The organism is Kosakonia sp. S57, from assembly GCF_016516575.1.
GTDB lineage: Bacteria > Pseudomonadota > Gammaproteobacteria > Enterobacterales > Enterobacteriaceae > Kosakonia > Kosakonia cowanii.
Window position 1 is genome coordinate 1 of record NZ_JACVUL010000019.1, and the last position, 56,347, is coordinate 56,347.

Genomic DNA, 56,347 nt, shown 5'->3' on the forward strand with positions numbered 1-56,347 from the left:
GACAAGGGGAGCGCGGCCGCTTCCCTTGTCCCGTTCACCGCACATGAGATTAATGGAACTCCAGAACCCGTAGTGAACGGAATAATTCCACCAATCCAACATGCCATGCACATTGCCGGATGGCGCTGGCGCTTATCCGGCCTACGCCGTTCCAGCGGGCTTCGTTTTGGTAGGCCGGATAAGGCATCGCCGCCATCCGGCAATCGGTGATAATGCCGGATGACGCCTACCGCTTATCCGGACTGGGTGATTGGCGCGTTTTTGTAATTTACCGCGCGAAGGTCTCCACCTTCTCAAACGCCGCATAGAGTTTGTCGGCGGTGACTGCCACCGGCAGCGCATGGATCGACTCCACCGGGCGCAGGGTATGGGCGATCACCTTATCCAGCTCGGCGCGGTTATGAATATCCACCTCCAGCTCCGCAAGCGTAGTCGGCAGGTTGAAACGCTGATAGGCAGCCACAAGCTGCGCCAGCACGTCGTCCTGGCCGAGCAGGGCGCTCTGCACCAGAATGCCGTAGGCGACTTTCGTGCCGTGCAGGAACTTCTCCGTTTGCGGCAGCACCGTCAGCCCGTTATGCACCGCATGCGCTGCCGCCACGCGGGTATAGCGCTCGCCAAGCCCGCCGACCATGCCGCCACCGGCGATAATCGCATCCACCACATCGCGAAACGCCTGCGTTACTTCCCCGCGCTGTTGATCGGCCAGCGCCGCTTCACTGCTCTCCAGCAACACATCGCGGATCGCCAGTGCGTTGTTAATGCCAAGACGCACCGTCAGCGGTAAGTTTTCCGGCTGCGGTGCCAGCACGACCGCTTCATACCACTTCGCCAGCGTATCGCCGATGCCTGCCAGCAGGTATTCCACTGGGGCATTAAGGATGATCTGCGGCTCGACCAGCACCAGAAAATTAGCGTCATCGAAGATCTCAAAATGGAGCGCCTGACCGGCGTCGTTATACCAGACCGACAGCGGCGTCCACGCCGCGCAGGTAGCGGCAATGGTCGGGATCGCCACCACCGGCAAGCCGAGACGGCGCGCGACCGCTTTTGCCGTATCCAGCAGTGCGCCGCCGCCAACGCCGATTACCACGCTGCGATCCGTGCCCGCCTGCTGAACCAGCTCTGTCACATCATGCTCGCTACAGTGGCCTTTAAACAGCAGATGTGTGGCGCCAGGCGCGTTAACTGCTTGTGGCAGAAACGGTTTTGCGGCGGCAAAGGCGCGCTCACCATAGATCCACACCGCGCGGGAAAGCTGTTCGGCAGAGTAAAAATCCGCCAGCCGCGCAAGGCTGCCTGGGTGGGAGTAGTAGTTGGCGGGGCCGGGTACAACGCGGATATCGGTGCTGCTCATATGAGGTGTCCTTAAAGGTGATCGCTAACCCGATGTTATGTCTGGACATCCGGATGGCTAATATTATTTCGCTTTAACTTATGCCTTTTCTGTCGTTGCCAGTCAAGCGAGGCTGTGAAAAATTCGCTAAATCAATCTATTAATCGCAGGTATTCACGCGCTATGGGAAGCAACCTCCTCGAAATGCGTGGCATGCGCCTCGCCTTTGGCGGCTTCAACGCACTGTCGAATGTCGACTTCACCTTGCGGGGCGGTTCAGTACATGCTTTAACCGGCGCAAATGGCGCAGGCAAATCGACCCTGATGGCGGTGCTGTGCGGCACTTATGACCATTACGAAGGGGAGATCGCCATTAACCATCAGGTGGTGCCGATCCGCTCCCCGCGCGACGCGAAACAGCTCGGCATTCACCTGGTGCAGCAGGAGGTGGACGTTGCGCTGGTGCCAGGGCTGAGCATCGCTGAGAACATCATGCTGGATAAGCTGGCAGAGGGCGGGCACCGCTTTCGCTGGGGTGAGATCCGCCGCCAGGCACGCGACGCGCTGGCACAGCTCGATGTAGCGTTTGACGTCACCCGCGCCATCGACAGCTGCACGCTGGCGGAAAAACAGCACATCTTACTGGCACGGGCGCTCTCCCATCACTGCCGCTTTTTGATCCTCGACGAGCCAACCGCGCCGCTCGATCAGCATGAGAGCGAGCGCCTGTTTACGGTGGTCAGACGCCTGCAACAGCAGGGGATCGGCGTGGTGTTTATCTCCCATCGCATTCATGAGGTGAAGGCGATTTGCGACACCCTGACGGTGCTGCGCGACGGCAGGCTGGTGGAGTCCGGGCCGATGACGGCGCTCAGCGGCGACGAGATTGTTGAGAAGATGCTTGGTCATGAACTGAGCGATATCTACCCGCCCGCGCGCCCGCCGCACAGCGACGAACTGCTACTCAGCATTGATGGCCTGCACGACGAAGGGCTGCTGAAAGATATCTCGCTGCGGTTGCGTAAAGGCGAAATCCTTGGCATTGCCGGTCTGGCGGGCGCGGGCAAAACCGAGCTGTGTAAAGCCCTGTTTGGCGCGAGCAAAAGCCGTGTTACGCGCGGCGAGCTGAACCATCAGCCGTGGCGCCCGCGGGATCCGGCTGATTCGGTGACGCGCGGCATGGCGCTGGTACCGGAAGAGCGGCGCAAAGAGGGGATCTTTATCGATGAACCGATCAGCATGAACCTCGCCGTCAGCGCCGATCGCACCTTTTCGCGCTGGGGGATCTTTGCCCATCGCCAGGCGTGGCGCTGGGCGCAAGAGGTGATTGCCCGCGTCGGCGTGCGCGCCACTGGCCCAGGCCAGATGCTGCGCCGTCTCTCCGGCGGCAATCAGCAGAAGGTGGCGATTGGCAAGTGGCTGCGCGGCCAGGCGAACGTGGTGATTTTTGACGAGCCGACCAAAGGCGTCGATGTGAAGGCGAAAACCGACCTCTTCCAGCTGATCGACGGGCTGGCGCGCGAGGGCAAAGGCGTGATTTACGCGTCGGGTGAATTCGCCGAGCTGGTGGGTTTGTGCGACCGGATTTGTGTGCTGTGGGATGGGCGCATTGTGGCAGAAGTGCAGGGCGAGGATGCCCGCGAAGAGACACTCCTTTACTATTCCACCGGAGGAACGGCCCGTGAGTAAGGCCCTTTCAGTCAGTGCGGCGGCATCCCCGCGGCAGCAATTTTTCGATTTTCTTTATAAGTGGGGCATGTTGCTCACCGTGGTGGCGCTGGTAGCCATTTTTGGCATCGCCTCGGACAACTTCCTCGATCCCAATAACATCATCAATATCCTGCGCTCGATCGCCATCGTCACGGTGATTGCCGTTGGTGTGTCGATCTCGCTGACCATTGGCGGGTTTGATCTCTCCGTCGGTTCCACCGCATCGCTGGCGAATGCGCTGGTGATTTCACTCTTTGTCTGGCACGGCTTTGACACGACGGAGGCGATCCTTGTGACGCTGGCGCTCTGTACGCTGGTCGGCCTGTTTAACGCTTTTCTCATCGTCGTGCTGCGCATTCCCGACATGCTGGCGACGCTCGGCAGCCTGTTTGTTATTCAGGGTGTGGCGATGACCTACAGCTACGGCGGATCGATTACCGAAAACATGGTGCTGCCGAGCGGTGATATGGCGGAAGGGACCATTCCGGCAGCGTTTTCGCTGCTCGGTCAGGTGCCGACCATTGTCATCATTATGCTGGTGGTCACCGTGGTGGCGCAGCTTGGCCTCTCACTGACCACCCACGGCCGCCGGATGTACGCCATTGGCGGCAACCCGGAAGCGGCGCGCCTCTCGGGCATCCGCACCACGCGCTACAAAGTGGCAGCGTATGTGATTGCCTCGCTGCTGGCGGGGCTTGGCGGGATTTTGCTCGCCTCGCGCATCGGCTCCTCGCAGGTGAATGCGGGCGGCGGGTATTTGATGGATGCGGTCGCTGCGGCGTGGATTGGCTTCTCGCTGGCGGGCTCGGGGAAACCGAACGCGCTCGGCACGCTGGTCGGAGCGGTGATCCTCGGCGTGCTCTCTAACGGGCTGGTGATGCTGTCGGTGCCCTATTACGCGATGGACATTATTAAGGGGCTGGTGCTGGCCGGTGCTCTTGCGTTGACTTACTTCCAGCGTCGTTAACTTTCAGGGGAAACAGAGATGAAAAAAATTGCACTTTCACTGCTGGCGCTGGGATTACTGAATGCGCTGCCGGGCCACGCCGCCACGCCTGCGCCGGTTCCGGAGGCCATCGCCAACCATAACGGCCCGGTGCGCATTGCGCTGATCCGCAACCTCGGCTCTGATGACAACACCACCCAGTTTGTCGCCGGTGCGTTGCAGCAGGGTAAAAAACTTGGCTTTAAAATCAGCACCTTTTTAAGCAACGGCGATGACGCCAAATTCCAGGACTTCGTTAACCAGGCGATCAGCCAGAAGTATGACGGCATTATTCTCTCGCAGGGGCGCGATCCCTACTCGACGGATCTGATCAAAAAAGCGGTCGCTGCCGGGATCAAAGTGGCGGTGTTTGATACCGCCGTTAAGGGCGAAATTCCCGGCGTTACCGTGACGCAGCAGGATGACGCCTCGCTGACCAAACTCTCCTTCGGCGAGCTGGTGAAAGATTTCAACGGCAAAGCCAACATTATCAAACTGTGGGTCGCCGGTTTCCCGCCGATGGAGCGCCGCCAGGCGGCCTATGCCGAGCTGCTGAAAGCGAACCCGGGGATTAAAGAGCTGGAGTCGATTGGTGCCGTCTCTTCCGATGTGCAGGGCGACACGGCTAATAAAGTGGGCGCGGTGTTGGCGAAATACCCGAAAGGGCAGATTGATGCCATCTGGGGCACCTGGGATGCCTTTAGCCAGGGGGCCTATAAAGCGCTGAAAGAGAATGGCCGCACCGAGATCAAGCTCTACAGCATTGATGTCTCGAACCAGGATCTGCAACTGATGCGCGAAGCGGGCAGCCCGTGGAAGGTGAGCGTGGCGGTAGATCCGAAGCTGATTGGTGCCACCAACGTGCGCCTGATCGCTAATAAGATTGCCGGTGAACCGACGCCTGCGACCTACGATTATAAAGCCGCCGCCATTCCGCAGGCGCTGCTCGCCAGCCAGCCTGGCGCGGTGAATGTGGCGTCGCTCGGCAAAATCATTCCGGGCTGGGGCCAGACGCAGGACTTTATTGCGCCATGGTTTGCGACGCTGGAAGCGAAGAATAAATAGTTTGCACCACGAGCCGGTTTTGTAGGCCGGTGCGGCATTGATTGCCGGATGGCGCTGACGCTTATCCGGCCTGGAACGGCGTATCGCAACAAGCAATTGCGGTGAATCCGTTTGCCGGATGGCGCTTCGCTTATCCGGCCTGGAACGGCATATCACGTCGAAGGATAAATCATGGCAACTGATCTTCCACGCCCGGACTACAGCCGCAATATGCGGTTGATTGCCCACAGCGACCAGGGCGGTCGCCCGGACGGTGTCCAACTGATGGTGCACCGCGGCTTTGCCTATATCGGCCATATGGTGTCGCAGGGCTTCTCAATCGTGGATGTCCGCGACCCAAAGAACCCGAAACCCGCAGGCTATATCGCCGCGCCGCCCGGCACCTGGAATGTGCATCTGCAAGCCCACGACGACCTGCTGCTGGTGATCAACGCCCGCGATCTCTTTGCCGACGCCCGCTTTGCCGATGAAAAGGTTTACTACACCCGCTCGGTCGGCGAGACCGTAAGCGATGTGCAGGATAAAGGCTGGAGCGCCGGGCTGCGCATTTTCGATATCTCCACGCCGGACAAGCCGCGCGAAATCAGCTTTCTCTCGCTTGAGGGTATCGGCATTCACCGCATCTGGTACGTCGGCGGGCGCTGGGCTTATGTCTCGGCGCTGATCGACGGCTTTACCGACTACATCTTCCTGACCATCGATCTCAAAGACCCGCGCAAACCGGAGGTGGCCGGGCGCTGGTGGCTGCCGGGCATGAACCAGGCAGCAGGTGAAACGCCGGGCTGGGAAGAGGGCAAACGCTACGCGCTGCACCACGCGATTATTGCCGGTGATACCGCCTATGGCAGCTGGCGCGACGGCGGCCTGACGCTGCTGGATGTGAAAGATCGCACCCAACCGACGCTTATCAGCCACCGCAACTGGAGCCCGCCGTTTGGCGGCGGCACCCATACCGCGCTGCCGTTGCCGGATCGCGATCTGCTGGTGGTGCTGGATGAAGCGGTGCTCGACAATCAGGAGGATGGCGAGAAGCTGATCTGGCTGTTCGATATTCGCGAGCCCGCTAACCCGGTCAGCATCTCGACCTTCCCGCAGCCGGATGAGATCGATTATGTGGCGAAAGGGGCGCACTTCGGCCCGCACAACCTGCATGAGAATCGCCCCGGCAGCTTTATCAGCTCAACGCTGATTTTCGCCACCTACCAGAATGCCGGCGTGCGCGCCTACGATATCTCCAACCCCTATCGCCCGGTGGAGACCGGCGCGCTGGTACCAGCGGCACCGGAAAAAATGATGGATACCCGCCCCGGTCGCCCGCGCGTGATCCAGTCCTGCGATGTGTTTGTTGATGCGCAGGGGATCATCTACAGCACCGACTACAACGGCGGCTTGTCGATTATTGAGTATCTGGGGTGAGCGAAGCGCCGGAGGGGCGCTTCGTTATCGGGATTACGAATATTGCCGCACGCGGGCAATTAACTCATCGACGCTATCAATGCGATCGGCAATCACAATCAGCGCTTTGCCAAGGGAGAGGGCATGGCGCAGGCAGGCGTGGCGCATCTCCTCATCTTTGATGGTGTCGATATCCGCCACGTGCGACAGCCCAACGCTGCGGCGGATAAGCTCAGTGCCGCAAAAACCAATCGCATCGGTCCACACTTTTTTCAGAAATGCCGAGGCGTAGCCCGGCTGCGCCAGCGCCGCGTCCTGCGTTTTCTCGGTTGCTAACGCCTGGAAGCGCTCGGCAAAGGTTGCCCACAGGGTCTGAATATCGATCAGCCGCTGCTCGCGCGCCGCCGCCGCATCGCGAATACCGAGATGGCCCGGCAGACCACAGTAGTTGAGCAGCAGGTTGCCGATGGCGGTACCGATATCAAAGCCAACCGGGCCGAAATAGCCGAACTCGGCGTCAATCGCCTTCAGGCTACCGTCGGCAACAAAAATAGAGCCGCTGTGAATATCGCCGTGCAGCAAGGCTTCAGCGTGAGAGAAGAAGCGGTGCTTGAGCGAGGCGACGGCTAATTTTAGCTGCGCGTCATCGCGCAGGGCGGCGACGTCCGCTTCCAGCTCGGCCGGGTAGTTATTGCGCTCGTGGATCTGGTAGGGATCGTTGAAGAAGAGATCTTCGGTGATCTCGCACATCGCCGGGTTAATAAATTTCGCCACCTGCGCTTTTTTCACGTGCGGGTGGAGGTAAAAATCGCTGGTGTGAAACAGCGTCTGCGCCAGGTATTCACCTAACTGCGTCGCTGCCTGCGGATAATAGACATTACGAATCAGTTCGCCGCGCCAGATGTGGTGATCGGAGAGATCTTCCATCACCATCACCGCCAGCTCCGGGTCGAAATGAAGAATATTGACCGTGTGCTGCGGGCAGTGCTTGTAGTGTTCGACCAGCGTTTGCGCTTCGAGACGCGCGCGATCGAGCGTTAGCGGCCAGGATTCACCGACGCAGCGCACATAGGGCAGCGCCTGTTTGACGATGACACGGCTTGTGCCATTGCGGTCGAAAATTTTGAATACCAGATTGAGGTTACCGTCGCCCACTTCCTGCGCGTCAACCAGTTCGGAGGGATCGCGAAGGCCGCCAAATTGTTGTGCATATGCCACGGCATCACGGGCGGAAAAGGTATGGTATTGCGACATTGCCTCGATCCTCTTTTTGCGATTTAAGCCATTTAGACGTCTATACATCCGCTTTGCATCCTGACACAATACGCCACATTAACGCAACAGGGATTTAACGATATGCCGTCATTACAGACCACCAGCCTGCGCATCGCCGAAAATCGTTTATTTATTCTCGACCAACAGGCGTTACCGCAGGAGAAACGCTGGCTCGCCGCCGATTCGGTAGATGACCTTGTCGGCCATATTCACGCGCTGCGCGTGCGCGGTGCGCCGCTGATTGGCCTCTCTGCCAGCCTGCTGCTGGCGCTGCTGGCCGCGCGCGGTGAGAGCCGTGAACAGCTGGCGCAGGCGCTGGAAACCCTGCGCGCAGCGCGCCCGACGGCGGTGAATCTGATGAACAATCTCGACCGCGTGAAGCAGGCGCTGGCGCAGGAGAACTGTGCCGATGCGCTGATGACGGAAGCGCTGCGGCTGGTGGAAGAGGATAAACAGCTCTGCGACAACATCGCCCAGGCGGGTGCTGCGCTGATTACACCCGGCAGCCGCATTTTGACCCACTGCAACACCGGCGGGCTGGCGACGGCGGGCGTTGGCACGGCGCTCGGCGTGATTGCGCTGGCGCATCAGCAGGGCAATATCAGCAATGTGTGGGTGGACGAGACGCGCCCGCTGTTGCAGGGCGGGCGGCTTACCGCCTGGGAGCTGGGCGAGCTGGGCGTGCCGTATCAATTGATTACCGATTCGATGGCCGCCAGCCTGATGGCGAAAGGTGAGGTGGATGCGGTGTGGGTCGGCGCGGACAGGATTGCCGCCAATGGCGATGTGGCGAACAAGATTGGCACCTATTCGCTGGCGGTGCTGGCGACGTTCCACAACGTGCCGTTTTATGTCGCCGCGCCGCAAACCACTCTCGATCCCCATTGCCCGAACGGCGAGGCGATCCCGATTGAGCAGCGCGCCGCCACGGAAGTGACCGGTGTTGCGGGGAGTTTTGGCGCGGTGCAGTGGGCGCCGGAAGATGCGCAGGTGTACAACCCGGCGTTTGATGTCACCCCCGCCGCGCTTATCAGCGGTTGGGTGCTCGACAGCGGCGTGGTAACGAAGGCCACGGATCTTTTTGTGTAGTGCATAAAACGTTGCCGGATGGCGCGTAAACGCTTATCCGGCCTACGCCGTTTCAGTGCATCCTCACCCGTAGGCCGGATAAGGCGCAGCCGCCATCCGGCAATGGGGTTTCAGCGGCTCCGCACCCGTAGGCCGGATAAGCGCCAGCGCCATCCGGCAATATCAAACCGCTGCATCACGCAAACGGATGCTGCAAAACCACTTCACTCTCTCTTCTGTTGGCCTGCGCCTGCGTGGCGGTGTCATCCTGCCCTTTTTCATACCGCGGTGGGGTGATCGCCGGGTAAACAAAGCTGCCTACTTCGCTGCACTGCTCCGGATCTTCATCCCCCGCATAAAAGAGATAATACTGATTCGAATCCGGGAAGAAGGCCAGACTGTCGCCGTTGCGAAAGGTGGTGCTCCAGAAGGGCACGCCCGCTTTGGTATGCGCCCGCTCTTTGCCCGCCGCGATCTGAAAATGGTCGCCCCACTTCATGGTCGTCAGGCTGTAATCAAAAAAGGAGATGGTCAACGCGCCGCGCGTCGGGCAGTTCAGCCTTACCGCATCGTCGGCGCGGGCGGTGGCAATAAACATCAACAGCAGGAAGAGGGTGTATTTCATGGCAAGCGGGTCCGGCAAAAGCAAAGCATGAGGGTAAAGCATTGCCGCGTATAAACCCGTAAGAAAATATGTCAGAAAAAGAGAAAGGGAATCAGGATGTTAAGAAAGGGGTGTATTTGTTGAAACCGTATAGGTTTTGTTGAGCTAAATATGATAATAATTATCAAAACCATAATATTCTCATTACCATCAGGGCTCTCCTTTCTATGCATGGAAAAATCCGCACTACGCTGCTTCTCGGCGCGCTGCTCACGCTGCCCGTTCTCGCGCAGGCCACGCAATATCCCCTTACGGTGACCGATTTTAGTGGTCGCAAAGTGACGCTGGATCACGAGCCGCAGCGCGTGATTTTGCAGGATGGCCGCGACATCATGACCCTCGCGCTGCTCGATCGCGATAACCCGTTCAAACGCCTGGTAGCGTGGAACAACCTGGCGAAAAAGCAGGATGTAGAAAGCTGGAAGATGCTGAAAACCCGCTGGCCGGAATCTGCCAGCATCCTCGATATGGGCTTTAGCGACAAAGGCAATGTCGATCTCGAAAGCGTGCTGGCCAAGCAGCCGGACCTGATGATTGCCCAGCTGCGCGCGAAACCATCGCTGACGGACAGCGGCGTACTCGACAAGCTGACGGCGCTGAAGATCCCGGTGGTATTTGTCGATTATGAAGTGAACCCGGCGAAAGATACCGCGCCAAGCGTCGACCTGCTGGGCAAAGTCCTCAACCGTGAAAGCAACGCCGAAGCTTATACCACCTACTATCGCCAGCATCAGCAGGCGATCACGCAGAAAACTGCCGCCATTACGCCAAAACCGAAGGTGTTTGTCGAAGCGCTGGCGGGTAATGCCGAAAGCTGCTGCTTTACCCACGGCCACAGCGGCTGGGGCGGGCTGGTGGAAGCGGTGGGCGCAACCAACCTGGGTTCAGAACTGCTGCCGGGCGCTACCGGTTTTATCTCCCTTGAGAAGATCATCAGCGTCAGCCCGGATGTCTACATCATGACCGGCTCCAAACGCGGTAACAGCCAGGTGCTGCCGCTTGGCCTGAATGTTTCGCAGGACGAGGTGAACAAGCAGGCGCAGGTGCTGCTGAGCCGTACCGGCATCAGCCAGATCCCGGCGGTGGCGCAGAAGCACGTTTATGGTGTTTATCACCACTTCTACAACCACCCGTATAACATCGTGGGCATGGAGTATCTGGCGAAGGATATCTACCCGCAGGCGTTTGCCGATCTCGACCCGAATGCGACTTACCATCACATCATCAAAAACTTCACCAAACTGCCGGATGACGGCTTTGTTTACAGCTGGCAGCAGGGCAAATAACCACCATGAGCACCACTCTTGACGCGGGCGCGTTGATGGATAACTACCGCGCGATAATTCGTCGTCGCGTTGGTCTGCTGGCGCTGCTGGTGGGGTTGATTATCGCCTCGATGCTGCTCGACTTTACGCTCGGCCCCTCCGGCCTGTCGCTGGATGTGCTGGGGCAAACGCTGCTGCATCCGCAGAGCGTGGATGCCGGAACACGGGTGATTGTCTGGGATATCCGCATGCCCTATGCGCTGATGGCGATTGTCGTCGGCTTAACGCTGGGGCTGGCGGGGGCTGAGATGCAGACCATCCTCAATAACCCGCTCGCCAGCCCGTTTACCCTCGGCGTTTCGTCGGCGGCGGCCTTTGGCGCGGCGCTGGCGATCGTGCTTGGCATCGGCATTCCTGGCATCCCCGCCCAGTGGTTTATCTCGGCTAACGCTTTTATCTTCGCGCTGCTGGCGGCGCTGCTGCTCGATGGCATTACCCGCTGGACGCAGGTGGCGACCTCCGGCGTGGTGCTGTTTGGTATTGCGCTGGTCTTCACCTTCAACGCGCTGGTGTCGATGCTGCAATTTATCGCCAATGAGGACACCCTGCAGGGGCTGGTCTTCTGGACGATGGGCAGCATTGCCCGCGCCTCGTGGGAGAAGCTCGGCATTCTGCTGCTGGCGCTGGCGGTGATTATGCCGCTGTCGATGCTCAGCTCCTGGAAGCTCACCTCCCTGCGTTTAGGTGAAGATCGCGCCATCAGCTTTGGCATCAACGTGCGACGCCTGCGGCTGACAACGCTGCTGCGCATCAGTATTTTGTCGGCGCTGTCGGTGGCATTCGTCGGGCCGATTGGCTTTATCGGCCTCGTAGCCCCGCACATTGCCCGCATGCTGTTTGGCGAGGATCACCGCTTCTATCTTCCGGGCAGTGCGCTGATCGGCGCGCTGGTGCTGTCACTGGCGTCGATTGTCTCTAAAAACCTGATTGATGGCGTCATCATCCCGGTCGGCATCGTCACCTCGCTGGTCGGCGTGCCGTTCTTTATCACCATTATTGTGCGCCACCGGGGGAGTGTATGAGCCCGCAGTCCGGTTTATCCCTGCGCGGCTTCAGCGCGGGCTACCACAAACAGCCGATTATTCAGGATCTGGCGATTGACCATCTGCCGCGCGGCAAAGTGACGATCCTGCTCGGGCCGAACGGCAGCGGCAAATCGACGCTGCTGCGCGCCATGGCCGGGCTGAACAGAGCCCAGGGCGAACTGCTCCTTGATGGCGAGGATCTGCTGACGCAGCCCTTCGCCAGACGCGCCGAGCAGGTGGTTTACCTGCCGCAGTCGCTGCCGGCGGGCGTGCATCTGCATGTGCTGGAGTCGATTATCGTGGCGCAGCGCGCGTCCGGTGGCCTGCACAGCGCAGAGCAGCAGGCGCAGGTGATGACACTTTTGCGCCAGTTGGGCATCGAGCACCTGGCGCTGCACTATCTCGATCAGCTCTCCGGCGGGCAGAAACAGCTGGTCGGTCTGGCGCAGTCGCTGATCCGCCAGCCCACTTTGTTGCTGCTCGATGAGCCGCTCAGCGCGCTGGATCTTAATTATCAGTTCCACGTAATGGATCTGGTGAAGCGCGAAACCCAGCGCCGCAATATCGTTACCGTAGTGGTGGTTCACGATATCAATATCGCGCTGCGCCACGGCGACCATGTGCTGATCCTGAAAAAGGGCCAGTTGGTAGCCGACGGCGATCCGGGTGAGGTAATCACCCCAGACACGCTGGCGGAGGTGTACGGCGTGCGCGGGCGGGTCGAGCCCTGCTCGCAGGGGATGAAACAGGTGATTATCGACGGTTTAAGCTGAGCGTAAGCCGCCGCAGCGCGATCACCAGCGCTGATGCGGGTTCTGCGCATAGTTGCGCAGCACCTCAGCGTAGGGTGCCGTGCGGGCATCGGGGTTTTGCACAATAGACTCCAGCAGCACGGCAAGCGCGGCGTCGTGCTCGCCGAGATTATGCAGGCAGATCGCATAGAAGGGCGGCACTTCGCTTGCCTGCGGCCAGCGGTCGATAATCTCCGCAAACTGCGCTTTCGCCTGCGGGTATTTCCCCAGGCAGCGCCACGTCGAAGCAAGGCCAAAGCGCGCTTCAAACTCATCCTCATCGCTAAGGCCAGCCTCAATCGCCGCGAGGTAATACCCTTCGGCATCCCGCTCATGGCCCTGGTTATCAAACGACCAGGCGATATTGAGCAGCGCCTGCGCGCGCAGCGCCGGTTCATCGGCAAGTATCTTTAACGCTTCGCGGCTCTGCTCATGCTCGCCCGCTTTTCGCAGCGCAATCGCTGCCTGCAACCTGCTCTCCATTCGCCTCTCCTTAAAAATGTTGAGGCTATGTTATAAGCGAGGCGGCAGGCAGCCACAAGGTTAGCGCGCGCTGACCCGCCAGATGGTGTTGCCCGCATCGTCGGCAATCAGGACGCCGCCCTGCTTATCCATCGCCAGGCCAACGGGAAGGCCGCGTACCTGCTTCTCGTCATCGGTAAGAAAACCGCTCACCACCGGCTGCGGTTGCCCGACCGGTTTGCCGTTTTCAAACTTCACCCACACCACCTGATAGCCGTTAAGCGGCTTGCGGTTCCAGCTGCCGTGCTCGCTGACAAACGCGCCGCCGCGATATTGCGGCATATTCTCGCCGGTGTAGAAGAGCAGGCCGAGCGGGGCGACGTGAGAGCTGAGCGCGTAGTCAGGCTTAATCGCCTGCTTCACCAGATCCGGGCGCGGCGGCTGGACGCGCTCATCCAGATGCTGACCGAAATAGCTGTAAGGCCAGCCGTAGAAACCTTTATCCTGCACCGAAGTCATGTAATCCGGCACCAGATCGGAGCCAATCTCGTCACGTTCGTTGACGATCGCCCACAGCGCACCGCTTTCCGGTTCCCACTGCAACCCTGTCGGATTACGCAGGCCGCTGGCGAAAATGCGGCTCGCTCCTGTTGCGGCATCCACTTCCAGCACCGCCGCACGGCGATATTCCGCGCCGATCCCGTTCTCGGTGATGTTGCTGTTGGAGCCAACGCCGACATAGAGCTTGCTGCCATCGGGGCTGGCGAGCAGGGATTTGGTCCAGTGGTGGTTAATCGGCCCACCCGGCAGTTCCGTTACCACTTCGCCCGGCGCGGTGATGGTGGTTTGCCCCTCCTGATAGGGGAATTTTACCAGGCTGTCGGCATTCGCCACCCACAGGGTGTTGCCAATCAGCTGGATACCGAACGGCGAGTGCAGGTTTTCAATAAAGGTGTGCTTCTGCCATTTGCCGTCAACATTGCGCAGCAGGGTAATGCGATTGCCGCCGGGGCCGCCTTTGCCGGAGGCTTTCTGCACGATGCCCATAATCAGCTGTTTCGGGCGCGTGGTCGGCTTCGCCGGGCCGTTAGCTTCCGCCACCAGCACATCGTTATTTGGCAGCACATAGACCTGGCGCGGGTGTTGCAGGCCATCGGCAACTTTCTCAATCTTCAGCCCCTGCGCCACTTTTGGCATCTCTCCCTCTTTCCACGCCACCCCTTCCGGCACCTGCATCGGCGGCATCAGGAAGTTTTGCGCTTTCGGCAGTTCAGGGTTTGGCCCCACTTGTTTGGCAGGATCGAGGCTGGCGCCCTGATCGCAGCCGGCCAGCAGGGCGGTGAGCGTAAAGGCGAGGAGTGTTTTGCGGTGGATTCTCATGCGATCACTCCTTTGCGGGTACGAAGGGCAAGCTGAACGTTAGCAATCAGCAGCAGCGCCACCACGGCGGTGGAGAGGATCACCCCCAGCGGCACCACGGCGTAGGCGTCGCGGCTGTGGACAAAGGCGTTAAAAATCGCCAGCACAATGGCAAGCAGCCAGAGCCAGAAGTGGATTTTTACCGCCGCCGTCGCCAGCGGGCGTTGGGTGAACCACACCTGCACCAGGTTGATTAGCCGCGGCACAATCGCCAGCACCAGCCCGATGGCGATAAGCCAGCTTGCTGCGTCGGTCCACATAATTTGAGAAGATTTGAGGTAGAGAATATCGAAGATCCACGCGGCGGTGAAAAAGCCGAGCGGCAGGGGGTTTAACAGTTCATAGAGCGCAATGGCGACCCGCGATGGTCCGGAGGTAGTTTGCATTGGTCTTCCTTAGTGAACGGGGGATCGGGAAGTGACCACGACTCAAGCCACAGAACGTGCCTGATAAAGGGTAGACAAAATAATGTGAAAAGGCGGTTTGTTAGCAGCGTTGTGCGCCATAACGCATTCTGCATAGTTATAAGTTTCGAGACGGGAATATTCACTTTACATTGAGTTATTGATAATGATAATCGGTCTCAAATTGTTTCTTATTGTTCTTATTTGATGTTGTTACGGATGATCTTCGCCCGTGCGGCGAGATATTACATTGAGGGTTGTTTGCATGCGATTTTCCCCTTTATATGGCGCGCTTACTCTGATCATCGCGTCGCCGCTTTATGCGCAGGATGCGACAAGCAGTGAAGAAGACGTGGTTGTAACGGCTACGCGCACCGACGGCTCGCGCAATGACACCCCGCAGGTGATCAAAGTGATCACTGAAAAGGAGATTGCCCAACAGCGCCAGCTCACCTCCGATACCTCGCAGATCTTAAGTAATCTGCTACCGTCGTTTTCGCCGTCGCGGCAGAAGATGTCCGGCAGCGGTGAGACGCTGCGCGGGCGTACGCCGCTGGTGATGATTGACGGTATTCCGCAATCCAACCCGCTGCGCCCGACCGGGCGTGAAATGCACACCGTCGATGCCTCGATGATTGAGCGCATTGAGGTGATCAAAGGGGCCAACACCAGTAACGGCGTGGGCGCGACCGGCGGGGTGATTAACATCATCACCAAACGGGCGAAACCGGGCACCGCCAACCAGCACTTCAGCATCGAAACCACCACGCCGACCTCTGAACTTAATCACGATACGCTGGCCTACAAAACCAACTACAGCATCAATGGCAGCGAGGAGTATCTCGACTACCTCTTTGCCCTCAGCTATGAGGATCAGGGGTTGTTCAAAGATGCGAATAATCACGCCATTGGCGTCGATAACACCCAGGGTGATTTGATGGACTCCCGCGCGTGGGATCTGCTGGCGAAAGTGGGTTACTGGCTCGATAACGACCAGCGCGTGCAGTTGAGCCTTAACCGCTACCGGCTGAAAAATAAAGATAACTATGTCAGCGTTACCGGCGATCGCGACGCGGGCAGGTTGACCACCTCACGCAAAGGCACGCCGGAAGGCACCGCGCCGCATAACGATGTCTGGACCGTCGGCACCACCTACGACAACTACAATCTCGCCGGGATGAAGCTGACCGCGCTGGCCTACTATCAGCGCTACGAAGCGCTGTTCGGTGCCACCAACTCCTCCTCCTTCCAGGACCCGCTGATTGCGCCAATTGGCACGCTCTACGATCAGAGCCGCGCTTACACCGATAAGTACGGCAGCAAAATCGCCCTGACGAAAGATGATATCTGGGACGATCGCATTAAGGCGACGGTGGGCTTCGACACGCTGTTTGATAACTCGAAACAGGATCTGTGGAGCACCGGGCGCACCTATGTGCCGGAGATCAACTACACCGATCTCTCGCCTTTCCTGCAACTGGAGTACGCGCCGGTGGAGTCGGTCAAACTGAGCGGCGGCATCCGCTACGAATATGCACGCCTGAAGATAGACAGCTATCAGACGGTGTGGGCCAACGATCGCGTCACGGTCGAAGGGGGCACGCCATCGTTCGATGAAACCCTCTACAACGCCGGGGTTGTCTGGACACCGGTCACGCCGCTGAGCCTGTTTGCCAGCTACAGCGAAGGCTTTACCGTGCCGGATGTCGGCCGCGTACTGCGCGGCATCGACACGCCGGGGGTGAAGCTGAGTGATTACAACAGCCTGCAACCGATCATTACCAAAAACAGTGAAGTCGGCTTCCGCGTCCAGCAGGCGCCGTTCGATTTTGAGGCCAGCTACTACAAATCCACCTCTAAACTGGGCAGCCGCGTCGAGTTGCAAAACGACGCCTTTGTCGCGCGACGTGAGAAGACCGAGATCGATGGCGTTGAAGTAAGCGCGGGCTATGCGCCGAACGCTGACCACAAGCTGACGCTGGCGTGGTCGCATATGCGCGGCCGTTACGACAGCGATGATAACGGCAGCCTTGATGCCAAACTCGACGGGCTTAATATTGCTCCGGATCGCATCATCGCCAGCTGGTCGGCGAACTGGAACACCGAACTGAGCACCTTCTTGCAGGCTAACTGGGCGCTGAGTAAGAAGTTCGACGACGAGGAGAAGGACTTCTCCGGCTATGCGATTGTCGATGCGGCAGTGGGCTATAAGCTGCCTTACGGCCAGCTGAGCCTTGGCATCTCTAACCTGCTCAACAAGCAGTACGTCACCTACTACTCGCAAAGCGCCTCGGTCGATCCGGATCGCTACTTCGCCGGGCGAGGCCGCACGGCCACACTCGGTTACAGCCTCAACTTCTGATGGTCACCGCTCCCCTCGCGGGAGCGGCAACGTAACGGATGAATAGCCTGAATATCTCACTTTCCCGACGGCGCGGCCTGCAAGCGATGCTGCTTTATGGCATCGCCCCCGGCCTGTTTGCTGCGCCGCCCGCCTTGCCGCGCGCCATCTCACTCTTTCAGGGGGCGACGGACAGCCTGGCCGCGCTCGGCGTGACGCCCTGCGGCATGGTGGAGTCCTGGGCGGAAAAGCCGGTCTACCGCTACCTGCGCCCGCGCTTCTTAAACGTGCCGCAGCTCGGGCTGGAGACGCAGCCGCAACTGGAAAAGATGGTGCTGCTGAAGCCCGATATCATCTTCGCCTCGCGTTTTCGCCACCAGGATGTCGCGCCGCTGATGGCAAAAATCGCCCCGGTGGCGCTGCTCGATGATGTGTTTGAGTTTAAAAAAACGCTCAGCGTGGTTGGTAACAGGCTTGGCCTTGAACAGCGCGCCAGCGCGCTGCTGCACCAGTGGCGGCGCCGGGTGGCAACCCTGCGCGGGCGCATTGCGCAGCATTTTGCCGCACCGCCGACGGTGTCGGTTATCGAAGTGCGCCCCGATCATATTCGCAGCTATGTCGCCGCCAGTTTCCCCGGCTCGGTGATGAGCGAACTGGGTTTTGGCTGGAACAGCGCCGCGCAACAGGCGCGCAGCACCTCGCTGCGCTTCTCCGGCTTCGAGAATATCCCGCTGCTCGATGCCGATCTCTTCTTCATTTTGCTGCGCACAGAGAGCGCGGCGATTATGCGCCACTATCAGGCGCTGACCGCGCATCCGCTCTGGCAACAGCTGCGGGCGGTGAAGGCGCAGCGGTTGTGGACGGTAGACAGCGTGCCGTGGAGTTTGTCCGGCGGCATTCTTGGCGCCAATCACATGCTTGATGATGTCGACGCCGCGCTGCGAGGGGAGGGGGCATGAAGGGGCGCTTTCTGCTCTGCTTTCTGTTGCTGCTGGTGATGGCGGCACTCAGCGTAATGGTTGGTACGCAAATTTATACGCCGGGCGAGATTGCGCGCGCGCTGTGGCAGCCGGATGCCACCCTCGCGCGGGATGTGATTATTCACACCTCGCGTTTACCGCGCACGCTGCTGGCGGCGGGCGTCGGTGCCTTCCTCGCGGTGGCGGGGGCGTTAATGCAGGCACTAACACGTAATCCACTCGCCTCGCCGGGGCTGTTTGGCGTCAATGCGGGCGCGGCGCTGTTGATTGTGCTGGCGGGCGCGCTGTTCAGCATTGGCGAGGCGTGGATCACGCTGCTGCTCGCTTTTACAGGCGCGTGCCTCACCGGGTCGCTGGTGTGGTTTGCCAGCCAGAGAAGCAGCGGTCAGCTTAACCCGCTGCGGCTGGTGCTGGCGGGCGTGGCGATCACCGCCCTGTGCAACGCGTTTACCCAGGCGATTCTGGTGATGGATCAGGAGAGCCTCGACACCATGCTCTTCTGGCTGGCAGGGAGCCTTGCGGGCAACGATCTCGCGCATCTCTACCCGATGCTGCTGCCGGGTGGGCTGCTGCTGATTGTCGCTATGCTCTGCGGCGGGCAGATGGGGGTACTCAATGCGGGTGAAGAGATTGCCCGCGGGCTGGGGCAGAACATCGCCCGCGTGAGGTTGCTGGCGAGCGTGCTGGTGGTCGGGCTGGCGGGCTGCGCGGTGGCGCTGGCGGGCAATATCGGCTTTGTCGGGCTGATTGTGCCGCACATCGCCCGGCAACTTTTCGGCAGCGATGTGCGCACCCTGCTTCCCGCCTGTGCGCTGCTGGGGGCGTTACTGCTGCTGGCGGCGGATATCGCCGCGCGGGTGGTGATCCTGCCGCAGGAAGTGCCGGTCGGCGTGATGACCGCACTGCTCGGCGCACCCTTCTTTATTCTGCTGGCGCAGCGCCGGGGGCAGCATGCCGGATAGCCAACTCTTTCGCTGCGGCGCGTTTGCCCGGCTCTACTCGCGCCGCCAGTTGCTGATGCTTATGAGCTGCACGCTGATCGCCGCGCTGATTGTACTTATTGCACTGAGCGTCGGCGATGTGCCGATCCCGCTGCTGAATACCCTTCGCTTACTGGTGCTGACAGATAACAGCGCAGAGCATTTTATTCTGCATGAGTTGCGTCTGCCGCGTGTGGCGCTGGCGCTGCTGGCGGGCGGCGGGCTGGGGCTTGCCGGGTTGATTTTGCAAACCCTCGTGCGTAACCCACTCGCCTCGCCGGACACCCTTGGCGTCACCGCCGGTGCCAGTGCCGGTGCGCTGGTGTGGCTCACCTTTTTTAGCCTGCGCTACGGCAGTGCGGGAATGCCGTATGCGGCGATGGGCGGCGCGGCCTGCGCCGTCGGGCTGATCTTTCTGTTAAACGCGCGGCGCGGGTTAACGCCGCTGCGCATGATTTTGACCGGGGTTGGCGTCTCGGCGCTAGCGGGGGCGGTGGTGACGCTAATCCTCGTGTTCAGCCCGCTGACCACCACCTTTTCCGCGTGGGTGTGGCTAAGCGGCAGCGTCTATGCCGCCAGCTGGCCGAAGGTGCTGCACTTGCTTCTCTTCTACCTGTGGGCGATCCCGCTGTTAATCGTTCTGCTGCGCTATCTGAAGGCGCTACAACTTGAGGATACGCTGGCAACCGGGCTGGGCGTGCGGGTGAATGCCATTCGCCTCCTGCTGTTGCTGGCCTGCGTGATGCTCTCCGGCAGCGCGGTGGCGCAGGTCGGGGCGATGGCCTTTGTCGGGCTGGTGGCACCGCATCTTGCCCGCCTCGTGGTGGCGCAGGGGATCTTCAGCCAGGCGTATGTCGCGACGTGCAGCGGCGGCAGTATGGTGGTGGCCGCCGATCTGCTGGCGCGCACGCTGTTTCGCCCCGCCGATCTTCCCGCCGGGATCTTTGTCGCGCTGGCTGGTGCGCCGCTCTTTCTTTGGCTGCTGATAAGGCAGCGTTCGTAAGCAATGGGGAAATTGTGTCTCTGATAACGGAAAAACTGCGCGTCAGCTACGCGCAGCGGCAGGTGATCGACGGGCTCGATTTAACCCTGCCGACGGGCAAAGTGTCGGTGCTGATTGGCAGCAACGGCTGCGGGAAAAGCACGCTGTTAAAAGCGATGGCGCGCCTGCTCACGCCGCAATCCGGTGCGGTCACTCTCGACGGAATGGATATTCACGCCAGCGCCAGCGCAAAAGTGGCGCGCAAGCTGGCGATTTTGCCGCAAACGCCGGTGGCACCGGAAGGCATCACCGTGCGCCAGCTGGTGAGCCTTGGGCGCTTTCCCTATCAAAACTGGCTGCGGCAGTGGTCAACGGAGGACGATCGTCATGTCGATGAGGCGCTGCGCTTAACCGCGACCACGGCGTTGCAGCACCGCCCGGTTGAAGCCCTTTCCGGCGGCCAGCGCCAGCGGGTGTGGATTGCAATGACATTAGCGCAGGCTACCGACACGCTGCTGCTCGATGAGCCGACCACCTGGCTCGATCTGGCGCACCAGGTGGAGATCCTCGAACTGCTGCGCGATCTCAACCGGCGGCAGGGGAAAACCATCATTATGGTGCTGCACGATCTCAATCTCGCCTGCCGCTACGCCGATCACCTGGTCGCTATCCGCGAAGGGCAGGTTGTTGCCGAGGGGGCGCCGCAGCAGATCATGACTGAAGCCCTGGTGAGCCACGTCTTTAACCTGCGCTGTCGCATCATTGACGATCCCTTTTTCCATACGCCGATGTGCATTCCGTTTCCGGGGAATCACCATGCTGAACCCTGACGAGCTCGCCTACCTGCGTAAGGTGTTTCGCCTGCGCACGCTGGACGAGGCCGATACGCGCAGCGTGATAAGCGGCGAGATGCTTAACGCCGACATTTGTGCTGACGTGCTGGATACGATCATGCCGCTGATTGGCGCACCGGATCGCGCTATCGCCGCGTCGCTACTGACCAAGCGGCTCTCCTTTCTGCTAACCGGGAATGTGCTATATGGGATGAGCGTGTTTGATAAAGGGCTGCATCTCTCCCTTGACGCCAGCCGTCTGGAGTTTGCCCATGACAACGGTTTGTGGACCTCGTCACTCCCCGCAGCGCTTACCGTAACCGGCTATGCACCCGGCGCGCGGGACGCGTGGCGCGAAAAGGTGGTCGGCGGGCTGTTTCGCGATTTTATCGCTCCGCTCTGGCACGCGCTTTCAGCGGTGAGCGGCCTGCCTGCGCAAATCCTCTGGGAGAACTGCGCGGTGCGCGTCTACTCGCTCTATGAAGGGCGCATGGAGGGGCTGAACGAAGCGCAGGCCGCGCGTCAGCAGGCGGATTTCGCCTGGCTGATTGCTGAGGCCGACCCAGCGCTGTTTGGCCTGAACTGGAACCCGCTTAAGCGTTTTCGCCGCCCGGCGCAGCGCAATGGCGCAGGCGAGGTGGTGCGTTTTCGCCGCACCTGCTGTTTTTACTACAAAGCCTCAACGCCGGTGGAGTATTGCCTCAACTGCCCGCTCTGCCGGGTTAAGTAGGTGACAGCGTGGGCAGCGGTGATTATGGTAAAGCTTCCTGATCAATCGCCAACGGTCACGCCGTGAAACAGACATTTGCACTCGATTTCTCCCACCGCGCGTTGATTCCCTACGCCCATGACTACCGGCACGGGGAGCATGAGCCGTGGCATTCGCACCCCTGCGACCAGCTGATCCACACCCTGAGCGGTGTGATCCGCGTGGAGACGGAGCAGGGGATCTGGATCGTGCCGCCAGGGCGCGGGGTGTGGATCCCGGCGCAGGTGGTACACACGCTCTTTATTGAGGGCGATGTGCAGGCGCGCGGGGTGTTTGTCGAGCCGCTGGCGAGGGCCGATTTACCGGTGGTATGCCAGGTAGTGCGCGTCAACGATCTGCTGCGCGCCCTGATGGTCGAGGCCCTGCGGCTGGAGGAGCGTTACCAGCCCGGCAGCCGCGCCGAGCGCATCTATGAGCTGATTCTGGATGAGATCCGGCTGATGAATACGCTGCCGTTTTGCCTGCCGGAGCCGACGTCGGCGCGCTTAAAACCGCTGTGTGACGCGATACGGCAAACGCCGACGCAGGCGTGGACGCTTGAGCACGCCGCGCGGCAGGTGAATATGAGCGGGCGCACGCTCGCGCGCCACTTCTACCAGCAGACCGGGTTGCAGTTTAGCGAATGGGTGCGCCGCGCGCGGTTGCTGATCGCCCTGACGCGGCTGGCGAACGGCGAGCCGGTGACGCAGGTGGCGCTGGAGTGCGGCTATGCCACCCCCAGCGCCTTTAGCGCCATGTTTCGCCGGGTGATGGGCGTGCCGCCCGGCGACTACTTTACCCAGTGATAAAGGGCTGCGCGGCGTTAAGCACCGCCTGCAGTGAGGCGCGGGTGATATCGCTGTCGATACTGACGCCCCATGCGCGCTCGCCCCGTGCGTTGGCGCAGCAGACATAGGCCACCGAGCGGCTGTCGCTGTGCTTGCCGAGGGTGTGTTCGTGATAGCTCTCAATATTGATCTCAACGTGCAGGCTGCGGCAGAGCGCGGTTAATGCCGCCGAGAGAAAACCGTTGCCCGTTGCATCCAGCTTCAGCGTCTCGTTATGCCAGCGGATCTCCGCGTGCAGAGTGGTGCGCTGCCCCGGCTGGTTGGTGCAGACATACTCAATCAACGCCAGCGGCGGCTGATCCACCAGGCCGTAGGTCTGGCGAAACAGATTCCAGATCGCCATTTGCGACATCTCTTTGCCTGCGCTGTCCGCCGCCTGTTGCACATGCCCGCTGAACGCCTGCTGAAGCTTACGCGGCAGCGTCAGGCCGTGGTTCTGCTCCAGCAGCCAGGCCGCGCCGCTCTTGCCCGACTGGCTGTTGACGCGAATAACCGCTTCGTAGCTACAGCCGATATCCGCCGGGTCGAGCGGCAGATAGGGCACCTGCCAGACGTCCGCCGGGCTGTTTTGCCGCGCGGCAAATCCTTTCTTAATCGCGTCCTGATGCGAGCCGGAAAAGGCGGTAAAGACCAGCTCACCGGCGTACGGGTGGCGCGGCGCAACTGGCAACTGGTTACACTCCTCGACCACCTCCACCACCTTTTTCATCTGGCTAAACTCAAGGCCCGGCGCGATGCCCTGGGTGTAGAGATTGAGCGCCAGCGTCACCAGATCGGCATTGCCGGTGCGCTCGCCGTTGCCAAACAGGCAGCCTTCAACCCGCTCTGCGCCTGCCAGCAGCGCCAGCTCGGCGCTGGCAATGCCAGTACCGCGATCGTTATGGGTATGCACGCTGATGCACACCTGCTTGCGGCGCGAGAAGTGGCGACAGAAGTGCTCAATCTGGTCGGCATAGACATTGGGCATGCTCACTTCAACGGTGGCTGGCAGGTTGATGATCATTGGTCGGGTGGCGTCCGGTTGCCAGACATCGGCCACCGCTTCGCAAATCGCCAGCGCGAACTCCGCTTCGGTAAAGCAGAAGGTTTCGGGCGAATACTGGAACACCCACTGCGTTTCGGGTGTGGCTTCGCACTGCGCGCGGATTTGCCGCGCCGCGTTGACCGCCAGCGCGACAATCTCCTCTTTGCTCTGGCGGAAAACTTGCTCGCGGAACACCTGCGCGGTGGCGTTATAGAGGTGCACCGTCGCGCGGCGCGCGCCCTGCAAGGATTCAAAGGTGCGGCGGATCAGATCCTCACGCGCCTGGGTTAACACCTGAATGGTGACATCTTCAGGGATGCGCTGCTCTTCGATCAGCTGGCGCACAAAGTTAAAATCCGTTTGCGACGCGGAAGGGAAGGCTACCTCAATCTCCTTAAAGCCGCACTCCAGAAGTAACTCCCAGAATTTCAGTTTGCGTGCCGCGTCCATCGGCTCGGCGAGGGCCTGGTTGCCGTCGCGTAAATCCGTCGACAGCCAGCGTGGCGCGTGGGTCAGGACGTTATCCGGCCAGCGGCGATCGCTAAGCGGCAAAGGGGCATGGGGATGATATTTTTCAGCAGGTGTCGTTAACATTTTCGGCTCTCCACGGGGTGTGGTTTTAGTTTCCACACCGCAGCGGATGCGCGCGCCCGCGCAGCTGACAACCTGTTGCGTAAAAGTGACAACCCGCAGGAAACGCGGGCCCGGTGCATTGCCCGGTGGCGCTGCGCTTACCGGGCCTACGGGAGGTGTATTGTATGCCGGTTAAGAGCGTAGGCCGGATAAGGCGTTAGCCGCCATCCGGCAATCACGCGCACTTACGCCTGCACCCGGTCGCCCACTACCGGCGGCGTCTGCGGTGCATTGGCATTGCCGACGTGGCGATACTTATCCAGCAGATGAATTTGAATGCGGCGCAGCATATCGCCATTGAGTTTGTAAAAACGGAAGTAGACCAGCAGCGAGATGACAAAGAAGCAGGCGGGGAGCGCCAGCATAATCAGTTGCATGCCCATTAAGGTGCTGGCGGACTGCGCCACGTTCGGCACATACCCAATCACCCCGAGCACCACGGCGATAAAGTAAGCCGCAAAGGCCGCGCCCGCTTTCACCACCAGCGTCTGCACCGAGTAGGCGATGCTCTCGCAGCGCACATTGAGTTTGTATTCGCCGTAATCGACGGTGTCGGCAACCATAATCACCTGTAACACCCAGAAGAAGGCTTTGCCGATGCTGAACAGCACGCCCGCCAGCAAAATCACCCATGCGTGGGTCTGGCCGAGCAGCGCCATCCACAGCAGCACGCCGCCGCTGATAATCGGCAGCACCGACGCCCCCGCCCACAGCACGCGGCGTGAGAAGAGTTTTACCAGCTTCGGGAAGAGCATCAGGATCAGCAGGTTCGCGACTCCGGCATAAGACATGTAATAGGGGAAGAGGTCGACATCGCCAATCACATAGGTGAAGTAGTAGATCGCAAAGCCTTCGATGACGTTAGCGGCGGTATTATAGGCCAGCGCCATCACCAGCAGGCAGGCGAGCTGATCGTTCTTAATAATCAGTTGCAGCATCGCTTTCAGGTTCATCGGCGCGCTCTGTTCGCCGCCCTGTTTATCAGAGGAGTAGACCTCATGCACATTGCGCAGGGTGACGATGGTCGAGAGGATAAAAAAGGCGATCAGCACCAGCGTCAGCATCTGGAAGCCAAACCCGCGATCCGCTCCGCCGACGGCGTTCACAAACGGCAGCGCGATCCCCGCGGTAACAAACCCGGCGAGGCTGGCGAAAAAGCGCGGGTAGGGCACCAGCTGTTCGCGCTCGCGCTTGTCCAGGGTGATGGTCGGCACCAGCGACCAGAACGGCACATCCATAATGGTGTAGGTGAAACCCCACAGCAGATAGGTCGCCCACACCCACACCAGCTGGGTGGTGCCGGTAAAGTGGTGGGCGCTGAAGAGCATATAGAGCACCAGCGAGTTGGTCAGCGTGCCGACTAAAATCCACGGCTTGAACTTGCCCCAGCGCGTGCGGGTGCAGTCGACGATCCAGCCCATGATCGGGTCGGCCAGCGCGTCGAGAATGCGCGCCACCAGAAAGAGCGTGCCAACCATGCCGACCGACAGGCCGACAATATCGGTGTAGTAATACATCAAGTACATGTAGACGATGCCGATCGCAAAATCCTTACCAAATGCACCAAATCCGTAGCTGAGCTTTGTTGTGATTGAAATACTCATAGGGTACCGATTGCCTCTTTCAGTGTCGGAAGGGTTGCAAAACCGCCGGGCGCGCGGCCCGGCTAATGCGTTAGCGATGCAGCCACGCGGGCAGCCACTCGCCGTGGCTTGCGATCAGGTCATCCACCAGCGCATAGATTTCATCGATACCAAGCACCGCCGCGGTGTGCGGATCCATCAGCGCGGCGTAATAGACATAATCCCGGTTCTCGGTCAGCACCGCTTCGGTGAGCAGCGTCTGCACATTGATGTTGGTCTGCATCATCGCCGCAAGATGCGCGGGCAACTTGCCGGCTTTGGTCGGCTGAATGCCGTTGGCATCGACCAGGCACGGCACTTCGACGCAGCACCCTTCCGGCAGGTTGTCGATCAGGCCATCGTTGCGCACGTTGCCATAGATTACGCTCGGCTCGCCGGTCCAGATGGCGTTCATAATGGTGCTGGCATACTCCCGCGAGGCTTTCACCTCAATGCGATCGGCGGTTTTATACTCCGCCAGCTCCTTCTGCCAGGTTGCCAGTTGCTCCACGCAGCGTTTCGGGTACTCATCGAGCGGCACCTGGTAGCGTTCAAGTAAATCCTCGCGCCCCGGCTTGATAAACCACGGCGTATATTCAGCGAAGTGTTCTGAGGATTCGGTAACGAAGTAGCCGAGCTTTTTGAACATCTCATAACGCACAATGTTCTGGCAGCGCGGGTTGCCGTGCATGTTCGGCTTCGGCGCGCGTTTCTCGGCATAAGCCTGTAACAGTTCGGGATAGAGGCTGACATAGCTGCCATCCGGCTGCTTTTTCTCCAGCGACAGGTAAAAGGCCATATGGTTGATCCCGGCGCAGCGGTAGCGTAACAACGCCGGGTCGAGATCGAGATCGCGCGCCAGCTCCTCCGCGGTGCCCTGCACCGAGTGGCAGAGACCAACCTGCTTGATATGCGGGTAGCGGGCATAGATCGCCCAGGTGTTCATCGCCATCGGGTTGACGTAGTTCAACAGCGTGGCGTTCGGGCAGACGTCGGTCATATCCTCACAAATTTGCCACAGGTGAGGGATGGTGCGCAGGGCGCGCATGATGCCGCCGGGGCCGAGGGTGTCGGCGATGGTCTGCTCAAGACCGTGGCGTTTACACACCTCAAAATCGGTGACGGTGCAGGGTTCGTAGCCGCCAATCTGGAACGCGACGACCACAAAGTCGGCCCCTTTTAGCGCCGTTTTTTGATCCGTATGGCAAGTGATGTTCCCGTAAGCGCCGACCGAATCCATCAGTTTGCGCACCACGATGTGCGACTCCTCAAGGCGCGTGGCATCAATATCCATCAGCGCTACATGTGCGTTTTTCAGTGCCGGACGCTGGAACACGTCGCCGAGGATGTTTTTAACAAACACCGTAGAACCGGCGCCGATAAAGGTGATTTTTGGTGCAGACATGAACCTTTCTCCCTGATGTGATTGTACGTTCTGAGCGTGGCACGCCAGGCCTGCGCCATCTGCCTTCTTCCCGGCGGGAGATTCCCGAAAACTCAGATCGCGTAATGCGCCGCGCGCGATCTGAGTTTCCGGGAGAAAATGGGCGCTTAAGCAGAGTTAATGGCAACGGCTTTCACTAAACTAGAGCAGGTGAGGGCGCGGTGAAGCGCGAAAGTGATGATGCGGGAAGGATCGATGGCAAAAGAACTTATCAGAGCAGACATGTGCAGCGGGGATGAGAAAACCACGCGCGGCCCGCTGTCGCTCTACTCGGAATACCAGCGCATGGAGATTGAGCTGCGCGCGCCGCTGGCGATGCCCGCCAGCCACTGGCATGGCCAGGTGGAAGTGAATGTGCCGTTTGATGGCGACGTCGAGTACCTGATCAATAACGAAGTGGTGCGCATCAAACAGGGGTATATCACCCTGTTCTGGGCCTGTACCCCGCACCAGCTAACGCGCCCCGGCGACTGTACGCAGATGGCGATTTTTAACCTGCCGATGCACCTGTTTCTCTCCTGGCCGCTGGATCGTGAACTGATCAACCACGTCACCCACGGCATGGTGATCAAATCCCTCGCCGCCCAGCAGCTAAGCGCGTTTGAAGTGCAGCGCTGGCAGCATGAACTCAACAGCGACAACGAGCAGCTGCGCCAGCTGGCGATTGAGGAGATCGCCCTGATGCTCAAACGCTTTAGCCTCTCCGGCTGGCAGCCGATCCTCGTCAACAAAACCTCGCGCACCCATAAAAACAGCGTCTCGCGCCATGCGCAGTTTTACGTCAGCCAGATGCTGGAATTTATTGCGGTCAATTACGATCAGGTGCTGACGATTAACGCTATCGCCGAGCATGTGAAGCTCAATCCCAACTACGCGATGGGCATTTTTCAGCGCGTGATGCAGCTGACCATGAAGCAGTACATCACCGCCATGCGCATCAACCACGTTCGTGCGCTGCTGAGCGATACCGATAAAACGATCCTTGATATCGCGCTCACCGCCGGGTTCGGCTCCAGCAGCCGCTTTTACAGCACCTTTCAGAAGTATGTCGGCATGCCGCCGCAGAAATACCGCAAGCTCAGCCAGCTGCGACGCCAGCAGCATGCGGGTTGAAGTGGCAGGACTGCCAGATATGCGCATTGCCCGATGGCGCTGCGCTTATCGGGCCTACGGAATGCGCTGGCTATGTAGGCCGGGTAAGGCGTTAGCCGCCATCCGGCGCATTGCCCGATGAAACCAGAGCCAAGGTGTGAAAGGTGATCACTTCAGCCAGGTCATTTTTATAAACTGCTGCCGATCTCTGTTTTGATCGAGAATGCACTGCGTTTTTATATCATCCCGGCTTGCCGCCCACTCTCCGACTAACGCTGCGTTCGCCGTACATAATTTATCTCTTGAGATGACCCAGGCTTGTTGAGACTCCTGAAAGTTCTCCCAGAAGATATCTTTGATTTTTATGCCATCGTTGTCATTGAGGCGGTAAGGGGCGTCATAGTTGCTGGCTATATTCTCGTGCAGCAAATGAACGGCGTGATTTAACGAGTCGCTTGAGCTTTTCAACAATGCGATTTTGCATTTCTCTTGCGTATCAATATTGTGCCCATACGCGGGTAGGCTAAGGCAGTGTTGTAATTCACTCCCTATGTGGAGTGGTATCGCACCAGAGATTGATGGCAGAAGAGAGAGTAAAAAGAGAAGGGGAGAAAGACGTTTCATCCTGGGAGCTTCATCCTTACGTCGATAGGTTCAGTAGCCCTGTAATCGCTGTTTTATATATGCCATTAATTAAGGCTTCTCAGCGCGGCAGACCATTTATTGCGGCTAGTTATCTTTGCTACTGGCATGAAGGATTGTCAAATGCAGATGCCCGATGGCGCTACGCTTATCGGGCCTACGGATATGCCGGAGTGATGCTGGGCACCATCCGGCGGGGAATAGCGTAGGCCGGATAAGGCGCGAGCCGCCATCCGGCGCATTGCCCGATGGCGCTACGCTTATCGGGCCTACGGATATGCCGGAATTATGTTGGGCATCATCCGGCGGGTGTTGTGTAGGCCGGATAAGGCGTGAGCCGCCATCCGGCATTGGCTTTCAGGTTACAGCCTGAAGGCGTTCACATCATTCAACAGCTTGCCGGCCTGGTGGCTGAGGGAGTTGGCGGCGGTGGCCATCTCTTCCACCATCGCGGCGTTCTGTTGCAGGTTGCCTTCCATCTGGCTGACGGCGACGTTGACTTGTTCAATGCCGTAGCTCTGCTCGGTGGATGAGTTATTCACCTGGTTTATCAGCACTGTAGTTTCATCCACTGCGCCAAGGGCATCGTTCATGCGCGTGGTGACATTGGCGGCGTAATTCACCCCCTGGCCGACATTCTTAATCGCTTCATCAATCAGACCACGAATATCGCGCGCCGCAACGGATGAGCGTTGTGACAGGGAGCGCACTTCGCCTGCGACCACCGCAAAGCCTTTGCCTTGCTCACCCGCGCGTGCGGCTTCAACGGCGGCGTTCAGTGCCAGGATATTGGTCTGGAAAGCAATCCCATCAATGATGTCTGTAATTTCTGAAATCTTCGCGGAAGAAGCCGAAATATCATCAATCGATTTTTGCAGCGAACTGAGTTCGCGGTGGCTCTCGTTGACCATCGTCTGCACGCGGCCGATATAGGTATTCGCCTCTTTGGCGTTGTCCATATTGTGTTTCACCGTTACCGACAGCTCATTCATGCTGGCTGCGGTCTGCTCCAGTGACGATGCCTGAGACTCGGTGCGCGAAGAGAGGTCATCATTGCTTTTGGCGATCTCGCTGGCGGCGGTATCCACTTCGTTACTGGCATCTTTTACGCTGGCTAATACGTGGCGGATTTTATCCATCAGCGCGTTAAAACTTGCTGCCGTCGCGCCAAGTTCATCGTTATTATTCAGCGCCACTTTATGGGTTAAATCGAGAGAGCGGCTGATTAATCCCATGCTCTCCTGCAAACTTTTTAAGCCCTTACTTAAGTAGCGCAGAATAACCGAGGCGAAGACCGCGACCAGCGCAACCAGAAAGACAATCGTGCCCACTAACAGCCAGAAAGTATTTATATATTGCGTATGGTTATTTTCGGCATACTCTTTCGCAATACTGTAATTGTGCGCCAGCATCTCTTTTAAACCGGCACTTAATGCCACCGATGCATTGGCAGTAACACCGCCGTCAGAGACCATCAGACGCGCCGCTTCTATTCCCTGGTTATGGTAGGTATCAGACATAGCCTCGGTTTTTTGCACATAATCATCAAAAATATCACGCGTCTTTTTCAGTAATTGACCGTCAATTTTATCGCTGACCAGATTGGCCTGGTACTCATCAAAGATCTGGCGAGTTTTATTTAACTCATCTTTCGCCTGCGCCATATGTTTGGTAAACACCGCTTCATCGGTCACCAGCAGCGACATCAGGATTTGGCGTCTTGCTTCTTCGCGGTGCTGCACCGCTTCGCTCAGCTTGCTGATGCTCGGCAGACTATTTGACACAACATAGTCAAAACGCGTTTGCGCATTATCTAATGCCCTGATGCTTAATCCGCCCAGCACAAGCATCGCAATAAAGGTGATGGCAAAAACAATAATTAATTTTCTTAAAATAGTCATAACGGCCTCAGGTGCAATCCATATCCAACGCGGATGCTATTTTTATCGGCGACTAAAGTGAAACCTTCAGCCAGAACATTATAAAAAGAGAGGTCTTTTAAGCCTTTTTTGATCTGGACACGGATTGCGGAGGAATAGTGATTAAATACAATGGGTAGTGATAACTAACAAAAGGTAAAAACCACTTTATATAATATATTTTGGATTCTTTAGATGGTGATTTAAATATATTCCACATCCATTGATGAAAAAGTGGCGTGTTAGTGTAGTGCTGGTGAAATATTAATGAGTAACACTTAATAATAAACTGCGAAACTCTCATCGCGGTGCTCGTTTTGCGGGCCTATTGTGTTCATATTCTACGTGTTTACTCTATGCAGAATTATCCTGTTTCAGGATAGATAAGTAGGACATGGATTTTCAAACTAATGAGATTTTCAGAGAGTAAATATATGGCTTCTGTCTACTCAGACGAGTACCAACGCGTTATCGCGGCACTTAAGCAAGCGCGTAAAGCGCAGGGCATCACGCAGATGCAGCTTGCCGAGGCGCTCGGACGACCACAATCCTTTATCGCCAAGAGTGAGAGCGGCGAGAGGAGGCTGGATGTGGTTGAGTTTGTACATCTGGCGAGGTTGGTGGGGCTGGCGGTAGAAGACGTGCTAAAAATCATTAAGTGAATGGCATGACACAAGATTCATTGCCCCTCCATATGGAGTTTTTGCATGAAAAAAGGAATATCGATTTGCTGCTTTATGGCGGGTGCTTTACTCATTTTTTACTATGTATTCATCACCGTTCCCGTAAAAATCATTGCCATCCATAAAGATAACTACGCCCCGGTTGTTGTCGTTGACCGGCTGCCACTATCAGATGCTAAGAAAATCGCGTGGTGGCGGGATGAAAGTAAAAATATCCTCACCAACGAAGATGACGCGCAAATCCATAATCGCGCGTTGAATTACTACATCTACCGTTTTGGCGAAGGCTATCAGGAGTCAGGCAAAGAGGATCGCCTCTGTTTCGACGATATGAAGGCACCTAAGAATTGCCTTGATAAAGATATTTTAATGATTGTCCGTTACCGAAAAAATGGCGATATTCAGTTCGATATTGATGACGATGCGTACATTCTCAGGCAGAGCGGTGAACTGAAGAAAGTCGATTAAAAGATTAAAGGCTCCCTGCGGAGCCTTTTTTGTTTATGCCAACCTTGGATACCCATCCGCAATCGCATCACCGGTAAATTGCGCGATCCACCCCTCGGGATTATCAAAAATCCTGATCGCCGTGAAGTTCGGTTCCGAACCCATATCAAACCAGTGCGGTGTGCCGGCGGGAACGGAGATAAGGTCGTTTTTCTCGCACAGTACCTGGTAGACCTCGTTGCCGATATGCAGGCAGAAGAGCCCGGCGCCTTCAACGAAGAAACGCACTTCATCCTCGCCATGAGTGTGTTCGCTGAGGAATTTGCTGCGCAGCGCCTCTTTTTGCGGGTTGTCGGCGCGCAGGCTGATCACATCCCAGCTCTGATAGCCTTTCTCCTCCATCAGCTTATCAATGGCATGCTGATAGGCGTTGATCACCGTTTCCAGCGTTGGGTTAGCGCCCAAATCGCGGTCGGCCTGCCAGCGCTCAAAGCGTGCGCCTTTGGCATTCAACTTCTGCTGAATCTCTGTGGCGTCGGTGCTGTGCCATACCGGCGTGCTGGCATCGGTGTCGGTGTAAATCGTCAGTGCGCTCATGAGGGGATCTGCTCCGGCTTGATGGTGCTGAATGAGTTAACCTGGTGATGATGGCTGGCTGCGTCATCATCATCGCGAATCAGTTGCGTGGTGCGAAAACCGGCCTCTTCGGCAGCGTCCAGCTCCTGATGAATGTCGGAGAGGAAGAGAATAGAAGAGGGCGGTAGCGCGAGCTGTGCGGCGATATTGCGATAGGATTGCACTTCGCGCTTCGCACCGACCAGCGTGTCGAAATAGCCGCTAAAGAGATGAGTAATATCACCTTCGTCGCTGTAGCCAAATAACAGTTTTTGCGCAGCAACGGAGCCAGAGGAATATACATAGAGATCAATGCTCTGCGCCTTCCAGTTCTCCAGCGCGGGCAGCACGTCGGGGTAGAGATGGCCGGTAAAATCGCCGTTCACGTAGCCATCGCGCCAGATAATGCCCTGAAGTGCTTTTAACGCCGTCGATTTGCGGTCTTCATCCATAAATGAAAACAGGACTTCGATAAGATCAGCGCTGGTGGCGTTCGGTTGCGCAATCTCTTCTCGCAGATTATCAAGAATGGTGCTGACCGGCTCCTGATACTGCTGCGCGGTGACAAAACCCGCCAGCCGCTCGCGGGCGTAGGGGAAGAGAACGTTATGCACAAAGCGGATATCGCTGGTGGTGCCTTCTATATCGGTGACAATCGCGCGGATCATAATCTCTCCAGCAGTCGGCGCTGCAATTCGCATTCAAATAAAAACTCCAGCCCTTCGAGGTGACGGCGCGCTTCGGCGACGTCGCGCCCCCAGCAGGTTAACCCGTGGCCGCGCAGCAGAAAACCATAACGTAACGGGTTTGATTCAGCATAAGCGGCGATGCGCCCGGCGAGCGCGTCGATATCCTGATCGTTATCGAAAATGGCAATCGGCACGCTATCGAGGTGCGTCTGCTGCCCGCTGAGGGATTTTTGCATCTCATACCCGCTTAGTTGCAGCGCGGCGCTTTTCTCCACCCGCGACAGCACGGTGGCGTTGACGGTGTGCACATGTAGCACCGCGTTAGCGTCAGGGTAGAGGCGGTAAATCAGGGTATGCAGACCGGTTTCGGCGGAGGGTTTGCGCCCGGATGGCGCATGGTTATCGGCGATGGAAACCTGCAAAAAATCCTCCGGCGTCAGGCTGCCTTTATCTTTCCCGGACTCGCTCAGCCAGCACCATTCGGCACTTTGGCGCAGGGACATATTACCGCCCGTCGCGGGTGCCCACCCTTTGGTGCCGATCCAGTGGCAGGCAGAAACAAGTTGCTGGAGTTGCAGGTTGTCGGTCATCGCGTTTCCTTATCAGGAATATCGTTGTGATATAGACGTCTAAGCGTCTTGATTGCCAAATACTAGCATCGTGTTATAGTGGCGGCAACTTGAGTCTCGACAGCAGGCACGAAAAGATGCGCAATAACCCTTTGATTCCTGAGAGTAAACTCCCCGCTTTAGGCACAACTATCTTCACGCAAATGAGCGCGCTCGCCCAGCAGCATCAGGCGATTAATCTTTCACAAGGCTTCCCGGATTTTGACGGCCCGCGCTATTTGCAGGAGCGGCTGGCGTATCACGTTGCGCAGGGCGCAAATCAATATGCGCCGATGACCGGCGTGCAGGCGCTGCGTGAAGCGATTGCCGAAAAAACGGCGGCGCTTTATGGCCATCAGCCGGACGTGAACAGCGACATTACCGTCACTGCCGGGGCGACGGAAGCGCTCTATGCGGCGATCACCGCGCTGGTGCGAGAGGGCGATGAGGTGATCTGTTTCGACCCAAGTTACGACAGCTACGCGCCTGCGGTTGAGCTTTCTGGCGGGGTGCTGAAGCGCATCGCCCTGCAACCACCGCACTTTCGCGTTGACTGGCAGGCTTTTGCCGCGCTGCTCAGCGATCGCACCCGGCTGGTGATTGTTAATACGCCGCACAACCCGTCGGCGACGGTGTGGCAGGAGGCCGATTTTGCCGCGCTGTGGCAGGCGATTGCCGATCGGGAGATCTATGTGCTGAGCGATGAAGTCTACGAGCATATCTGCTTTGCCGAGGGCGGGCATGCCAGCGTGCTGAAGCATCCGCAGCTGCGCGAGCGCGCCGTTGCCGTGTCGTCGTTTGGCAAAACCTATCATATGACCGGCTGGAAAGTGGGGTACTGCATTGCGCCCGCCGCCATCAGCGCCGAGCTGCGCAAAGTGCACCAGTACTTAACCTTTTCGGTGAACACCCCGGCGCAGCTGGCGCTGGCCGATATGCTGCGCGCCGAGCCGCAGCACTATCGCGAATTGCCGGAATTTTACCGCGCGCGTCGTGACGTGCTGGTCAATGCGTTGCGAGAGAGCAAGCTGGAGATTTTGCCCTGCGAAGGAACCTACTTTTTGCTGGCGGATTACAGCGCCATCTCCGATCTCGATGATGTCGCGTTTTGCCAGTGGCTGACCAAAGAGGTGGGGGTAGCGGCCATTCCGCTGTCGGTGTTCTGCGCCGATCCCTTCCCGCATAAGCTGATTCGCCTCTGCTTTGCGAAACAGGAATCGACGCTGCTGGCGGCGGCAGAGCGCCTCTGCACGCTGTAGCGGCTTACTTCTCGCCCATAATCGTTTTGAGCTTTTCCGCATCCGGCAGGCCGACCGCCTGCTGGAGCACATTCTCTTCATTCATATAGTAGATAGCGGGTGTGGCGTTGGCCACGAGATCGTCCATGATTTTCTGATTCAGATTGAGCGAGCGCATAATCGCCGGCGGAATGGTTTTCGGCAGCGCCAGCGTCATTTTCCCGTTCGACTGCTCATACTCATGCCAGCTTTTGGCCGGATCTTTCGCGCTGAGGATCGCCGCTGCCGCCGCCGGGCTTTCCGGTTTGATCACGCCGACCATTAAGGTGCGGATCTGCACCTTGCCGGACTCCACCCACGGGCGCGCCTGCTGCCAGAACTGTTTGCAGTAGGGGCAGTAGGGATCGGCAAAGACATACACCACGCGCGGCGCGGTTTTTTGCCCGTCGAGGATCCACTCCGCTTTCTCCATCCGCTGCCAGAGTTCGCGCCCGGCCGGGCCATAGAGCTCCTGATTGAACAGCTTTTCGCTGAGATTGGTGCCCGCGTCGTCATACATATAGCCCGAGATGGCGTGTTTACCGTCCGGCGTGACGTAGATGGTGACGCCCATCTCCTGATATTTACCCAGATAGCCCTTCATCCCGCCCGGCGCGTCAAAGGATTTAATGATGGTAATGCCTTGCTTTTCAATGGCTTTAACCGGTGCGGGCAGATCTTCGGCGTGCAGAGTCAGCGGCAGCAGGGTCAGCATCAACAGGCGTTTGAGCATAAAAATCCTTATCAATTCAGTGGGTAAAGGTAAGAAAGGCTAAACCTATCACAGCCATAGGCAAGAGACAGGGAATAATGATTGTCGAACTCCCGGGGGAGTGGTGTAATCAACCCTGTTTGCCGTCGACAGATGGCAGGCGTATCGCACAGCCAGCGTGCTGGCACTGAAGTCACCCGCGGGTATTTCAGATATTGAGGCCACCCGTACCGGTGGCCTTTTTACTTTTGGCTAATATCTGTTCACAGAGTTGTTCGTTGGCGGTTGTTAGCTAACGCTTATTGATTTGATAATGCAAACGCATTAGCCGTCGTAAGCAAAGTTCGTTAACTTATGCCCCAACGAAAACACGGAGGAAGTATAGATGTCCTTAATTAACACCAAGATCAAACCTTTCAAAAACCAGGCGTTCAAAAACGGTGAATTCATCGAAGTAACCGAGAAAGATACCGAAGGCCGCTGGAGCGTCTTCTTCTTCTACCCGGCTGACTTCACCTTCGTATGCCCGACCGAACTGGGCGACGTGGCTGACCACTACGAAGAACTGCAGAAACTGGGCGTTGACGTTTACTCTGTTTCCACCGACACCCACTTCACGCACAAAGCATGGCACAGCAGCTCTGACACCATCGCGAAAATCAAATACGCGATGATCGGCGACCCGACTGGTGCCCTGACCCGTAACTTCGAAATCATGCGTGAAGACGAAGGTCTGGCAGATCGCGGTACCTTCATCGTTGACCCGCAGGGCATCATTCAGGCTATCGAAGTGACCGCTGAAGGCATCGGCCGTGACGCATCTGACCTGCTGCGTAAAATCAAAGCGGCTCAGTATGTTGCTTCTCACCCAGGCGAAGTGTGCCCGGCTAAGTGGAAAGAAGGCGAAGCGACCCTGGCTCCGTCCCTGGACCTGGTTGGCAAAATCTAAATTTCCGGCGGCGCAAAGTCTCTCCCGGTCTGCAAAACGTAGGCCGGGTAAGCGTAGCGCCACCCGGCGTAAAACGGGTGCATTGCACCCGTTTTTCTTCCACACACCATGATCCAAGTTGCATCCAGGCGGCTCCAATGAGGCAGCTTGCATGATGATGTTTTAAGAGAAGGATACCGACATGCTCGACACCACAATGAAAACCCAGCTCAAGGCTTATCTTGAGAAACTGACCAAGCCTGTTGAGTTGATCGCGACGCTGGATGACAGCGCAAAATCGAATGAGATCAAAGAGCTGCTGGGCGAAATCGCCGAGCTCTCTGACAAAGTGACCTTTAAAGAGGACAACACCCTGGCGGTGCGTAAGCCCTCTTTCCTGATCACCAACCCTGGCTCGCACACTGGCCCGCGCTTTGCTGGCTCTCCGCTGGGTCATGAATTTACCTCGCTGGTGCTGGCGCTGCTGTGGACCGGCGGTCATCCGTCGAAAGAGGCGCAGGCGCTGCTGGAGCAGATCCGCGATATCGACGGCGACTTCGAGTTCGAGACTTACTACTCGCTCTCCTGCCACAACTGCCCGGACGTGGTGCAGGCGCTGAACCTGATGTCGGTGCTGAACCCGCGCATCAAGCACACGGCGATTGACGGCGGCACTTTCCAGAACGAGATCACCGATCGTAACGTGATGGGTGTTCCGGCGGTCTACGTTAACGGTCAGGAGTTTGGTCAGGGTCGTATGACGCTGACAGAGATCGTGGCGAAAATTGATACCGGCGCGGAAAAACGTGCGGCGGAAGAGCTGAACAAACGTGACGCTTACGATGTGCTGATTGTCGGCTCCGGCCCGGCGGGCGCAGCGGCTTCCGTCTACTCTGCCCGTAAAGGCATTCGTACCGGTCTGATGGGCGAACGCTTCGGCGGCCAGGTGCTGGATACCGTTGATATCGAAAACTACATCTCCGTGCCGAAAACCGAAGGCCAGCAGTTTGCGGGTGCCCTGAAAGCGCACGTTGCGGATTATGATGTTGACGTGATCGACAGCCAGAGCGCCAGCAAGCTGGTTCCGGCGTCGGTTGAAGGCGGCCTGCATCAGATTGAAACCGCGTCTGGCGCGGTGCTGAAAGCGCGTACCGTCATCATTGCGACCGGTGCGAAATGGCGCAACATGAACGTGCCGGGCGAAGATCAGTATCGCACCAAGGGCGTGACCTACTGCCCGCACTGCGACGGCCCGCTGTTTAAAGGCAAGCGCGTGGCGGTGATCGGCGGCGGTAACTCCGGCGTGGAAGCGGCTATCGATCTCGCCGGGATTGTTGAACACGTGACGCTGCTGGAGTTTGCTCCGGAGATGAAAGCGGATCAGGTGTTGCAGGATAAAGTTCGCAGCCTGAAGAACGTCGATATCGTTCTGAACGCGCAGACCACCGAAGTGAAAGGCGACGGCACCAAAGTGACCGGCCTTGAGTACCGCGACCGCGTGAGCGGCGATGTGCATCAGGTTGCGCTGGCGGGGATCTTCGTGCAGATCGGTCTGCTGCCGAACACCACCTGGCTGGAAGGCGCGATTGAGCGCAACCGCATGGGCGAAATCATCATCGACGCCAAATGCGAAACCAGCGTGAAAGGCGTCTTCGCGGCGGGTGACTGCACCACGGTGCCGTACAAACAGATCATTATCGCTACCGGCGAAGGTGCCAAAGCGTCGCTGAGCGCGTTTGATTACCTGATCCGTACCAAAGCGTAAGCAAAATTAGAAAGTAAGAGTCACCTGCATATAAAAAGCTGCCGCAAGGCAGCTTTTTTTTTACCCGGATGATTCGGTGCGCTCATTTTGCCGGATGGCGGCTGCGCCTTATCCGGCCTACAAAAGACCGCGATCCCTTTAACAACAACGCGCACAATCCCGTAGGCCGGATAAGCGTTAGCGCCATCCGGCAATAAGACAATCTACCGCACGACCAACACCGGAATATGCGCGTGGCGCACCACGCTTGAGGCATTGGAGCCGAGCAGATGGGTGCTAATGGAGGGGTTGCGCGAGGCGATCACCACCATATCCGCATGCAGCTCTTCGCCAAGCTCATTAACCATATCGCGCACGCTGCCGAAGCGAACATGGGTATGTATGCGCGAAGGATCGATAGAGAAATGGCTTCGCATACTCTCCAGGCGGGTTTGCGCCTCCTGGTGCAGATGCTCCTCAAAGCGGCGTAAATCGGCGGCGAAGCGGTGCAGGCTCAGGCTGGCGGAAGCGGGTAACACATGCAGCAGGTGAATAACACCTTCGCTCTGGGCGAGAAACTCTGCGTGGCGGACGGCTTTGTCACTTAACTCCATTTCGAAAATATCGACCGGCATAATGATTGTCTGGTACATAAACGCGTCTCCCTGTGGGTTATGTCCCAGGAATTGAAGCACAAAGAGAGGGGGGATTTTGCTGCATGGGTGGCAAATCTGAACAATGGCGGGCGCCGGAAAGAGGATGCGGGCGCATCCTCTGCAAAACAAAGCAGGGCGGGGATCAGAGCATGAAATCGCCAGCGGCTTCGGGCTGGTAAAGCAGCTCCAGCACTTCAAGGTCGGTGGTGGTTCCCCCCGGCAACGTCCAGTGAATGGAATCACCAACACGTAAACCTAACAGCGCCGCGCCCACCGGGGCCAGTACCGACAGCTGCGTGGCGCTGTCTGTCATCTGCGCCGGGTAGACCAGCGTACGTACGCGGATTTCACCGCTTTTCAGCTCGCGGAATTTTACCGTGCTGTTCATCGTCACCACATCATGCGGCATCGCTTCTGGCGCGCACATATTGGCGCGATCCAACTCCTCATTCAGCGCATCCGCGACCGCAAGGCTGGCATGAGCAGGCTGCTCCAGCAAGCGGTCAAGGCGCTCAGCGTCTCGCTCATTAATGATAATGGCAGGTCTGGACATCTCTTACTCCGTGTCAGGTGATTGATCCAAAGAAAAACCCTCGCCGACGGGCAGCGAGGGTTTGTCTAAAGCTGATGATACTAACCCGGCCCCATGCTGTGAAGTGACCAGGCGCACATTTGCCTCAATTATGATTATTCCGCAGCGATCAGTAGCCCGCGCTGTCGAGGATAAAGTGATCCCCACAGTTGCCGGGGTGCGGCTGTGGCAGCAGCGAGCGGCCAGAGAGCGGCGCGTTAATCGCTTCGGCTTTGATAGCTACCTGCATTTCTGTCAAATAGGCCGGGTTGCCGTTGCAGGTGAGTTTCACCGCTTTCACGCTCTGCTTACCGTAAGCCTCGGCGACGGCAGCATCAAAGGCGGTGCGGGTGATCGCTTTGCCGTAGTTATTGGCAAGAAATACCCCGAGCGGGCTGGTTTTGATCTCATGATTCAGACGTACCATCGCGCCAAAATAGTCATCGGGATCGAAGCCGAAACAGACGCCGTGCTTGGCATATTCATAACGCTCAAGGCAGGAGTTACCGCCGGAGCCGGGCATGGCGGCGTTGAGTTTATCTGCCATCTCCAGCGATAAACCGGTCTCTGCCGCCGCGCATTTCTGGCTGGTTTTCGCTTCCGGCATATTGGGGATCGGGCGCGTGGCGCAGCCAAAACGCATCCAGCGGCGGTTATCGACGCCGCGCGCGGCGATCGATTTCGGCAGGCCCGGCCATAAACCGTGCACCGTCAAATTATCGGCTTTGTCGTCCGGGGATTTTTGCAGGCGGCACTCGTCAGGCTCGTCGCGCCCGTTGTCATGCATGCTCTGGCAAAAACCGGTCTGCCAGGAGAGCGCCAGTACGTAGCGATCAAAATCGCCATACTGCTTCGGTTGCAGCGGTGCGGCATAGGCAGAAGTAAAGAGTAGCGCGGCAATGCCTGTGCTGATGAAGAGTCCCTTTTTAAACATTTCAGTTCCTGATTAATGGGTCCAGATAATTGCCATAGGTTATTAAACCATAAAAAAAGCGCCGGGCAGGCGCTTTTTCAACTTCTGAAACCCGGCAGGGTTAGTGAACTGCTGCGCCAGGCACAAGGATTTCGGTAGCCACAATCACCACCACCAGGCCAACCAGAATCGGCACGGAGGTGCGTTTTACCACTTCAAACGGCGAAATGTTTGCCATCCCGGCAACGGCAACCACCACGCCTGAAACCGGCGAAATGGTGCGACCAAGGTTGGAGGCCTGCAACATCGGAATCGACAGATAGGCCGGGTTGATGCCCGCTTCGCGCGCCAGTTTTGGGATCATCTCCACAAACGCGTAAAACGGCGCATTACCGGAACCCGTCGTCATCGCCGCCAGCATGGTGAGGATCACCAGCACCAGCATCAAAATAATGCTCGCGGAACCGAACGAGGTAGCAATTGAGATCAGGCTCTGGATAAAGCCGATGGTGCTCAGCCCCTGGGCGAAGACGCCCGCAGCAACCAGCAGCATCACGACACCGGCAAAGGCATCGGCCATGCCGCGCCAGGCCACTTCCAGCCCGCTGAAGACATTCTGCGTATTAAAGCCGCGCAAAAATTCCAGCACTGCGGCAATCAGCATACAGATCACGAGGATGGTAATAATGTGCAGCTCCGGGCCCCATTTGCCGTCGAAAATCAGCACGCCGATGATTGGCGTAAAGGGCAGGATGGCGTAAAACGCGGGCGCACGGGTGGTGATCTCTTTCACATCCAGCATTTCGCTAACAATATTCTCTTTCTTATCGAGGTAGCGCTGCCAGAAGAAGTGGGCGATGGCCATGGCGATAATCGCGGCAATAGAGATCGGCAGGGTAGTTTTAAAGGCGAAATCAACCAGCGGCATCTCTGCGGCTTTCGCGGCCAGCACCACATCGCCGGAGGTGGGCGAGAGAATAATCGCTGCCGGGGAGGCGCAAATCGCCGCCGCCGCGCCGCGGCTGATGCCGACGTTAACCATCACCGGGAAGAGCGTTGCCATCAGCAGCACGCCAAGGCCGGTTGCCGAAGAGACCGCCAGCGACATCAGGCAGGCGACAAAGTAGGCGGCAATCATCAGGATATAGGGCGAGTTGATAAAGCGCAGCGGGCGCGACGCCAGCTTAACCACCATATCGTTAGCGCCGATGTGCGTCATGTAGGCAGCAAAACCGCACAGCATCATGATCATCATGCCGAGATCGCCGCCGCGGCTCATCAGCAGGATTTTTATATATTCGACAATGTCGGTAGCGCGATACCCGGTGCTGGTGGCGCTGGAGGGTAATATTGAGTGGCCCATCAGCGCGCTGACGATCAATAACGCCAGACCGCCGACAAACAGTACGCCGGTGGCGGAGTAGCCTTTAATGATGTAGCGGGCAACGCCGACAATTACCACGACGCCGATCAACAGCTCAATCAGGGTTGAAATCATATTGGGTCCCGGAGGTTGGACAAAAAAAAAGTAAAGTAATCAAAACTGCACCGCAATGTGCCGAATAACGGCAGCGTGATAGCTGATTAAAATCAACAAAGCGCTGCATTGCGCGCAATATTACGTGAATTGTTATAAATCAGAAAAATAAATACAGGTGAAACGATAATTCAGGCTAATGAATTTCGGCGGTTATGTTTTATTCGTGATAACGGTTGGTTAATTGTTTTGGCGTTTTTCGTTTCGGTTTGATTTGACAGCTATATTCACTAAAAAAGCCTTTAAAAATAGAAAGCGGGCTGCTTATACTCGCCGTTACCTTCACTCACCCATGGCGATGTTATGCACGCAGCCTGGCTCTACCGATTGCGCTTTATTAAGCGGCATTTATTAATGCTGCTTATCGCACTGGGTTGGCTGCTGATCCAGAGCCAGATGGCGATTGCCTCCCACGGCTGCGCGCTTCCGGTACCGGGTGAAGCGATGGCGCAGCAGCATCTGCACCATCTGGCAATGGGTGATGACGCGCCCAAAGCCCACGCGATGAAAGCGCCGCTCTGCGAGAAGCACTGCGTGCCCGATCAGGTGCAAAAAGAGAGCCATTACCCTTCACTGGCGGCGCTGCCCGCCACGATAATGCTGGCGATTGCCGAACCCGTTTGTTCTGCTATCACTTCGCGCAGCTGGGTATTAACCCCGCCTGCCGTTGGCCCTCCGGCCACCATCCGCTTCTGCCGCTTTCGCGAATAGAGACCTGTTAACACATTGATTTGAATTTCATTAATGTTTAACAGGAGATTTTCTATGCGTAGCTATTTACTCTGCCTGCTCTCAGGCATCCTGCTTTTCCCGCATCTCAGCGCTTACGCGCAAACGCACGACATGGCGCACCATCACGCAATGCCGGCTCAGGTTTATCAAAGCCAGGGCAGTGTCAAAAAAATCACCCCGCAGGCGATCTCTATCGCCCATCAGGCTATTCCCGCGCTGCACTGGCCGCCGATGACCATGCAGTTTATGGTTGCGCCGGAGCATCCGCTGGCGCAGGTGATGGTGGGTGACAAGATCAGTTTCAGCTTCAGCCAGAGCGAGCAGGGTTACACCCTTATCTCTGTAACGCCGTTACCGTAAGCGGGAGTAGCCATGAAACGATACTCGCTGAGCCTGCGGCTCGGCGGGGTTTGCCTTGCGCTTATCTGCTCCGCCGCGCAGGCGGAGCCGTTAACGCTGACGCAAACCTTGGCCGCCGCAGAGCGCTACTCTGCTGAACTTTCTGCTAACCGTAACGAAGCCCGGGCGCTGGATGCGATGGCGGATTCCGCCCGCCAGTTGCCCGACCCCAAACTCAAATTTGGCATTGAGAATGTGCCGGTACAGGGCAATAACGACCGCCGTTTGACCCGCGAAGGCATGACCATGCAGCGCATTGGCGTGATGCAGCAGTATGTCAGCGCGGAAAAACGCGATCGCAAGGCCGACACCTTGCTGGCCGAAGCGCGCAGCGTCGAGGCCAAATCCCATGTGGTGCGCGCGGCGCTCCAGCGCGATACCGCCCAGGCGTGGCTTGAGCTGGCGCTCTCGCAGCGGGCGCTGCACACCGCCCGGCAATTAGTGGCGGAAACCGCGCGTCAGCAGGGCGCGCAACGCGCCAGCGTTGGCACGGGTAAGGCCCTGCCGGACAGCGTGCTCGCCTTTCAAATCGGCCTGAGCGCGATGCGCGATAAAGTCACTCTTGCCGAGCGGGATGTGCAACTGGCGCAGACCCGGCTGATACAGTTGACCGGGCAGCCGATCACCGCTGTCAGCGGCGAGCTTCCCCGCTATCAGCGTCTGCCCGCCGATGAGAAAACGCTGGAGGAGGCGATTCGCCAGCATCCCGACATGCTGGCTGCCGCAAGTGTTGCCAACAGCGCCAAAGCCCGCTCGGCGGAGTCGGCGATTGCCGCACTCCCCGATGTCGAGGTGGAGGTGTGGTATGGGCGGCGTGCCGAGGGGTATGAAGATATGGCCGGGGTGATGTTTACCGTCGACCTGCCGCTGTTTCAGTCCCGCCGCCAGGATAAAGATCACGCCGCTGACGTCTCCCGCACCATGCAGGCCAATGACCAACTGGCGCTCGCCGAGCGTGAGCATCTCGCCGGGCTTCACACCCTGATTGCCCAGTACAACGCCGCGCAAGCCCTCTGGCAGCGCCAGCGGGATGACGTGCTGCCGCTTTTGCGCAGCCGTGCCGCGCTGTTAGCGGCCCAGTATCGCGCCGGGCAGTCCGATCTCCCGGCGCTGCTTGAGGCGCGCCGCAGCGTGCTCGACGGTGAACTGGCGCTCAATCAGGCCGAAAAAACGATGGCGCAGCAGTGGACAGCGATCCGCTGGCTTATCCCGCAGGAGGTGATGTGATGAAACGAACTCTGTTAGCCGTGGCGGTTGCCGCCTGCGTAGCTGCCAGTGCCGGTTACCTTGCGGGTCGCCACCAGAGCGTACCCGCTGAAAGCAGCCAGCCGTCGCAGGCGCGTAAAGTGCTCTACTGGTACGACCCGATGGTGCCGGATCAGCGCTTCGATAAGCCGGGCAAATCGCCCTTTATGGATATGCCGCTGGTGGCGAAATATGCCGATGATGCACCCGTTGACGGTGGCGTGCGCATCAGCGCCCAACAGCAGCAAAACCTTGGCATGACCACCGCCAGGGTGGAGAAACGGCCGCTCGCCAGCGCTTTCAGCGCGTTTGCCAGCGTGACTACTGATGAGCGTGCGATGCAGATCGTGCCGTCACCGGCGGCGGGCGTAGTGGAGAAACTCTTTGTCCGTGCGCCGCAGCAGTGGGTGAAAAAGGGCGAGGCGCTGGCGCAGCTCTGGATCCCGCAGTGGACCAGTGCGCAGCAGGAGTATCTGGCGGTGCGCCAACTCGGCGACAGCGAACTGACGCGCGCCGCCCGCGAACGGCTGGCGTTGCAGTTTATGCCGCAAGAGGTGATTCGCGCGGTGGAGCGCAGTGCCAAAGCGCAGACCCGGCTGATTATTCGCGCCGCGCGCGACGGCTATGTCACTAAACTCGATACCCGGGAAGGGGCGCAGGTCATCGCCACGCAAACGCTGTTTGAACTGGCGAGCCTCGATCCGGTCTGGCTGCTGGTCGATTATCCGCAAAGCCAGGCGCAGGCGCTGACGGTTGGCAGCGAAGTGGAAGCGACCAGCGAAAGCTGGCCGGGCGAGCGATTCCACGGTCGCGTCAGCGAACTGTTGCCGCAGCTCGCCAGCGCCACGCGCACGCTGCAAGCGCGCATCGTGCTGGAGAACCCGCAGCAGAAGCTGAAACCCGGCATGTTTCTTACCGTCACCCAGCCGGAAGGAGCACAGCAGCCTGCGGTGCTGGCAATCCCGGAAGAGGCGTTAATCGAAAGCGGGCGCGCCAGCCGCGTGCTGCTGGCAACCGGCGAGGGCCATTTCCGCGCGGTGAATGTGTCGGCCGGACGGCGCGCGCAGGGTTGGCGGGAGATCCTCTCCGGGTTGCAGGAGGGCGATGAGGTGGTCACTTCTGGGCAGTTCCTGATTGACTCCGAAGCGAGCCTGCGCAGCGCCTTGCCAGAGCCATCGCCCGTCGTCAAAAAAACGCCGGAATACCGAAGCACTGGCGTGGTGCAGGCGCTTGATACCGGGACCATCACCCTCAGCCATCAACCGATCCCCGAACTGAACTGGGGAGCGATGACGATGGACTTTGTGCTCAAAGAACCCGATCCGCAGGTGAAAGTGGGCGATAAGGTGATGTTCAGCTTCACGCTGGATGACGAAGCGGGCGCGGTCATTACCCATCTGATGCCGGAGGCGACGAAATGATTGCTGCCGTGATTCGCGCCTCATTACGCAACCGCCTGCTGGTTCTGCTGGCGGCGCTTGTCCTCACCGGCTGGGGCATCTGGTCGTTGCAGCGCGCGCCGCTTGATGCGCTTCCCGATCTCTCGGATGTGCAGGTGATTATTCGCGCCAGCTATGCGGGCAAGGCGCCGCAACTGATTGAGGATCAGGTGACCTATCCGCTCACCACCGCCATGCTCTCGGTGCCGGGGGCAAAAACCGTGCGCGGCTACTCGATGTTTGGCGATGCCTATGTCTATGTGCTGTTTGACGACAACACCGACCTCTACTGGGCGCGCTCGCGGGTGCTGGAGAGCCTGAGCCAGATTCAGGCATCGCTGCCCGCCGGGGTGGAGGTGGGCCTTGGGCCGGATGCCACTGGCGTCGGCTGGATCTATGAGTATGCGCTGGTGGATCGCAGCGGTCAGCATAACCTCGCCGATCTGCGCGCCTTGCAGGACTGGACGCTGAAGTTTGAGCTGAAAACTGTATCCAACGTTGCCGAGGTCGCCAGCGTCGGCGGCATGGTGCGCCAGTACCAGATTGTGCCGGACCCGCAAAAGATGCGCGCGCTCAATATCACCCATCAGCAGTTAGTAAGCGCGGTGCAGGCGGCAAATCAGGAGAGCGGCGGCGCGCTGCTGGAGATGGGCGAAGCGGAGTTTATGCTGCGCACCAGCGGCTACTTACGCCAGCCGGAGGATTTTCGCCAGACGGTGATCGCCAGCCGCGACGGCGTGCCGGTGATGCTTTCCGATATCGCGACCGTACGTCTCGGGCCAGAGTTGCGCCGGGGCGTGGCGGAGTATAACGGTGAAGGCGAAGTGGCGGGCGGCGTGATTGTTATGCGCTACGGCAAGAATGCGCTACAAACCATTCAGGCGGTCAAAGCGAAGCTTGCTGAGATACAAAAAACGCTGCCTGCCGGAGTGGAGATTGTGCCGGTTTACGACCGCTCGACGCTGATTGAGAGCGCCGTCGGCACGCTGACCCATAAATTGATTGAAGAGTTTATCGTTGTCGCGCTGGTCTGCACGCTGTTCCTGTTCCACTTTCGCTCGGCGCTGGTGGCGATTGTCTCGCTGCCGCTGGGCATTCTCGGCGCGTTTATCGTCATGCACTATCAGGGGATTAACGCCAATATCATGTCGCTGGGCGGCATCGCGATTGCCATCGGCGCGATGGTCGATGCGGCGATTGTGATGATTGAGAACATGCACAAAGTGATGGAGCAGTGGCGGCACGATAACCCTGGCCGTTTGCCGGAGCGGGGCGATTACTGGCGCTTCTCCGAGCAGGCGGCGGTGGAGGTCGGCCCGGCGCTCTTTTGCAGCCTGCTTATCATCACGCTGTCGTTTATTCCTGTCTTCTCGCTGGAGGCGCAGGAGGGGCGGATGTTCTCGCCGCTGGCGTTCACCAAAAGCTGGGCGATGGCTGTCGCCGCCGGGCTGGGCATTACGCTGGTGCCAGTGCTGATGGCGCTGTTTATTCGCGGCAAGATCCCTGATGAGAAGGCCAACCCGATTAACCGCGTGCTGATCCGACTGTATGAACCGCTGCTCGATAAGGTGCTGGCGTGGCCGAAAGCAACGCTCGCCATCGCCCTGCTGCTGTTGCTGGCGACCGCCTGGCCGCTCAGCCGCCTTGGCAGTGAATTTATGCCGCCGCTGGATGAGGGCGATCTGCTCTATATGCCCTCGACGCTGCCGGGCATTTCCGCCCGCGAAGCGGGGCGCTTGCTGCAACAAACGGACCGTTTGATCAAAAGCGTGCCGGAGGTGGAGAGCGTGTTTGGTAAGGCGGGCAGGGCGGAGAGCGCGACCGATCCTGCACCGTTGACCATGCTGGAAACTACCATTCGCTTTAAACCGCGCGCGCAGTGGCGGCCCGGCATGACGCCGGAAAAACTGATCGATGAGCTGGATAAAACCGTCAGCGTACCGGGCATCGCCAATGTCTGGGTGCCGCCGATCCGTAACCGCCTCGACATGCTGGCGACCGGCATTAAGAGCCCGGTAGGGATTAAGGTGAACGGCAATAACATTGCCGATATTGAGCGCGTGGCGCAGCAGATTGAGCAGGTGGTGAAAAGCGTGCCGGGCGTCACCTCCGCGCTGGCGGAGCGGCTGGCGGGCGGGCGCTATGTTGATATCAACATTAATCGCCAGCAGGCCGCGCGTTATGGCGTCTCGGTGCAGGAGTTACAGGCGCTGGTTTCAACCCTGGTGGGCGGCGAGAAGATTGGCGAGGTGTTACAGGGGCGCGAGCGGTTCCCCATCAATGTGCGTTACCCGCGGGATCTTCGGGCGAACGTCGACGATCTGCGCGCGCTACCGGTGATCACCGCCAGCGGCAGCCAGATTGCGCTCGGCGATCTGGCAGAAGTGGTTATTACCGAAGGGCCGCCGATGCTGAAGAGCGAAAATGCGCGCTTGTCGAACTGGATCTACGTCGATCTGCGTGGGCGTGATTTGAAGTCGGCGGTGGAGGAGATGCAGCAGCGGGTGGCGCAGCAGGTGAAGCTGCCGCAGGGCGTTACGCTCAGCTGGTCCGGGCAGTTTGAGTATCTAGAACGCGCGACGGCGAAGTTGAAAATTGTCCTGCCGGTGACGCTGATGATTATCTTTGTTCTGCTGTTTATTACCTTCAAACGGGTATCTGATGTCCTGTTAATTATGGGGACATTGCCCTTCGCATTAATAGGCGGCGTCTGGTTGCTCTGGCTACTGGGATATAACTTATCGGTGGCTGGAGCTGTCGGTTTTATTGCGCTGGCCGGTGTAGCCGCAGAGTTCGGGGTTATTATGGTGCTCTATCTCAATCATGCGCTTGAGAAATATCGCATCTCTGAATCCGATGAACCTAATAAACGACTGCTTCTCGCAATACATGAGGGGGCGGTTTTACGCGTGCGCCCGAAAGTGATGACGGTGGCGACCATTATGGCCGGGCTGCTGCCTATCATGTGGGGCGGCGGCAGCGGCGCAGAGGTGATGAGCCGTATCGCGGCACCGATGATCGGCGGGATGGTCACCGCTCCGCTGCTATCAATGCTGGTGATTCCGGCGCTCTATTATCTGCTGCATCAAAAGCGCTGACCTTAATAAGCGCCCCGGCAACGGGGCACTTGATACTTTATTAAGTTTTGTAACCAGTCAGGAAATGGGACTCTTCCTGGCAGCTTTAAGAATAACGCTAATTTCGTTAAGGAACTATTAAGGTAAGGTGTCGGAAAATAGAAGTTGATTTGTTATATGGAAAATTTGTTGTGGCTGTTTATAAAAAATTTAAATATTTCGCTGTCTTTTTGTGTTTACAGATTTTACTGATTCCAACACTTCACGCAGCAGACAAACCCTGGTACACCGTTTTCGCTGACAACGTTAAGCAAACGTGGCAGCAGCCGGATAACTACGATCTCTATGTGCCTGCCATCACCTGGCATGCGCGTTTTGCCTATGACAAGGACAAAACCGATCGCTATAACGAGCGTCCGTGGGGCGCAGGCTTTGGTCAGGATCGCTGGGATGAGAAAGGGAACTGGCACGGGCTCTACCTGATGGCGTTCAAAGACTCCTTTAACAAGTGGGAGCCAATTGGCGGCTACGGCTGGGAAAAGACCTGGCGCCCGCTGGCGGATGAGAATTTCCATCTGGGTCTTGGTTACACTGCGGGTGTCACCGCGCGCGATAACTGGAAATACATCCCGATTCCGGTGCTGCTGCCACTGGCCTCCATTGGCTATGGACCGGCGACGTTCCAGATGACCTACATTCCCGGCACTTACAACAACGGTAACGTTTACTTCGCGTGGATGCGCTTTCAGTTTTGATCGCCGCATCAGTGGTTATAGTGAACAAAGAGTAAACAGCGCGAAAAACGCGGAATAATGCGGCGCTGGAAAAAAGTTCGCGACATTTATCACTTTTTCGCGAATAACGACTGGACAAAACTCGCGACAATTGTTGTACTGATACCCGACACAGCATTTGTGTCGTTTTTTCATGTAAAGGTAATTTTGATGTCTAAGATTAAAGGTAACGTTAAGTGGTTTAATGAATCCAAAGGATTCGGTTTCATTACTCCGGAAGATGGCAGCAAAGATGTGTTCGTACACTTCTCTGCAATCCAGAGCAATGGTTTCAAAACCCTGGCCGAAGGTCAGCGCGTTGAGTTTGAAATCACTAACGGTGCCAAAGGCCCATCTGCTGCTAACGTAATGCCTGTTTAATCAGCGCGTACAGCAAGAATTCCAAAACCCGCCGAAAGGCGGGTTTTTTATTGCCTTCAGTTTGCGTTAGCGGTTGAGAGGAGCCAGAACGCCAGTGCGGTCATGGCAAACGATCCCAACAGGTTAACGGCGACATTCAGCAGCGCCCAGCCTGCGCGCCCTTCCTGCAGTAAAAACACCACTTCCGCCGAAAAGGTGGAGAAGGTCGTCAACCCGCCGCAAAACCCGGTGGTTATCAGCACTTTCCACACCGGATCGATATGCGTCATACGGTTAAACCACGCCAGCCCGGCGCCAATAATAAATGCGCCAATTAAGTTCGCCGTCAGCGTACCAAGCGGAATGATTTGATGAACCGGGTTAAGCTTCATACTTAACATCCAGCGCGCCACGCTGCCCGTGCCGCCGCCAATAAATACCGCTAAAAGGAGTTGTAACACTGAGCTATCCTGCTATCTGATAAGTGAATGTGCCGAGTTTACCGTCGTGGCCGGAAACTGGCTATGGCAATACTGTAAGGAGAAACGTGATGATTGTTGCTGCCGGACAATTTGCTGTCACACCCGTGTGGCAAACTAACGCCCGTACGTGTGTATCCTTAATGGCACAGGCCGCGCGTCAACAGGTCTCGCTGCTGGTGCTGCCAGAGGCATTACTGGCGCGGGATGATAATGACCCGCATATGTCGGTGAAATCCGCACAGCGGCTTGATGAGGGCTTTCTGAGCCTGCTTTGCGAAGAGAGCCGACGTAATACCATGACCACTGTGCTGACCATCCACGTTCCGTCGACAGCGGACAGGGCGGTTAATACGCTGGTGGTATTGCGCGGTGGGGAGATCATCGCGCAGTATGCCAAGCTGCATCTTTATGATGCGTTCAGCATGCAGGAGTCCGCACGGGTCGACGCCGGAAACACATTGCCACCGCTGATTGAGGTGGAGGGCATGCAGGTGGGTTTGATGACCTGTTACGATCTGCGTTTCCCTGAGCTGGCATTATCGCTGGCGTTACAGGGTGCTGAACTGCTGGTGCTGCCCGCTGCGTGGGTACGCGGGCCGCTAAAAGAGATGCACTGGGCGACGCTGCTTGCCGCGCGGGCGCTGGATACCACCTGTTATGTGGTGGCTGCCGGCGAGTGCGGCAACAAGAATATTGGCCAAAGCCGGATCGTCGATCCGCAAGGTGTTACGCTTGCCGCGGCAGCCGAGGAGGCGCAGTTAATTTTTGCCGATGTGACGGCTGAGCGCGTGGCGCAAACGCGGGAAAAACTTCCTGTTTTGCGTAACCGCCTTTTTGCGCATCCTCAATTGTTGTGATGTTTTTTTAATCAGTGCTTGATTCATCTCGTTACAGATTGCTATTGTGTGCGCGCACTGAATGACCGTTAATGGTGTCAGGTTATCAACGGTGCTTTTTACAGCCTGTTTTATGAAAGAAGGTATCTATGGGTGAGATTAGTATTACTAAACTGCTGGTCGTGGCCGCGTTAGTGGTTCTGCTGTTTGGGACCAAGAAACTGCGTACTCTGGGTGGCGATCTTGGTGCAGCGATCAAGGGCTTCAAAAAAGCCATGAACGATGATGATGCCGCGAAGAAAGACGCAGACGTTGTCACAGCAGAGAAACTCTCTCACAAAGAGTAATCGCGCCACGACAGGCGAAAAAAAAACCGGCTATCAGCCGGTTTTTCTGTTTTGAGTGTAAGTAAGTGTTACTTCACTTCCATCCCTTTGGCCTGCAAATCTGCATGGTAGGAGGAGCGGACAAACGGACCGCAAGCGGCATGGGTAAAGCCCATCGCCAGCGCTTCCTCTTTCATCTCTTCAAACTCATCCGGGCTGACGTAGCGCTGCACCGGCAGGTGATGACGGCTCGGTTGCAGATACTGGCCCAGCGTCAGCATGGTCACGCCATGGCGACGCAGATCGCGCATCACTTCAATGATTTCCGCATTGGTTTCGCCTAAACCGACCATCAGGCCCGATTTTGTCGGGATCTCCGGGTGCGCTTCTTTAAAACGCTCCAGCAGTTTCAGCGACCAGTTGTAATCCGCACCAGGACGCACCTGGCGGTAGATACGCGGTACGTTTTCCAGGTTGTGGTTGAAAACGTCCGGCGGCGTGGCGGTGAGGATATCAAGCGCGCGATCCATACGGCCGCGGAAATCCGGCACCAGGGTTTCGATTTTGATCGTCGGGCTCTTCTCACGAATCGCAGTGATGCAGTCAGCAAAGTGCTGGGCGCCACCGTCGCGCAGATCGTCACGGTCAACGGAGGTGATCACCACATAACGCAGCGCCATATCGGCGATAGTCTGCGCGAGCTTCAGCGGTTCGTTGGCATCCGGCGCAACAGGACGGCCATGCGCCACATCGCAGAACGGGCAGCGACGAGTACAGATGGCGCCAAGGATCATAAACGTGGCGGTACCGTGGTTGAAACACTCAGCGAGGTTCGGGCAGGAAGCCTCTTCGCAAACAGAGTGCAGCCCGTTTTTGCGCATGGCAGCTTTGATACCCTGGATACGGGAGGAGTCGGCCGGGAGTTTGATTTTCATCCATTCCGGTTTTCTTAACAGGGCTTCACGCTCTGTTGCCACGTTTTTTACCGGGATAAGCGCCATTTTATCGGCGTCGCGATACTTTACACCGCGTTCCATCACAATGGGTTTACTCATAGCGTGCGTGTTCCAGTTGCGGGTGACGAAGAAGGCATTTCAATTCAAGGAGAAGTTGTATTTATCAACTATTTTTGAATTAACGTAGGCGCAGTATACCATCTCTGGCGGGGATAAAGCAGCCTGACGGACTGCCAAATTGTGAAATAGTTGTTGTTTTGTGCTAAAGGCCCGCAGGCCATTTATCACTTTTCCTGGTACCAGCGGGCGTTAAAACGCCCGTCTGATCACATCTACCACGCTCTCCAGCACCGGGTCGCGCAGGCTTAACTTGTTGTAGTAAAGCGAAATATCCAGGCGCTCATTGTTGACCGGCGGGAAGGGGATCTCGACCAGCGGCCAGCAGTGGCGGAAAAGTTCATATAAACGGCACGGCATCAGACCGAGCAGATCGCTGTTACCAATCAGTGCGGCAATTGTGAACATATTGTAACTGCTAAACGAGACCTGGCGTTCAGGGAAGAGATCCTGCATCCGCTGGCGCAGCGCGCTCAGGTTTTGCCCCTCAAGCATCAACAGCGTGTGCTCATACTTCTGCAACGCCAGCTCATTAATCGGTTCGTTCAGGCAAGGGTGATCTTTGCGGCACACCAGCATGAGGCGGTCAGAAAAGAGTACGTGGTGATTGATGGTGCGCGAACTGGCGATATGGGTATCGATAATCAGATCGGTCTGGAACTGGCTGAGCTGACTTTCAGCATCGCTTATCGGGATGTTGCGCATCATCAGATGCGGGGCGCTCTCTTTGATCGCCTGAAAGACCACCGGGATCACCAGCGCGCCAATAGAGGGCGTGGTACCCACCGTTATCGTGCGCTGCTTATCGTAGCTGCCGGTTAAATCGAGCGCGCCGAGAATCGACTCCAGCCCCTGGCTGATATATTCATGCAGATGGGCTGCATAAGCGGTCGGCGTCACGCCCTGACCTTTGCGAATGAAAAGCGGATCGGGAAATATTGAACGCAATTTTTGGATTGACTGGCTAATAGCGGATGGCGTTAGGTTCAGCACTTTCGCGGCGTTAACGATCCCTTTATGCACATATACCGCCTCAAAAATGGTCAATAAATTGAGATCAATATTGCGCAGGGTTCGGAAGACTTGCGGCTTATCATCCTGGGGACGCACTGTTATTCGCTTTTCCGGCAGGCTCTTATTATCCACGCTTGTGCTCCGTTTTCATTCGCAATATGAATGATAGTTGAATTTGTTTTTTTTGTTCATCAGCAAACTGAGTTAACGTCCTGTCTCGTCTCATCATTACGTAGATTTTTTCATCACGATGCCGGGCAATGCAGTCGGAAAACAATTGGCCTGAAGCATATGTAAGAAGTCTGGCGAAGCATGGTAACGCATATTAGCCAGAGAGGGCAGGCAGGTTGAAAATAGAGAATATGGCTTCTATTGTAAAGCGTTAACAGGGCAAATAAATAACGACCCGCACAAATTGCGGGCCATCATACATCATACATTAAGCGCTCATATATTGATGAGGCGGATTGTTTAGTAACGCTAAAAAGTGCTGGATAAGAATCGTCCTTATTTTATCCATGTTCGCGTTTTCAACAAGTTTGCTGACCTGGGTCATTTCCATCCCGGCATAACCGCACGGGTTGATGCGCATAAACGGTGCGAGGTCCATATCAATATTCAGCGCCAGACCATGGAATGAGCAGCCTTTGCGGATGCGTAAACCGAGCGAGCAGATCTTCTTGCCATCGACATAGACGCCCGGCGCATCCGGCCGTGCATTCGCCACAATATCGAGCTGCGCCAGGGTATTGATCACCGTGTTTTCCAGCAGCGTGACCAGCTCACGCACGCCAATTTTCCGGCGCTTGAGGTTAATCAACACATAAATAACCTGCTGACCCGGCCCGTGGTAGGTCACCTGGCCACCGCGATCGCTCTGAATGACCGGAATATCGCCCGCGGCGAGCACGTGTTCGGCTTTACCGGCCTGGCCCTGGGTAAAAACAGGCGGGTGTTCCACCAGCCAGATCTCATCGGGGGTGTCGTCATCGCGGCGATCGGTGAAGTCGTGCATCTCCTGAGAAACAGGCGCGTAGGGCTGTAAACCAAGATTGCGGATAAGAATGGTGTCCTGAGACAAAACGGCATCTCCGGCGGAGAAAAGAGTGCGGGGAGTATATCACAGCGAAAACGTTACCCGAATGGCTCCGGGTAACGTCACTAACTTTTACAGCACCATACGAACAATTTCGATATTGCCAAGCTCTTCGTACAGCGTTTCAACTTGTTCAATATGCGTCGCGTTGATGGTAATTGAGACCGAGTGGTAGTTGCCTTTGCTGCTCGGTTTTACCTGCGGAGAGTAATCACCTGGCGCATGGCGCTGTACCACTTCAACCACCAGATCAACCAGCTCAGGCTTCGCCAGACCCATCACTTTGTAAGTAAAAGGTGTCGGGAATTCAAGCAGTTCTTTAAGATTGGTTTTCATGTCAGCTCCGGCGTAAAAAATAACAACTCCTGCCGAAGGGGCAGGAGTTTTTTGAGATGTTCAGTATATGGGGGCAGAGATCACACTTTCAAGTGCGCAATCTTTAGCCAAACCAGTGGTGGAACATCAATTTAATGTAATCAATGATTTTGCCGAAGAAGTTACCTTCCGGGATCTCCTGCAGCACCACCAGCGGACGCTGTTCGATGGTTTTGCCATCAAGCTGGAAGTTGATGCTGCCGACCACCTGGTTTTTCTGCAACGGCGCGTGCAGCTCGCTGCTGTTCAGCACATAGCTCGCTTTCAGGTCTTTCATACGACCGCGCGGAATGGTCAGGTAGACATCTTTATCCACGCCCAGCGAGGCGCGATCGCTGTCACCAAACCAGGCTGGCTCAGAGGCGAACTCTTTCCCGGCTTTCAGCGGGCTGACGGTTTCGAAGAAGCGGAAGCCCCAGGTGAGCAGTTTCTTGCTCTCGGTTTCACGCCCTTTAAAGGTACGTCCACCCATCACGGCGGAGATCAAACGCATCTGGCCTTCGGTTGCCGAGGCCACCAGGTTGTACCCGGCGCGATCGGTGTGACCGGTTTTGATGCCGTCAACGTTCAGGCTGTTATCCCACAGCAGACCGTTACGGTTGGTCTGGCGGATGCCGTTGAAGGTGAACTCTTTCTCTTTGTAGATGGAGTATTCGTTCGGCACATCGCGGATCAGCGCCTGGCCAATCAGCGCCATATCACGGGCGGAGCTGTACTGACCTTCAGCG

At 57.6% G+C, this 56,347-nt stretch carries 55 protein-coding genes (1 of these 55 cut by a window edge); 30 read left to right on the plus strand and 25 right to left on the minus strand.

Annotated elements, in window-relative coordinates:
• Positions 1-268: 268 nt before the first annotated feature.
• The gene (locus IAE48_RS17425; protein WP_200135118.1) at positions 269-1,357 is read right to left on the minus strand and encodes an oxidoreductase; all 1,089 of its coding nucleotides are present in this window, start codon (positions 1,355-1,357) and stop codon (positions 269-271) included.
• Between the two features lie 162 nt (positions 1,358-1,519).
• On the opposite strand from IAE48_RS17425, the gene IAE48_RS17430 reads away from it, so the two are divergent.
• From IAE48_RS17430 to IAE48_RS17445, 4 genes are all read left to right on the plus strand, one after another.
• On the plus strand, positions 1,520-3,025 hold the full coding sequence (locus IAE48_RS17430) for a sugar ABC transporter ATP-binding protein (protein ID WP_200135119.1): 1,506 nt from the start codon (positions 1,520-1,522) through the stop codon (positions 3,023-3,025).
• Positions 3,018-4,013: an ABC transporter permease gene (locus IAE48_RS17435; protein ID WP_023479978.1), complete on the plus strand. Its 996-nt coding sequence runs from the start codon at positions 3,018-3,020 to the stop codon at positions 4,011-4,013. The genes IAE48_RS17430 and IAE48_RS17435 overlap by 8 nt, the downstream gene beginning before the upstream one ends.
• A gap of 18 nt (positions 4,014-4,031) precedes the next feature.
• The gene (locus IAE48_RS17440) at positions 4,032-5,096 is read left to right on the plus strand and encodes a sugar ABC transporter substrate-binding protein (protein WP_200135120.1); all 1,065 of its coding nucleotides are present in this window, start codon (positions 4,032-4,034) and stop codon (positions 5,094-5,096) included.
• 171 nt (positions 5,097-5,267) lie between these two features.
• On the plus strand, positions 5,268-6,512 hold the full coding sequence (locus IAE48_RS17445) for an LVIVD repeat-containing protein (protein ID WP_200135121.1): 1,245 nt from the start codon (positions 5,268-5,270) through the stop codon (positions 6,510-6,512).
• A 33-nt stretch (positions 6,513-6,545) separates the two neighbouring features.
• On the opposite strand, the gene mtnK is transcribed toward IAE48_RS17445, so the two are convergent.
• A complete protein-coding gene (gene mtnK, locus IAE48_RS17450; RefSeq protein WP_094420525.1) occupies positions 6,546-7,745 on the minus strand; it encodes an S-methyl-5-thioribose kinase in 1,200 nt (399 codons plus the stop codon).
• 102 nt (positions 7,746-7,847) lie between these two features.
• Here mtnK and mtnA point away from each other — a divergent pair, with 102 nt between their 5' ends.
• A complete protein-coding gene (gene mtnA, locus IAE48_RS17455) occupies positions 7,848-8,855 on the plus strand; it encodes an S-methyl-5-thioribose-1-phosphate isomerase (protein WP_094420524.1) in 1,008 nt (335 codons plus the stop codon).
• Positions 8,856-9,030: 175 nt separating this feature from the next.
• Here the strand turns inward: mtnA and IAE48_RS17460 are convergent, their stop codons facing one another.
• A complete protein-coding gene (locus IAE48_RS17460) occupies positions 9,031-9,459 on the minus strand; it encodes a hypothetical protein (RefSeq protein ID WP_094420523.1) in 429 nt (142 codons plus the stop codon).
• Positions 9,460-9,665: 206 nt separating this feature from the next.
• Here IAE48_RS17460 and IAE48_RS17465 point away from each other — a divergent pair, with 206 nt between their 5' ends.
• Genes IAE48_RS17465 through IAE48_RS17475 form a run of 3 tightly spaced genes read left to right on the plus strand, consistent with a single transcriptional unit; the run spans position 9,666 to position 12,621 of the window.
• Entirely contained in the window at positions 9,666-10,784 is a 1,119-nt protein-coding gene (locus tag IAE48_RS17465; RefSeq protein WP_200135122.1) for an ABC transporter substrate-binding protein, read from the plus strand.
• 32 nt (positions 10,785-10,816) lie between these two features.
• Positions 10,817-11,845 (plus strand): iron ABC transporter permease, encoded by a 1,029-nt coding sequence (locus IAE48_RS17470; RefSeq protein ID WP_023480010.1) that lies wholly within the window; start codon positions 10,817-10,819, stop codon positions 11,843-11,845.
• Positions 11,842-12,621, plus strand: a complete 780-nt coding sequence (locus tag IAE48_RS17475; protein WP_200135123.1) for an ABC transporter ATP-binding protein — start codon at positions 11,842-11,844, stop codon at positions 12,619-12,621. Before IAE48_RS17470 ends, IAE48_RS17475 begins: the two co-directional genes overlap by 4 nt.
• Before the next feature lie 21 nt (positions 12,622-12,642).
• Here IAE48_RS17475 and IAE48_RS17480 read toward each other — a convergent pair whose 3' ends face one another.
• From IAE48_RS17480 to IAE48_RS17490, 3 genes are read right to left on the minus strand one after another with little or no spacing between them, the layout of a single operon-like run.
• On the minus strand, positions 12,643-13,122 hold the full coding sequence (locus IAE48_RS17480) for a tetratricopeptide repeat protein (RefSeq protein ID WP_200135124.1): 480 nt from the start codon (positions 13,120-13,122) through the stop codon (positions 12,643-12,645).
• 60 nt (positions 13,123-13,182) lie between these two features.
• Complete coding sequence (locus IAE48_RS17485; protein ID WP_200135125.1) at positions 13,183-14,481, minus strand: sorbosone dehydrogenase family protein; 1,299 nt, start codon at positions 14,479-14,481, stop codon at positions 13,183-13,185.
• The gene (locus IAE48_RS17490; protein ID WP_200135126.1) at positions 14,478-14,906 is read right to left on the minus strand and encodes a DUF2231 domain-containing protein; all 429 of its coding nucleotides are present in this window, start codon (positions 14,904-14,906) and stop codon (positions 14,478-14,480) included. The genes IAE48_RS17485 and IAE48_RS17490 overlap by 4 nt, the downstream gene beginning before the upstream one ends.
• Before the next feature lie 283 nt (positions 14,907-15,189).
• Here IAE48_RS17490 and IAE48_RS17495 point away from each other — a divergent pair, with 283 nt between their 5' ends.
• The 7 genes from IAE48_RS17495 to IAE48_RS17525 all read left to right on the plus strand — a co-directional run bounded on the left by IAE48_RS17495 (position 15,190) and on the right by IAE48_RS17525 (position 22,594).
• A complete protein-coding gene (locus tag IAE48_RS17495) occupies positions 15,190-17,286 on the plus strand; it encodes a TonB-dependent receptor (RefSeq protein WP_200135127.1) in 2,097 nt (698 codons plus the stop codon).
• Between the two features lie 38 nt (positions 17,287-17,324).
• Positions 17,325-18,224, plus strand: coding sequence for an iron-siderophore ABC transporter substrate-binding protein (locus IAE48_RS17500; protein WP_200135128.1), 900 nt, complete (start codon positions 17,325-17,327; stop codon positions 18,222-18,224).
• Positions 18,221-19,207, plus strand: a complete 987-nt coding sequence (locus IAE48_RS17505; RefSeq protein WP_200135129.1) for an iron ABC transporter permease — start codon at positions 18,221-18,223, stop codon at positions 19,205-19,207. Before IAE48_RS17500 ends, IAE48_RS17505 begins: the two co-directional genes overlap by 4 nt.
• Positions 19,197-20,228, plus strand: a complete 1,032-nt coding sequence (locus IAE48_RS17510; RefSeq protein ID WP_200135130.1) for an iron ABC transporter permease — start codon at positions 19,197-19,199, stop codon at positions 20,226-20,228. The genes IAE48_RS17505 and IAE48_RS17510 overlap by 11 nt, the downstream gene beginning before the upstream one ends.
• Positions 20,229-20,239: 11 nt before the next feature.
• Positions 20,240-21,037: an ABC transporter ATP-binding protein gene (locus IAE48_RS17515; RefSeq protein ID WP_200135168.1), complete on the plus strand. Its 798-nt coding sequence runs from the start codon at positions 20,240-20,242 to the stop codon at positions 21,035-21,037.
• Positions 21,024-21,770: an IucA/IucC family C-terminal-domain containing protein gene (locus IAE48_RS17520; RefSeq protein ID WP_200135131.1), complete on the plus strand. Its 747-nt coding sequence runs from the start codon at positions 21,024-21,026 to the stop codon at positions 21,768-21,770. The genes IAE48_RS17515 and IAE48_RS17520 overlap by 14 nt, the downstream gene beginning before the upstream one ends.
• 62 nt (positions 21,771-21,832) lie before the next feature.
• On the plus strand, positions 21,833-22,594 hold the full coding sequence (locus tag IAE48_RS17525) for a helix-turn-helix domain-containing protein (protein ID WP_200135132.1): 762 nt from the start codon (positions 21,833-21,835) through the stop codon (positions 22,592-22,594).
• Here the strand turns inward: IAE48_RS17525 and leuA are convergent.
• The 3 genes from leuA to IAE48_RS17540 form a co-directional block, all read right to left on the minus strand.
• Complete coding sequence (leuA, locus tag IAE48_RS17530; protein WP_200135133.1) at positions 22,584-24,254, minus strand: 2-isopropylmalate synthase; 1,671 nt, start codon at positions 24,252-24,254, stop codon at positions 22,584-22,586. The two genes, IAE48_RS17525 and leuA, sit on opposite strands and share 11 nt — an antisense overlap.
• 224 nt (positions 24,255-24,478) lie before the next feature.
• Positions 24,479-25,897 (minus strand): melibiose:sodium transporter MelB, encoded by a 1,419-nt coding sequence (melB, locus tag IAE48_RS17535; RefSeq protein WP_076769537.1) that lies wholly within the window; start codon positions 25,895-25,897, stop codon positions 24,479-24,481.
• A 70-nt stretch (positions 25,898-25,967) separates the two neighbouring features.
• Positions 25,968-27,320: an alpha-glucosidase/alpha-galactosidase gene (locus tag IAE48_RS17540; RefSeq protein ID WP_200135134.1), complete on the minus strand. Its 1,353-nt coding sequence runs from the start codon at positions 27,318-27,320 to the stop codon at positions 25,968-25,970.
• A gap of 234 nt (positions 27,321-27,554) precedes the next feature.
• Here IAE48_RS17540 and melR point away from each other — a divergent pair, with 234 nt between their 5' ends.
• The gene (gene melR / locus IAE48_RS17545; RefSeq protein ID WP_042715696.1) at positions 27,555-28,472 is read left to right on the plus strand and encodes a transcriptional regulator MelR; all 918 of its coding nucleotides are present in this window, start codon (positions 27,555-27,557) and stop codon (positions 28,470-28,472) included.
• A 147-nt stretch (positions 28,473-28,619) separates the two neighbouring features.
• Here melR and IAE48_RS17550 read toward each other — a convergent pair whose 3' ends face one another.
• Together IAE48_RS17550 and IAE48_RS17555 are read right to left on the minus strand one after the other, a co-directional pair.
• Positions 28,620-29,075, minus strand: coding sequence for a lysozyme inhibitor LprI family protein (locus IAE48_RS17550; protein WP_200135135.1), 456 nt, complete (start codon positions 29,073-29,075; stop codon positions 28,620-28,622).
• Positions 29,076-29,455: 380 nt separating this feature from the next.
• Positions 29,456-30,994, minus strand: coding sequence for a methyl-accepting chemotaxis protein (locus tag IAE48_RS17555; protein WP_200135136.1), 1,539 nt, complete (start codon positions 30,992-30,994; stop codon positions 29,456-29,458).
• A gap of 452 nt (positions 30,995-31,446) precedes the next feature.
• Between IAE48_RS17555 and IAE48_RS17560 the strand changes: the two genes are divergently transcribed.
• Entirely contained in the window at positions 31,447-31,674 is a 228-nt protein-coding gene (locus IAE48_RS17560) for a helix-turn-helix domain-containing protein (protein WP_200135137.1), read from the plus strand.
• 45 nt (positions 31,675-31,719) lie between these two features.
• Positions 31,720-32,163, plus strand: a complete 444-nt coding sequence (locus IAE48_RS17565) for a DUF943 family protein (RefSeq protein WP_200135138.1) — start codon at positions 31,720-31,722, stop codon at positions 32,161-32,163.
• A 33-nt stretch (positions 32,164-32,196) separates the two neighbouring features.
• Here the strand turns inward: IAE48_RS17565 and IAE48_RS17570 are convergent, their stop codons facing one another.
• From IAE48_RS17570 to IAE48_RS17580, 3 genes are read right to left on the minus strand one after another with little or no spacing between them, the layout of a single operon-like run.
• Entirely contained in the window at positions 32,197-32,739 is a 543-nt protein-coding gene (locus tag IAE48_RS17570; RefSeq protein ID WP_200135139.1) for an acireductone dioxygenase, read from the minus strand.
• Positions 32,736-33,425: an acireductone synthase gene (mtnC, locus tag IAE48_RS17575; RefSeq protein ID WP_200135140.1), complete on the minus strand. Its 690-nt coding sequence runs from the start codon at positions 33,423-33,425 to the stop codon at positions 32,736-32,738. The genes IAE48_RS17570 and mtnC overlap by 4 nt, the downstream gene beginning before the upstream one ends.
• Entirely contained in the window at positions 33,422-34,036 is a 615-nt protein-coding gene (locus IAE48_RS17580) for a methylthioribulose 1-phosphate dehydratase (protein WP_200135141.1), read from the minus strand. Before IAE48_RS17580 ends, mtnC begins: the two co-directional genes overlap by 4 nt.
• Before the next feature lie 116 nt (positions 34,037-34,152).
• Here IAE48_RS17580 and IAE48_RS17585 point away from each other — a divergent pair, with 116 nt between their 5' ends.
• Positions 34,153-35,313 carry a pyridoxal phosphate-dependent aminotransferase gene (locus IAE48_RS17585; RefSeq protein WP_200135142.1) on the plus strand — a complete coding sequence of 387 codons (1,161 nt, stop codon included), beginning with the start codon at positions 34,153-34,155 and terminating at the stop codon, positions 35,311-35,313.
• 4 nt (positions 35,314-35,317) lie between these two features.
• Here the strand turns inward: IAE48_RS17585 and dsbG are convergent, their stop codons facing one another.
• A complete protein-coding gene (dsbG, locus tag IAE48_RS17590) occupies positions 35,318-36,064 on the minus strand; it encodes a thiol:disulfide interchange protein DsbG (protein ID WP_200135143.1) in 747 nt (248 codons plus the stop codon).
• 364 nt (positions 36,065-36,428) lie between these two features.
• Here dsbG and ahpC point away from each other — a divergent pair, with 364 nt between their 5' ends.
• Complete coding sequence (gene ahpC, locus IAE48_RS17595) at positions 36,429-36,992, plus strand: alkyl hydroperoxide reductase subunit C (protein WP_023479935.1); 564 nt, start codon at positions 36,429-36,431, stop codon at positions 36,990-36,992.
• A 181-nt stretch (positions 36,993-37,173) separates the two neighbouring features.
• Complete coding sequence (ahpF, locus tag IAE48_RS17600; protein ID WP_023479972.1) at positions 37,174-38,736, plus strand: alkyl hydroperoxide reductase subunit F; 1,563 nt, start codon at positions 37,174-37,176, stop codon at positions 38,734-38,736.
• Positions 38,737-38,939: 203 nt separating this feature from the next.
• On the opposite strand, the gene uspG is transcribed toward ahpF, so the two are convergent.
• The 4 genes from uspG to dcuC form a co-directional block, all read right to left on the minus strand.
• Positions 38,940-39,368 (minus strand): universal stress protein UspG, encoded by a 429-nt coding sequence (gene uspG / locus IAE48_RS17605; RefSeq protein ID WP_023479942.1) that lies wholly within the window; start codon positions 39,366-39,368, stop codon positions 38,940-38,942.
• Between the two features lie 145 nt (positions 39,369-39,513).
• A complete protein-coding gene (rnk, locus tag IAE48_RS17610) occupies positions 39,514-39,924 on the minus strand; it encodes a nucleoside diphosphate kinase regulator (RefSeq protein WP_042715712.1) in 411 nt (136 codons plus the stop codon).
• 148 nt (positions 39,925-40,072) lie between these two features.
• Positions 40,073-40,876, minus strand: coding sequence for a ribonuclease I (rna, locus tag IAE48_RS17615; RefSeq protein WP_200135144.1), 804 nt, complete (start codon positions 40,874-40,876; stop codon positions 40,073-40,075).
• A gap of 100 nt (positions 40,877-40,976) precedes the next feature.
• Positions 40,977-42,350, minus strand: coding sequence for an anaerobic C4-dicarboxylate transporter DcuC (gene dcuC, locus IAE48_RS17620; protein WP_094193105.1), 1,374 nt, complete (start codon positions 42,348-42,350; stop codon positions 40,977-40,979).
• Positions 42,351-42,695: 345 nt separating this feature from the next.
• Here dcuC and IAE48_RS17625 point away from each other — a divergent pair, with 345 nt between their 5' ends.
• From IAE48_RS17625 to cspE, 7 genes are all read left to right on the plus strand, one after another.
• Positions 42,696-43,103: a DUF2946 domain-containing protein gene (locus IAE48_RS17625; protein ID WP_200135145.1), complete on the plus strand. Its 408-nt coding sequence runs from the start codon at positions 42,696-42,698 to the stop codon at positions 43,101-43,103.
• Positions 43,104-43,157: 54 nt separating this feature from the next.
• Positions 43,158-43,484, plus strand: coding sequence for a copper-binding protein (locus IAE48_RS17630; RefSeq protein ID WP_233631639.1), 327 nt, complete (start codon positions 43,158-43,160; stop codon positions 43,482-43,484).
• A gap of 12 nt (positions 43,485-43,496) precedes the next feature.
• Entirely contained in the window at positions 43,497-44,750 is a 1,254-nt protein-coding gene (locus IAE48_RS17635) for a TolC family protein (protein WP_200135146.1), read from the plus strand.
• The gene (locus IAE48_RS17640; RefSeq protein WP_200135170.1) at positions 44,750-46,189 is read left to right on the plus strand and encodes an efflux RND transporter periplasmic adaptor subunit; all 1,440 of its coding nucleotides are present in this window, start codon (positions 44,750-44,752) and stop codon (positions 46,187-46,189) included. Before IAE48_RS17635 ends, IAE48_RS17640 begins: the two co-directional genes overlap by 1 nt.
• The gene (locus IAE48_RS17645) at positions 46,186-49,305 is read left to right on the plus strand and encodes an efflux RND transporter permease subunit (RefSeq protein ID WP_200135147.1); all 3,120 of its coding nucleotides are present in this window, start codon (positions 46,186-46,188) and stop codon (positions 49,303-49,305) included. The genes IAE48_RS17640 and IAE48_RS17645 overlap by 4 nt, the downstream gene beginning before the upstream one ends.
• Before the next feature lie 170 nt (positions 49,306-49,475).
• The gene (gene pagP / locus IAE48_RS17650) at positions 49,476-50,039 is read left to right on the plus strand and encodes a lipid IV(A) palmitoyltransferase PagP (RefSeq protein ID WP_076769543.1); all 564 of its coding nucleotides are present in this window, start codon (positions 49,476-49,478) and stop codon (positions 50,037-50,039) included.
• Positions 50,040-50,228: 189 nt separating this feature from the next.
• Positions 50,229-50,438, plus strand: coding sequence for a transcription antiterminator/RNA stability regulator CspE (cspE, locus tag IAE48_RS17655; RefSeq protein ID WP_007373839.1), 210 nt, complete (start codon positions 50,229-50,231; stop codon positions 50,436-50,438).
• A 56-nt stretch (positions 50,439-50,494) separates the two neighbouring features.
• Here the strand turns inward: cspE and crcB are convergent, their stop codons facing one another.
• Positions 50,495-50,878: a fluoride efflux transporter CrcB gene (gene crcB / locus IAE48_RS17660; RefSeq protein ID WP_054804124.1), complete on the minus strand. Its 384-nt coding sequence runs from the start codon at positions 50,876-50,878 to the stop codon at positions 50,495-50,497.
• An 89-nt stretch (positions 50,879-50,967) separates the two neighbouring features.
• Here crcB and IAE48_RS17665 point away from each other — a divergent pair, with 89 nt between their 5' ends.
• Both IAE48_RS17665 and tatE read left to right on the plus strand, forming a co-directional pair.
• Positions 50,968-51,756 carry a deaminated glutathione amidase gene (locus IAE48_RS17665; RefSeq protein ID WP_200135171.1) on the plus strand — a complete coding sequence of 263 codons (789 nt, stop codon included), beginning with the start codon at positions 50,968-50,970 and terminating at the stop codon, positions 51,754-51,756.
• A 128-nt stretch (positions 51,757-51,884) separates the two neighbouring features.
• Positions 51,885-52,082: a twin-arginine translocase subunit TatE gene (tatE, locus tag IAE48_RS17670; RefSeq protein WP_023479962.1), complete on the plus strand. Its 198-nt coding sequence runs from the start codon at positions 51,885-51,887 to the stop codon at positions 52,080-52,082.
• Between the two features lie 68 nt (positions 52,083-52,150).
• On the opposite strand, the gene lipA is transcribed toward tatE, so the two are convergent.
• From lipA to dacA, 5 genes are all read right to left on the minus strand, one after another.
• A complete protein-coding gene (lipA, locus tag IAE48_RS17675; RefSeq protein WP_034813118.1) occupies positions 52,151-53,116 on the minus strand; it encodes a lipoyl synthase in 966 nt (321 codons plus the stop codon).
• A 210-nt stretch (positions 53,117-53,326) separates the two neighbouring features.
• Positions 53,327-54,280: a YbeF family transcriptional regulator gene (locus IAE48_RS17680; protein ID WP_094420488.1), complete on the minus strand. Its 954-nt coding sequence runs from the start codon at positions 54,278-54,280 to the stop codon at positions 53,327-53,329.
• A 307-nt stretch (positions 54,281-54,587) separates the two neighbouring features.
• Entirely contained in the window at positions 54,588-55,229 is a 642-nt protein-coding gene (lipB, locus tag IAE48_RS17685) for a lipoyl(octanoyl) transferase LipB (RefSeq protein ID WP_200135148.1), read from the minus strand.
• 87 nt (positions 55,230-55,316) lie between these two features.
• Positions 55,317-55,580, minus strand: a complete 264-nt coding sequence (gene ybeD, locus IAE48_RS17690; RefSeq protein ID WP_017455881.1) for a DUF493 family protein YbeD — start codon at positions 55,578-55,580, stop codon at positions 55,317-55,319.
• 103 nt (positions 55,581-55,683) lie between these two features.
• A protein-coding gene (gene dacA / locus IAE48_RS17695) for a D-alanyl-D-alanine carboxypeptidase DacA (RefSeq protein WP_023479926.1) crosses the window boundary here: on the minus strand, positions 55,684-56,347 show its 3' portion. Its footprint extends 548 nt past the window's final position; only the last 664 of its 1,212 coding nucleotides appear in the window; its start codon lies off the right edge, out of view — the gene reads right to left on this strand; its stop codon occupies positions 55,684-55,686.

What these genes read in the sequence shown, in the direction of transcription:
- IAE48_RS17425 (WP_200135118.1), bottom strand. Translation starts at nt 1,357, where the DNA reads ATGAGCAGCACCGATATCCGCGTTGTACCCGGCCCCGCCAACTACTAC.
- IAE48_RS17430 (WP_200135119.1), top strand. Translation starts at nt 1,520, where the DNA reads ATGGGAAGCAACCTCCTCGAAATGCGTGGCATGCGCCTCGCCTTTGGC.
- IAE48_RS17440 (WP_200135120.1), top strand. Translation starts at nt 4,032, where the DNA reads ATGAAAAAAATTGCACTTTCACTGCTGGCGCTGGGATTACTGAATGCG.
- IAE48_RS17445 (WP_200135121.1), top strand. Translation starts at nt 5,268, where the DNA reads ATGGCAACTGATCTTCCACGCCCGGACTACAGCCGCAATATGCGGTTG.
- mtnK (WP_094420525.1), bottom strand. Translation starts at nt 7,745, where the DNA reads ATGTCGCAATACCATACCTTTTCCGCCCGTGATGCCGTGGCATATGCA.
- mtnA (WP_094420524.1), top strand. Translation starts at nt 7,848, where the DNA reads ATGCCGTCATTACAGACCACCAGCCTGCGCATCGCCGAAAATCGTTTA.
- IAE48_RS17460 (WP_094420523.1), bottom strand. Translation starts at nt 9,459, where the DNA reads ATGAAATACACCCTCTTCCTGCTGTTGATGTTTATTGCCACCGCCCGC.
- IAE48_RS17465 (WP_200135122.1), top strand. Translation starts at nt 9,666, where the DNA reads ATGCATGGAAAAATCCGCACTACGCTGCTTCTCGGCGCGCTGCTCACG.
- IAE48_RS17475 (WP_200135123.1), top strand. Translation starts at nt 11,842, where the DNA reads ATGAGCCCGCAGTCCGGTTTATCCCTGCGCGGCTTCAGCGCGGGCTAC.
- IAE48_RS17480 (WP_200135124.1), bottom strand. Translation starts at nt 13,122, where the DNA reads ATGGAGAGCAGGTTGCAGGCAGCGATTGCGCTGCGAAAAGCGGGCGAG.
- IAE48_RS17485 (WP_200135125.1), bottom strand. Translation starts at nt 14,481, where the DNA reads ATGAGAATCCACCGCAAAACACTCCTCGCCTTTACGCTCACCGCCCTG.
- IAE48_RS17490 (WP_200135126.1), bottom strand. Translation starts at nt 14,906, where the DNA reads ATGCAAACTACCTCCGGACCATCGCGGGTCGCCATTGCGCTCTATGAA.
- IAE48_RS17495 (WP_200135127.1), top strand. Translation starts at nt 15,190, where the DNA reads ATGCGATTTTCCCCTTTATATGGCGCGCTTACTCTGATCATCGCGTCG.
- IAE48_RS17500 (WP_200135128.1), top strand. Translation starts at nt 17,325, where the DNA reads ATGAATAGCCTGAATATCTCACTTTCCCGACGGCGCGGCCTGCAAGCG.
- IAE48_RS17505 (WP_200135129.1), top strand. Translation starts at nt 18,221, where the DNA reads ATGAAGGGGCGCTTTCTGCTCTGCTTTCTGTTGCTGCTGGTGATGGCG.
- IAE48_RS17510 (WP_200135130.1), top strand. Translation starts at nt 19,197, where the DNA reads ATGCCGGATAGCCAACTCTTTCGCTGCGGCGCGTTTGCCCGGCTCTAC.
- IAE48_RS17520 (WP_200135131.1), top strand. Translation starts at nt 21,024, where the DNA reads ATGCTGAACCCTGACGAGCTCGCCTACCTGCGTAAGGTGTTTCGCCTG.
- leuA (WP_200135133.1), bottom strand. Translation starts at nt 24,254, where the DNA reads ATGTTAACGACACCTGCTGAAAAATATCATCCCCATGCCCCTTTGCCG.
- melB (WP_076769537.1), bottom strand. Translation starts at nt 25,897, where the DNA reads ATGAGTATTTCAATCACAACAAAGCTCAGCTACGGATTTGGTGCATTT.
- IAE48_RS17540 (WP_200135134.1), bottom strand. Translation starts at nt 27,320, where the DNA reads ATGTCTGCACCAAAAATCACCTTTATCGGCGCCGGTTCTACGGTGTTT.
- melR (WP_042715696.1), top strand. Translation starts at nt 27,555, where the DNA reads ATGGCAAAAGAACTTATCAGAGCAGACATGTGCAGCGGGGATGAGAAA.
- IAE48_RS17550 (WP_200135135.1), bottom strand. Translation starts at nt 29,075, where the DNA reads ATGAAACGTCTTTCTCCCCTTCTCTTTTTACTCTCTCTTCTGCCATCA.
- IAE48_RS17555 (WP_200135136.1), bottom strand. Translation starts at nt 30,994, where the DNA reads ATGACTATTTTAAGAAAATTAATTATTGTTTTTGCCATCACCTTTATT.
- IAE48_RS17560 (WP_200135137.1), top strand. Translation starts at nt 31,447, where the DNA reads ATGGCTTCTGTCTACTCAGACGAGTACCAACGCGTTATCGCGGCACTT.
- IAE48_RS17565 (WP_200135138.1), top strand. Translation starts at nt 31,720, where the DNA reads ATGAAAAAAGGAATATCGATTTGCTGCTTTATGGCGGGTGCTTTACTC.
- IAE48_RS17570 (WP_200135139.1), bottom strand. Translation starts at nt 32,739, where the DNA reads ATGAGCGCACTGACGATTTACACCGACACCGATGCCAGCACGCCGGTA.
- mtnC (WP_200135140.1), bottom strand. Translation starts at nt 33,425, where the DNA reads ATGATCCGCGCGATTGTCACCGATATAGAAGGCACCACCAGCGATATC.
- IAE48_RS17580 (WP_200135141.1), bottom strand. Translation starts at nt 34,036, where the DNA reads ATGACCGACAACCTGCAACTCCAGCAACTTGTTTCTGCCTGCCACTGG.
- IAE48_RS17585 (WP_200135142.1), top strand. Translation starts at nt 34,153, where the DNA reads ATGCGCAATAACCCTTTGATTCCTGAGAGTAAACTCCCCGCTTTAGGC.
- dsbG (WP_200135143.1), bottom strand. Translation starts at nt 36,064, where the DNA reads ATGCTCAAACGCCTGTTGATGCTGACCCTGCTGCCGCTGACTCTGCAC.
- ahpC (WP_023479935.1), top strand. Translation starts at nt 36,429, where the DNA reads ATGTCCTTAATTAACACCAAGATCAAACCTTTCAAAAACCAGGCGTTC.
- ahpF (WP_023479972.1), top strand. Translation starts at nt 37,174, where the DNA reads ATGCTCGACACCACAATGAAAACCCAGCTCAAGGCTTATCTTGAGAAA.
- uspG (WP_023479942.1), bottom strand. Translation starts at nt 39,368, where the DNA reads ATGTACCAGACAATCATTATGCCGGTCGATATTTTCGAAATGGAGTTA.
- rnk (WP_042715712.1), bottom strand. Translation starts at nt 39,924, where the DNA reads ATGTCCAGACCTGCCATTATCATTAATGAGCGAGACGCTGAGCGCCTT.
- rna (WP_200135144.1), bottom strand. Translation starts at nt 40,876, where the DNA reads ATGTTTAAAAAGGGACTCTTCATCAGCACAGGCATTGCCGCGCTACTC.
- IAE48_RS17625 (WP_200135145.1), top strand. Translation starts at nt 42,696, where the DNA reads ATGCACGCAGCCTGGCTCTACCGATTGCGCTTTATTAAGCGGCATTTA.
- IAE48_RS17630 (WP_233631639.1), top strand. Translation starts at nt 43,158, where the DNA reads ATGCGTAGCTATTTACTCTGCCTGCTCTCAGGCATCCTGCTTTTCCCG.
- IAE48_RS17635 (WP_200135146.1), top strand. Translation starts at nt 43,497, where the DNA reads ATGAAACGATACTCGCTGAGCCTGCGGCTCGGCGGGGTTTGCCTTGCG.
- IAE48_RS17640 (WP_200135170.1), top strand. Translation starts at nt 44,750, where the DNA reads ATGAAACGAACTCTGTTAGCCGTGGCGGTTGCCGCCTGCGTAGCTGCC.
- IAE48_RS17645 (WP_200135147.1), top strand. Translation starts at nt 46,186, where the DNA reads ATGATTGCTGCCGTGATTCGCGCCTCATTACGCAACCGCCTGCTGGTT.
- cspE (WP_007373839.1), top strand. Translation starts at nt 50,229, where the DNA reads ATGTCTAAGATTAAAGGTAACGTTAAGTGGTTTAATGAATCCAAAGGA.
- IAE48_RS17665 (WP_200135171.1), top strand. Translation starts at nt 50,968, where the DNA reads ATGATTGTTGCTGCCGGACAATTTGCTGTCACACCCGTGTGGCAAACT.
- tatE (WP_023479962.1), top strand. Translation starts at nt 51,885, where the DNA reads ATGGGTGAGATTAGTATTACTAAACTGCTGGTCGTGGCCGCGTTAGTG.
- lipA (WP_034813118.1), bottom strand. Translation starts at nt 53,116, where the DNA reads ATGAGTAAACCCATTGTGATGGAACGCGGTGTAAAGTATCGCGACGCC.
- ybeD (WP_017455881.1), bottom strand. Translation starts at nt 55,580, where the DNA reads ATGAAAACCAATCTTAAAGAACTGCTTGAATTCCCGACACCTTTTACT.